The 55,567-nt window shown below is 64.5% G+C and carries 67 protein-coding genes (2 of these 67 only partly in view); 36 read left to right on the forward strand and 31 right to left on the reverse strand.

Going from position 1 to position 55,567, the window contains the following annotated elements; all coding sequences use genetic code 11:
• Positions 1–445: the start of a UDP-galactopyranose mutase gene (glf, locus tag B4400_RS12385; RefSeq protein WP_078311345.1), read on the reverse strand. It extends 761 nt beyond the left edge of the window; the window shows 445 of its 1,206 coding nt (coding positions 1–445); its start codon is at positions 443–445; its stop codon lies off the left edge, out of view.
• 275 nt (positions 446–720) lie between these two features.
• Here glf and B4400_RS12390 point away from each other — a divergent pair, with 275 nt between their 5' ends.
• Both B4400_RS12390 and B4400_RS12395 read left to right on the forward strand, forming a co-directional pair.
• Positions 721–1,527, forward strand: coding sequence for a hypothetical protein (locus B4400_RS12390; RefSeq protein WP_078311346.1), 807 nt, complete (start codon positions 721–723; stop codon positions 1,525–1,527).
• A gap of 201 nt (positions 1,528–1,728) precedes the next feature.
• A complete protein-coding gene (locus tag B4400_RS12395) occupies positions 1,729–3,480 on the forward strand; it encodes an N-acetylmuramoyl-L-alanine amidase (RefSeq protein ID WP_078356018.1) in 1,752 nt (583 codons plus the stop codon).
• Positions 3,481–3,516: 36 nt separating this feature from the next.
• Here the strand turns inward: B4400_RS12395 and B4400_RS12400 are convergent, their stop codons facing one another.
• From B4400_RS12400 to B4400_RS12415, 4 genes are read right to left on the reverse strand one after another with little or no spacing between them, the layout of a single operon-like run.
• Positions 3,517–4,335, reverse strand: a complete 819-nt coding sequence (locus B4400_RS12400) for a Cof-type HAD-IIB family hydrolase (RefSeq protein WP_078311357.1) — start codon at positions 4,333–4,335, stop codon at positions 3,517–3,519.
• Positions 4,332–5,096 (reverse strand): lysophospholipid acyltransferase family protein, encoded by a 765-nt coding sequence (locus B4400_RS12405; protein WP_078311358.1) that lies wholly within the window; start codon positions 5,094–5,096, stop codon positions 4,332–4,334. Before B4400_RS12405 ends, B4400_RS12400 begins: the two co-directional genes overlap by 4 nt.
• On the reverse strand, positions 5,097–5,879 hold the full coding sequence (locus B4400_RS12410; protein WP_078290740.1) for a lysophospholipid acyltransferase family protein: 783 nt from the start codon (positions 5,877–5,879) through the stop codon (positions 5,097–5,099).
• Positions 5,880–5,926: 47 nt separating this feature from the next.
• Positions 5,927–6,700 carry an SDR family NAD(P)-dependent oxidoreductase gene (locus B4400_RS12415; protein WP_078311448.1) on the reverse strand — a complete coding sequence of 258 codons (774 nt, stop codon included), beginning with the start codon at positions 6,698–6,700 and terminating at the stop codon, positions 5,927–5,929.
• Between the two features lie 44 nt (positions 6,701–6,744).
• Between B4400_RS12415 and B4400_RS12420 the strand changes: the two genes are divergently transcribed.
• Positions 6,745–7,467, forward strand: coding sequence for an aminoglycoside 3'-phosphotransferase (locus B4400_RS12420; protein ID WP_078311359.1), 723 nt, complete (start codon positions 6,745–6,747; stop codon positions 7,465–7,467).
• A gap of 47 nt (positions 7,468–7,514) precedes the next feature.
• Positions 7,515–8,078, forward strand: a complete 564-nt coding sequence (locus tag B4400_RS12425) for a CHAP domain-containing protein (protein ID WP_078311360.1) — start codon at positions 7,515–7,517, stop codon at positions 8,076–8,078.
• Here B4400_RS12425 and B4400_RS12430 read toward each other — a convergent pair whose 3' ends face one another.
• From B4400_RS12430 to B4400_RS12440, 3 genes are read right to left on the reverse strand one after another with little or no spacing between them, the layout of a single operon-like run.
• A complete protein-coding gene (locus tag B4400_RS12430; RefSeq protein ID WP_078311361.1) occupies positions 8,079–8,972 on the reverse strand; it encodes a LysR substrate-binding domain-containing protein in 894 nt (297 codons plus the stop codon). It lies immediately after the preceding gene.
• 12 nt (positions 8,973–8,984) lie between these two features.
• Positions 8,985–9,398: a tautomerase family protein gene (locus B4400_RS12435; RefSeq protein ID WP_078311362.1), complete on the reverse strand. Its 414-nt coding sequence runs from the start codon at positions 9,396–9,398 to the stop codon at positions 8,985–8,987.
• Entirely contained in the window at positions 9,389–10,369 is a 981-nt protein-coding gene (locus B4400_RS12440) for an NAD(P)H-dependent flavin oxidoreductase (RefSeq protein ID WP_078311363.1), read from the reverse strand. Before B4400_RS12440 ends, B4400_RS12435 begins: the two co-directional genes overlap by 10 nt.
• A 130-nt stretch (positions 10,370–10,499) precedes the next feature.
• Between B4400_RS12440 and B4400_RS12445 the strand changes: the two genes are divergently transcribed.
• Both B4400_RS12445 and B4400_RS12450 read left to right on the forward strand, forming a co-directional pair.
• Positions 10,500–11,213 (forward strand): AAA family ATPase, encoded by a 714-nt coding sequence (locus B4400_RS12445; protein WP_078311364.1) that lies wholly within the window; start codon positions 10,500–10,502, stop codon positions 11,211–11,213.
• Positions 11,210–11,554, forward strand: coding sequence for a hypothetical protein (locus B4400_RS12450; RefSeq protein ID WP_139361381.1), 345 nt, complete (start codon positions 11,210–11,212; stop codon positions 11,552–11,554). The genes B4400_RS12445 and B4400_RS12450 overlap by 4 nt, the downstream gene beginning before the upstream one ends.
• Here B4400_RS12450 and B4400_RS12455 read toward each other — a convergent pair.
• On the reverse strand, positions 11,513–11,992 hold the full coding sequence (locus B4400_RS12455) for a MarR family winged helix-turn-helix transcriptional regulator (RefSeq protein WP_078311366.1): 480 nt from the start codon (positions 11,990–11,992) through the stop codon (positions 11,513–11,515). The two genes, B4400_RS12450 and B4400_RS12455, sit on opposite strands and share 42 nt — an antisense overlap.
• A gap of 104 nt (positions 11,993–12,096) precedes the next feature.
• Here B4400_RS12455 and B4400_RS12460 point away from each other — a divergent pair, with 104 nt between their 5' ends.
• Positions 12,097–13,650 (forward strand): MBL fold metallo-hydrolase, encoded by a 1,554-nt coding sequence (locus tag B4400_RS12460; RefSeq protein WP_078311367.1) that lies wholly within the window; start codon positions 12,097–12,099, stop codon positions 13,648–13,650.
• Here the strand turns inward: B4400_RS12460 and B4400_RS12465 are convergent.
• Genes B4400_RS12465 through B4400_RS12485 form a run of 5 tightly spaced genes read right to left on the reverse strand, consistent with a single transcriptional unit; the run spans position 13,647 to position 17,262 of the window.
• Complete coding sequence (locus tag B4400_RS12465) at positions 13,647–14,105, reverse strand: nitroreductase/quinone reductase family protein (RefSeq protein WP_078311368.1); 459 nt, start codon at positions 14,103–14,105, stop codon at positions 13,647–13,649. The two genes, B4400_RS12460 and B4400_RS12465, sit on opposite strands and share 4 nt — an antisense overlap.
• A gap of 47 nt (positions 14,106–14,152) precedes the next feature.
• Positions 14,153–14,962, reverse strand: coding sequence for a DUF5718 family protein (locus B4400_RS12470; protein WP_078311449.1), 810 nt, complete (start codon positions 14,960–14,962; stop codon positions 14,153–14,155).
• A 5-nt stretch (positions 14,963–14,967) separates the two neighbouring features.
• A complete protein-coding gene (gene serS, locus B4400_RS12475; RefSeq protein ID WP_078311369.1) occupies positions 14,968–16,224 on the reverse strand; it encodes a serine--tRNA ligase in 1,257 nt (418 codons plus the stop codon).
• Between the two features lie 39 nt (positions 16,225–16,263).
• Positions 16,264–16,794 (reverse strand): GAF domain-containing protein, encoded by a 531-nt coding sequence (locus tag B4400_RS12480; RefSeq protein ID WP_286142066.1) that lies wholly within the window; start codon positions 16,792–16,794, stop codon positions 16,264–16,266.
• Between the two features lie 18 nt (positions 16,795–16,812).
• The gene (locus tag B4400_RS12485) at positions 16,813–17,262 is read right to left on the reverse strand and encodes an ankyrin repeat domain-containing protein (protein ID WP_078311371.1); all 450 of its coding nucleotides are present in this window, start codon (positions 17,260–17,262) and stop codon (positions 16,813–16,815) included.
• An 85-nt stretch (positions 17,263–17,347) separates the two neighbouring features.
• On the opposite strand from B4400_RS12485, the gene B4400_RS12490 reads away from it, so the two are divergent.
• The 5 genes from B4400_RS12490 (at position 17,348) to B4400_RS12510 (ending at position 21,695) form a co-directional block, all read left to right on the forward strand.
• Positions 17,348–19,015: a septum formation family protein gene (locus B4400_RS12490; RefSeq protein WP_078311372.1), complete on the forward strand. Its 1,668-nt coding sequence runs from the start codon at positions 17,348–17,350 to the stop codon at positions 19,013–19,015.
• Positions 19,016–19,043: 28 nt separating this feature from the next.
• On the forward strand, positions 19,044–19,394 hold the full coding sequence (locus tag B4400_RS12495) for a metallopeptidase family protein (protein WP_078311373.1): 351 nt from the start codon (positions 19,044–19,046) through the stop codon (positions 19,392–19,394).
• A gap of 145 nt (positions 19,395–19,539) precedes the next feature.
• Positions 19,540–19,911, forward strand: a complete 372-nt coding sequence (locus B4400_RS12500; protein ID WP_078311374.1) for a PE family protein — start codon at positions 19,540–19,542, stop codon at positions 19,909–19,911.
• 3 nt (positions 19,912–19,914) lie between these two features.
• Positions 19,915–20,955 (forward strand): PPE domain-containing protein, encoded by a 1,041-nt coding sequence (locus B4400_RS12505; RefSeq protein WP_078311375.1) that lies wholly within the window; start codon positions 19,915–19,917, stop codon positions 20,953–20,955.
• Positions 20,952–21,695 (forward strand): ESX secretion-associated protein EspG, encoded by a 744-nt coding sequence (locus B4400_RS12510; RefSeq protein WP_078311376.1) that lies wholly within the window; start codon positions 20,952–20,954, stop codon positions 21,693–21,695. The genes B4400_RS12505 and B4400_RS12510 overlap by 4 nt, the downstream gene beginning before the upstream one ends.
• A 14-nt stretch (positions 21,696–21,709) precedes the next feature.
• Here B4400_RS12510 and B4400_RS12515 read toward each other — a convergent pair whose 3' ends face one another.
• Both B4400_RS12515 and B4400_RS12520 read right to left on the reverse strand, forming a co-directional pair.
• Positions 21,710–22,408, reverse strand: a complete 699-nt coding sequence (locus B4400_RS12515; protein WP_078311377.1) for an MspA family porin — start codon at positions 22,406–22,408, stop codon at positions 21,710–21,712.
• Positions 22,409–22,471: 63 nt separating this feature from the next.
• On the reverse strand, positions 22,472–23,152 hold the full coding sequence (locus B4400_RS12520) for an MspA family porin (RefSeq protein ID WP_078311450.1): 681 nt from the start codon (positions 23,150–23,152) through the stop codon (positions 22,472–22,474).
• Positions 23,153–23,454: 302 nt separating this feature from the next.
• Here B4400_RS12520 and B4400_RS12525 point away from each other — a divergent pair, with 302 nt between their 5' ends.
• The 6 genes from B4400_RS12525 (at position 23,455) to B4400_RS12550 (ending at position 30,129) form a co-directional block, all read left to right on the forward strand.
• Positions 23,455–24,087, forward strand: coding sequence for a TetR/AcrR family transcriptional regulator (locus B4400_RS12525; RefSeq protein ID WP_078311451.1), 633 nt, complete (start codon positions 23,455–23,457; stop codon positions 24,085–24,087).
• Positions 24,088–24,277: 190 nt separating this feature from the next.
• Positions 24,278–25,150, forward strand: a complete 873-nt coding sequence (locus B4400_RS12530; protein ID WP_078311452.1) for an SDR family NAD(P)-dependent oxidoreductase — start codon at positions 24,278–24,280, stop codon at positions 25,148–25,150.
• Complete coding sequence (locus B4400_RS12535; RefSeq protein WP_078311378.1) at positions 25,147–26,007, forward strand: SDR family NAD(P)-dependent oxidoreductase; 861 nt, start codon at positions 25,147–25,149, stop codon at positions 26,005–26,007. Before B4400_RS12530 ends, B4400_RS12535 begins: the two co-directional genes overlap by 4 nt.
• The gene (locus B4400_RS12540; protein WP_078311379.1) at positions 26,004–27,545 is read left to right on the forward strand and encodes a flavin-containing monooxygenase; all 1,542 of its coding nucleotides are present in this window, start codon (positions 26,004–26,006) and stop codon (positions 27,543–27,545) included. Before B4400_RS12535 ends, B4400_RS12540 begins: the two co-directional genes overlap by 4 nt.
• A complete protein-coding gene (locus B4400_RS12545; protein ID WP_139361383.1) occupies positions 27,542–28,576 on the forward strand; it encodes an alpha/beta hydrolase in 1,035 nt (344 codons plus the stop codon). Before B4400_RS12540 ends, B4400_RS12545 begins: the two co-directional genes overlap by 4 nt.
• Positions 28,573–30,129, forward strand: coding sequence for a flavin-containing monooxygenase (locus B4400_RS12550; RefSeq protein WP_078311380.1), 1,557 nt, complete (start codon positions 28,573–28,575; stop codon positions 30,127–30,129). Before B4400_RS12545 ends, B4400_RS12550 begins: the two co-directional genes overlap by 4 nt.
• Here the strand turns inward: B4400_RS12550 and B4400_RS12555 are convergent.
• The 3 genes from B4400_RS12555 to B4400_RS12565 form a co-directional block, all read right to left on the reverse strand.
• Positions 30,080–30,706, reverse strand: coding sequence for a TetR/AcrR family transcriptional regulator (locus B4400_RS12555; protein WP_078311381.1), 627 nt, complete (start codon positions 30,704–30,706; stop codon positions 30,080–30,082). The two genes, B4400_RS12550 and B4400_RS12555, sit on opposite strands and share 50 nt — an antisense overlap.
• A gap of 128 nt (positions 30,707–30,834) precedes the next feature.
• Positions 30,835–31,398, reverse strand: a complete 564-nt coding sequence (locus B4400_RS12560; protein WP_078311382.1) for a peroxiredoxin-like family protein — start codon at positions 31,396–31,398, stop codon at positions 30,835–30,837.
• Positions 31,395–32,498 carry an oxygenase MpaB family protein gene (locus B4400_RS12565; RefSeq protein WP_078311383.1) on the reverse strand — a complete coding sequence of 368 codons (1,104 nt, stop codon included), beginning with the start codon at positions 32,496–32,498 and terminating at the stop codon, positions 31,395–31,397. Before B4400_RS12565 ends, B4400_RS12560 begins: the two co-directional genes overlap by 4 nt.
• A 153-nt stretch (positions 32,499–32,651) precedes the next feature.
• Between B4400_RS12565 and B4400_RS12570 the strand changes: the two genes are divergently transcribed.
• Positions 32,652–32,879 (forward strand): hypothetical protein, encoded by a 228-nt coding sequence (locus B4400_RS12570; RefSeq protein ID WP_078311384.1) that lies wholly within the window; start codon positions 32,652–32,654, stop codon positions 32,877–32,879.
• On the opposite strand, the gene B4400_RS12575 is transcribed toward B4400_RS12570, so the two are convergent.
• Positions 32,876–33,562 carry a histidine phosphatase family protein gene (locus tag B4400_RS12575; protein ID WP_078311385.1) on the reverse strand — a complete coding sequence of 229 codons (687 nt, stop codon included), beginning with the start codon at positions 33,560–33,562 and terminating at the stop codon, positions 32,876–32,878. The genes B4400_RS12570 and B4400_RS12575 overlap by 4 nt on opposite strands.
• Positions 33,559–34,485, reverse strand: a complete 927-nt coding sequence (gene pheA / locus B4400_RS12580; RefSeq protein ID WP_078311386.1) for a prephenate dehydratase — start codon at positions 34,483–34,485, stop codon at positions 33,559–33,561. Before pheA ends, B4400_RS12575 begins: the two co-directional genes overlap by 4 nt.
• Before the next feature lie 146 nt (positions 34,486–34,631).
• Between pheA and B4400_RS12585 the strand changes: the two genes are divergently transcribed.
• Positions 34,632–35,417: a DUF2470 domain-containing protein gene (locus tag B4400_RS12585; protein ID WP_078311387.1), complete on the forward strand. Its 786-nt coding sequence runs from the start codon at positions 34,632–34,634 to the stop codon at positions 35,415–35,417.
• Here B4400_RS12585 and B4400_RS12590 read toward each other — a convergent pair.
• The gene (locus B4400_RS12590) at positions 35,414–36,103 is read right to left on the reverse strand and encodes an alpha/beta fold hydrolase (protein WP_078311388.1); all 690 of its coding nucleotides are present in this window, start codon (positions 36,101–36,103) and stop codon (positions 35,414–35,416) included. The two genes, B4400_RS12585 and B4400_RS12590, sit on opposite strands and share 4 nt — an antisense overlap.
• Positions 36,104–36,182: 79 nt before the next feature.
• Here B4400_RS12590 and B4400_RS12595 point away from each other — a divergent pair, with 79 nt between their 5' ends.
• A complete protein-coding gene (locus B4400_RS12595) occupies positions 36,183–36,920 on the forward strand; it encodes a CPBP family intramembrane glutamic endopeptidase (RefSeq protein ID WP_170914993.1) in 738 nt (245 codons plus the stop codon).
• Positions 36,921–37,013: 93 nt separating this feature from the next.
• Here the strand turns inward: B4400_RS12595 and B4400_RS24645 are convergent, their stop codons facing one another.
• Entirely contained in the window at positions 37,014–37,196 is a 183-nt protein-coding gene (locus B4400_RS24645; protein WP_170914987.1) for a hypothetical protein, read from the reverse strand.
• Between the two features lie 59 nt (positions 37,197–37,255).
• Here B4400_RS24645 and B4400_RS12605 point away from each other — a divergent pair, with 59 nt between their 5' ends.
• The 4 genes from B4400_RS12605 to B4400_RS12620 all read left to right on the forward strand — a co-directional run bounded on the left by B4400_RS12605 (position 37,256) and on the right by B4400_RS12620 (position 40,554).
• A complete protein-coding gene (locus B4400_RS12605) occupies positions 37,256–38,188 on the forward strand; it encodes an LCP family protein (RefSeq protein WP_078311391.1) in 933 nt (310 codons plus the stop codon).
• 18 nt (positions 38,189–38,206) lie between these two features.
• Entirely contained in the window at positions 38,207–38,764 is a 558-nt protein-coding gene (locus B4400_RS12610; protein WP_078311392.1) for a ferritin, read from the forward strand.
• Positions 38,765–38,936: 172 nt separating this feature from the next.
• Positions 38,937–39,482, forward strand: coding sequence for a ferritin (locus B4400_RS12615; protein WP_078311454.1), 546 nt, complete (start codon positions 38,937–38,939; stop codon positions 39,480–39,482).
• A gap of 178 nt (positions 39,483–39,660) precedes the next feature.
• Entirely contained in the window at positions 39,661–40,554 is an 894-nt protein-coding gene (locus tag B4400_RS12620; RefSeq protein ID WP_078311393.1) for an SAM-dependent methyltransferase, read from the forward strand.
• Positions 40,555–40,605: 51 nt separating this feature from the next.
• On the opposite strand, the gene B4400_RS12625 is transcribed toward B4400_RS12620, so the two are convergent.
• The 4 genes from B4400_RS12625 to msrA form a co-directional block, all read right to left on the reverse strand.
• Complete coding sequence (locus B4400_RS12625) at positions 40,606–41,430, reverse strand: glycerophosphodiester phosphodiesterase (RefSeq protein WP_078311455.1); 825 nt, start codon at positions 41,428–41,430, stop codon at positions 40,606–40,608.
• Positions 41,431–41,449: 19 nt separating this feature from the next.
• The gene (locus tag B4400_RS24745) at positions 41,450–42,514 is read right to left on the reverse strand and encodes a DUF4328 domain-containing protein (RefSeq protein WP_286151550.1); all 1,065 of its coding nucleotides are present in this window, start codon (positions 42,512–42,514) and stop codon (positions 41,450–41,452) included.
• A 180-nt stretch (positions 42,515–42,694) separates the two neighbouring features.
• Positions 42,695–43,021, reverse strand: coding sequence for a rhodanese-like domain-containing protein (locus B4400_RS12635; protein ID WP_078311394.1), 327 nt, complete (start codon positions 43,019–43,021; stop codon positions 42,695–42,697).
• Positions 43,022–43,265: 244 nt separating this feature from the next.
• Positions 43,266–44,012, reverse strand: coding sequence for a peptide-methionine (S)-S-oxide reductase MsrA (gene msrA, locus B4400_RS12640; RefSeq protein WP_078311457.1), 747 nt, complete (start codon positions 44,010–44,012; stop codon positions 43,266–43,268).
• Positions 44,013–44,188: 176 nt separating this feature from the next.
• On the opposite strand from msrA, the gene B4400_RS12645 reads away from it, so the two are divergent.
• The 3 genes from B4400_RS12645 to B4400_RS12655 all read left to right on the forward strand — a co-directional run bounded on the left by B4400_RS12645 (position 44,189) and on the right by B4400_RS12655 (position 45,865).
• Entirely contained in the window at positions 44,189–44,344 is a 156-nt protein-coding gene (locus B4400_RS12645; RefSeq protein WP_109556173.1) for a hypothetical protein, read from the forward strand.
• A gap of 197 nt (positions 44,345–44,541) precedes the next feature.
• Complete coding sequence (locus tag B4400_RS12650) at positions 44,542–45,165, forward strand: superoxide dismutase (protein ID WP_030096167.1); 624 nt, start codon at positions 44,542–44,544, stop codon at positions 45,163–45,165.
• Positions 45,166–45,331: 166 nt separating this feature from the next.
• Positions 45,332–45,865, forward strand: a complete 534-nt coding sequence (locus B4400_RS12655) for a peptidase (protein WP_078311396.1) — start codon at positions 45,332–45,334, stop codon at positions 45,863–45,865.
• Positions 45,866–45,928: 63 nt separating this feature from the next.
• Here B4400_RS12655 and B4400_RS24655 read toward each other — a convergent pair whose 3' ends face one another.
• The gene (locus tag B4400_RS24655) at positions 45,929–46,075 is read right to left on the reverse strand and encodes a hypothetical protein (protein ID WP_170914988.1); all 147 of its coding nucleotides are present in this window, start codon (positions 46,073–46,075) and stop codon (positions 45,929–45,931) included.
• Between the two features lie 1,148 nt (positions 46,076–47,223).
• Between B4400_RS24655 and B4400_RS12660 the strand changes: the two genes are divergently transcribed.
• Positions 47,224–47,622 carry a secretion protein EspR gene (locus B4400_RS12660; protein WP_046252093.1) on the forward strand — a complete coding sequence of 133 codons (399 nt, stop codon included), beginning with the start codon at positions 47,224–47,226 and terminating at the stop codon, positions 47,620–47,622.
• Positions 47,623–47,726: 104 nt separating this feature from the next.
• Here the strand turns inward: B4400_RS12660 and B4400_RS12665 are convergent, their stop codons facing one another.
• The 3 genes from B4400_RS12665 to B4400_RS12675 all read right to left on the reverse strand — a co-directional run bounded on the left by B4400_RS12665 (position 47,727) and on the right by B4400_RS12675 (position 50,890).
• Complete coding sequence (locus tag B4400_RS12665; RefSeq protein WP_078311397.1) at positions 47,727–48,842, reverse strand: hypothetical protein; 1,116 nt, start codon at positions 48,840–48,842, stop codon at positions 47,727–47,729.
• On the reverse strand, positions 48,839–49,330 hold the full coding sequence (locus B4400_RS12670; RefSeq protein ID WP_078311398.1) for a M48 family metalloprotease: 492 nt from the start codon (positions 49,328–49,330) through the stop codon (positions 48,839–48,841). Before B4400_RS12670 ends, B4400_RS12665 begins: the two co-directional genes overlap by 4 nt.
• A gap of 66 nt (positions 49,331–49,396) precedes the next feature.
• A complete protein-coding gene (locus B4400_RS12675; RefSeq protein WP_078311458.1) occupies positions 49,397–50,890 on the reverse strand; it encodes a hypothetical protein in 1,494 nt (497 codons plus the stop codon).
• A 316-nt stretch (positions 50,891–51,206) separates the two neighbouring features.
• On the opposite strand from B4400_RS12675, the gene B4400_RS12680 reads away from it, so the two are divergent.
• From B4400_RS12680 to B4400_RS12710, 7 genes are all read left to right on the forward strand, one after another.
• On the forward strand, positions 51,207–51,863 hold the full coding sequence (locus tag B4400_RS12680; RefSeq protein ID WP_078311399.1) for a DUF6474 family protein: 657 nt from the start codon (positions 51,207–51,209) through the stop codon (positions 51,861–51,863).
• Positions 51,864–51,866: 3 nt separating this feature from the next.
• Entirely contained in the window at positions 51,867–52,532 is a 666-nt protein-coding gene (locus B4400_RS12685; protein WP_078311400.1) for a YcnI family copper-binding membrane protein, read from the forward strand.
• A complete protein-coding gene (locus tag B4400_RS12690) occupies positions 52,532–53,098 on the forward strand; it encodes a copper resistance CopC family protein (RefSeq protein WP_078311401.1) in 567 nt (188 codons plus the stop codon). Before B4400_RS12685 ends, B4400_RS12690 begins: the two co-directional genes overlap by 1 nt.
• Before the next feature lie 147 nt (positions 53,099–53,245).
• On the forward strand, positions 53,246–53,785 hold the full coding sequence (locus B4400_RS12695; protein WP_078311402.1) for a hypothetical protein: 540 nt from the start codon (positions 53,246–53,248) through the stop codon (positions 53,783–53,785).
• Between the two features lie 71 nt (positions 53,786–53,856).
• Positions 53,857–54,654 carry a MerR family transcriptional regulator gene (locus B4400_RS12700; RefSeq protein WP_078311459.1) on the forward strand — a complete coding sequence of 266 codons (798 nt, stop codon included), beginning with the start codon at positions 53,857–53,859 and terminating at the stop codon, positions 54,652–54,654.
• Between the two features lie 9 nt (positions 54,655–54,663).
• Positions 54,664–55,152: a ribonuclease E activity regulator RraA gene (gene rraA, locus B4400_RS12705; RefSeq protein ID WP_078290775.1), complete on the forward strand. Its 489-nt coding sequence runs from the start codon at positions 54,664–54,666 to the stop codon at positions 55,150–55,152.
• Positions 55,152–55,567, forward strand: the start of a protein-coding gene (locus tag B4400_RS12710; protein WP_078311403.1) for an amino acid deaminase/aldolase. The gene runs 772 nt beyond the window's last position; the window shows 416 of its 1,188 coding nt (coding positions 1–416); its start codon is at positions 55,152–55,154; its stop codon lies beyond the right edge, outside the window. Before rraA ends, B4400_RS12710 begins: the two co-directional genes overlap by 1 nt.

The following is a 55,567-nucleotide window of genomic DNA, read 5'->3' on the forward strand; positions in this document are numbered from 1 at the left end:
TCAGCGATATCGCCTTTTCCTCAAGGTTGGTGGCGTCCTCGGTGGTGATCTCGGCGGCCTGCTCGGCGATGAGCGCGCGGGCCTCGTCCGGGGTGAAGTAGCGGCCGAAGAACTGTGAGACCAGCCCCAGGCCCAACGGGAACTGATAGGACTGCCCGTTGTGCATCGCGAAAACGCGGTGCTGGTAGCCGGTGAACTCGGTGAACTGCCGTACGTAGTCCCAGACTCTCTTATTAGAGGTGTGGAACAGGTGGGCGCCGTACTTGTGCACCTCTATACCGGTCTGCGGCTCGGGCTCGGAGTAGGCGTTACCACCGATGTGGTGACGCCTCTCGACGACGAGCACCTTCTTGTTCAGTTGCGTGGCCGCGCGCTCGGCGATGGTGAGGCCGAAAAACCCGGATCCGACGACGATCAGGTCGAACTGTTGGTTTTCTCCGGTCACGTGCAGTCAGGGTACTGGACCGGCACCACGAGCCCCGGACAGCGACATCCGCCCCGCGTGGAACGTGCCCGTCAGGGTTCGCAGGTACGGATCCGGTCGCGATTGGCTCACGATTTGATTTCGTCCCTCTAGTCACACCAGTAACTCTGGTTACCATCGAAAGCGTCGGTTCCGGTGCCGATCCGCCGATCCGACACCCAACGGGAAATCCCGTGAAAGAACACGCAAAACCGCAGTACACCATAAGTGATCGACCCGATATTGAGGAGACTTCCGTGCCTAATCGTCGCCGCCGCCGGCTTTCGACAGCCTTGAGCTCGGTCGCCGCGCTGGCCGTTGCAAGTCCGTTTGCCATCGCCCTCGCGACCAACATGACCCAGGCCGCCGCGCCCGCACCTTCACAGCAGGAATTCGTGCAGGCCGCGATCGTGTCGGACCTCCCCGGCGAGCTCATGGGCGCAGTTCAACAGATGACGTCACAGTTCGGCGTGCAGATCCCCGGGCTTTCCGGTCTCAACATCCCCGGCCTGGGTGGTGGCGGGCTCGGTAGCCTCGGCGGCGCCAACCCGGCGCTCGCCCCCGGCGGTCTCACCACGCCGGGCGGTCTGACCAGCCCGTCCACGTCGCTGACGAACCCCGCTCTGACCAACCCCGGCCTCACCAGCCCGGGAGGAGCCACCACGCCGAGCCTTACCGATCCGGCGCTGACCAACCCCGGCCTGACCAACCCGGCCGCCCCGGCGAGCACCGCGGGACTCACTCCCGCGACGGGCGTGAACCCGGCGCTGACCGATCCGGCCGCAGGCACCGCGGGTCTGACTTCCCCCGCTGGCGAAGTCCCGATCACGCCAAACCCCGCACTGGGCACCGGCCTGACCAACCCGGCACTTGCCGACCCCTCGCTGGCGGGCCTCGGTACGCCCAGCGGACTCGGCGGCGGCAGCGGACTCGGTGGCGGCAGCAGCCTGATCAGCGACGCGATGGGGGCCGTCAACCAGCTGGGCATCACCCAGGCGGTTGACCTCATCAAGGGCGCCATCCCGGCGGCCGCCTCCGCGGCGGCTCCGGCGCCGGCCGGCTAGGCCCGACACACAAGCTAGATAGCGAAACGGCACCGCAGGGCATAGAGGCTCTGCGGTGTCGTTGCGTGTGACCAACCCGCCAAATATCAAGATCGACATTTGACGCGTGTCGAATCACTAGTCACATTTGTCCCATACGTAACATCCCTGGTGGTCGTGTCGCTCCTTGCGGCGCGTCCGGTGTGATCCAGGAGAGACGACGTGCCAGTACGAGTCAGCAAGATGCCCATGAGACGGCAGCTTGCGCTGGCTCTTGCCGCGACCGCGACGGTCATGACCGTCAGCGTGGTCGATCACCTCAAGACCGAGCAGGCCGAAGAGACCGCCATCACCACGCAGTCCTTGCAGAATGCCGCGACGCACGACGTGCTGACCGCCGAGGTCGGACTACCCGGCCAGAACACACCGGCCACCGTGCACGACATTCAGCAGGCCGACTCCTTCAGCCTTATCGCCGTCCGTGGTGAGGACCTGGCCTCCGTGAACGTTTCTGTGCGGGCACAACAAGCCGACGGCGGCTGGGGGCAGTGGTACGAACTCCACCCCGTTGAGTCGGGCGATCCGGTGGCCCCAGACAAGGGAATCCCCGCGGCGACCGAACCGGTATTTGTCGGCACCACTCATTCCGCCCAGATTGCGGTGCAACCCAGGTACGGCGCCAACGTGAAGCCGCCGGCCGCCGACGGTGGCCGGACATCGGCCGCCCCCGGTTTGGGTTACCGGCCCGCGAGCATCGAGCAGCCCTTGACCACCGGACTCGATGCCATCCTGATCAGCCCCAAGCTGGCGCCCCCCGATGGAGCACGGTTCGAAGAGCGCTGGTCGGCACCGATAGCGCTGCCCCAAGCGGGCCCGCGGATCATCACGCGCGCCCAATGGGGCGCCAACGAATCAGACCGCTGCCCACCGGTTTACAACAGAGACGTGCGCGCGGGAGTGGTCCACCACACCGCCGGAAGCAACAACTACTCGCCCTACGATTCCGCCGCCATCATCCGGGCGATCTACGCGTATCACACCAAAACTCTCAAGTGGTGCGACATCGCCTACAACGTGCTGGTGGATAAGTACGGGCAGATCTTCGAGGGCCGCTTCGGCGGTATCACCAACAACGTGCAGGGCGCACACACCGGCGGATTCAACGAGCACAGCTGGGGCCTCGCGCTGATCGGTGACTTCACTCGCGACGAGCCCTCCCCCGCAATGCTGCAATCCGCAGGCCGCATGCTGGGTTGGCGCCTGCGGCTCGCCGGCGTGGATCCGCGCGGACAAGTGGACCTGACCTCGGAGGGCGGCCCCTTCACCACCGTGCCCGGAGGAAAAGTCGTCACGCTGCCAACGATTTTCACGCACCGTGACGTCGGAAACACCGAATGCCCAGGTGAAGCCGCCTACCGATTGATCCCCCGGCTGCGCGATATCGCGGCCGGCGCCGCCAACGGAGACCCGCCGGATCTCGTCGACGCGATGCGCGGCGGCGCCATCTACGACACCTGGATGCGGCTGGGCAGTACCGACAGCACGCTGGGCGCACCCACATCCACGGAACAACAGGCCGCCGGCGACGCCCGCTTCGCCACCTTCCGCAACGGGGCGATGTACTTCTCGCCCGGCACCGGCACCTACCCTGTCGTCGGGGCGATCTACCACGCCTGGGCCGAAACAAATTTCGAGCGTGGGCCGTTGGGGCTTCCTGTGAGCGACGAGCTGGGCGAGCCGAACATCATCGTGCAGAACTTCCAGAACGGATCCCTAATCTACGACCGGGCCAGCGGACGGGTGTCGAGTGTGATCAACGGGGAGACCCGCGAGGTACTCGGGGTGGCACCGGTGGCACAGAACGCCTTGCCCGAACAGTTCTCAGCCCCTGCCGCGCCCGCCGCACCGCCACCACCCGCACCGGCGCCGCCTCCCCCGCCGCCACCGGTCGAACAGTTCGCACCCGCCGCCTAACGCGTCATCGGAAGCGCCAGCACGAACGTAACCGCCTCAGCCCCACCAACGTTCGAGAACCTTGGCCACCCCATCATCGTCGTTGGTGGCCGTGATCTCGTCGGCGGCTGCGCGCGCCTCCGGGTGCGCGTTACCCATCGCCACCCCGTGCCCGGCCCAGCGGAGCATGGCCACGTCATTGGGCATATCGCCAAAGGCGATGACCGATTCCGGCTGCACCCCAGCCTGATCCGCTACCACGGCGATTCCGCTGGCCTTGCTGATTCCGGTGGGCATCACCTCGATGAGCCCGTTATCGGTGGAGTAGGTGATGGCCGCTCCCGCCTCGGTCACCAGCGGCGCGAGGATCTCAGCCATCTCCGAGCTACGCGCTCCGGCCTTGCGCACCAGCAGCTTCACCGCTGGAAAGCTCAGCAGGTCCTCCAGAGACACCTCGGTGTTGTCGGGGTTCAGCCAGGCATGCTCGTATCCGGGAGAACTGACGAATTGCGGTGTCGCGGCATCGTGTGCACTGCGACCGACCCGCTCCACCGCGAGGCCCACCCCGGGGATGGCGGCTTGCGCAACCTCCGCCAGCACGGCAAGCTCCGCCGGGCCCAGCGTGGCCGCCGAGATGATCCGGTCACTGTCCGCGTCGTACAGAACGGATCCATTGGCGCACACCGAGATCGGCGCGAAGCCGAGAGCCTCGACGATCGGGGTGATCCAACGGGGCGGACGCCCGGTGGCGAGGATGAACGTGGCACCCGATTCGACCGCGGCGGTGATGACCGCGCGAGTGCGCGCAGACAGCAGCTCGTCGGAATCGATCAGCGTCCCGTCCACGTCGGACGCGATAAGGGTGGGAGGAGTCACGGGCGGCCCGGCCCCGTCTTCTTCTGGGCCCTCTTCCGGGCGCGTTCTGCCAATTCCGCCTCCTCGAGCGCGGCGGCTTCCTCCAGGGTGGGGGCGCTACCGCCCAGGCGCCTGGGCAGCCAGTACGCGCCCGGTTCCGTCGGGTAGTCCCGCTGCGCCTGGGTCAGCAGCTGCTCCATGGCGTCATGCAACTCGGCCGTCGTGCGATCGATATCCGGGGATGCCGCCAGCGGCGGACCGACGGTGACATTGACAGGGATTTTACTGTGCCCCAGGTCTTTTGGATGATCCTTGGTCCAGATGCGCTGAGCCCCCCAGACGATGAGCGGAACGATCGGTACGCCGGCCTCATGAGCCATCCGGGCGGCGCCGCTCTTGAACTCCTTGAGCTCGAAGCTACGGCTGATGGTGGCCTCCGGGTACACCCCGACGATCTCGCCGCTACGCAGGCTGTCCACCGCCGCCTCGTAGGCGCCGTGGCCCGCGCTGCGGTCGACGGGAATCGCCTTGGCATGTTTGATCAGGAAGTTCATGATGGGCACCTCCTGCATCTCTGCCTTGAGCATGAACCGCAGCCGCCGACCGGCGCGGACCGTCGCCAAACCCGCCGGAAGAAAGTCGACGTAACTGGTGTGGTTGATCGCGATCACCGCACCACCGCCGGACGGGACCTGCTCCAGACCTCGATATCTGATCACGGTCCCCGTGAGGAAGACCGCCGTATTGGCCGTGATTTCGAGGAGTCGGTAAACCGGTTCCATCTAGCTGTCTTTCTGGGCCTGCTTTTCTGCCTCGCGAGCGGCGCGTTGTGCCTTGCGCTCGGCAGCGTCCTGGGCATCCCACTGCGCGGCCTCGGCCAAGGTCGGCGCGGACCCACCCAGCCGATGCGGCACCCAGTACTCTCCTGCCGGATGCTGGCCGTAGTCGTCCTGCACCTCCAGCAGCAGGTGCTGCATGCGAGCGTGCAGAAGAGCGGTGAGCTCCGAAACCGGCAGCGTCGGCTCGATAGGTGCGCCCACAGCGATAGAGATCGGCGTATTGGTGCGACCGAGATTCTTGGGATGCCCCTTGGTCCAAATGCGCTGCGCACCCCAGACGACGTGCGGAACGATCGGCACACCGGCCTCGATGGCCATGCGTGCCGCCCCTGATTTGAATTCCTTGATCTCAAAGCTGCGGCTGATGGTGGCCTCCGGGTACACCCCCACCAGTTCACCGGCCTTGAGCTTGTCGACCGCCTCGGCGTAGGACGCGGCACCGTCCACGCGGTCGACCGAGATATGCCGGCAGCCCCGCATGATGGGGCCGGTGATCTTGTTGTCGAAGGTTTCCTTCTTGGCCATGAACCGCACCTTGCGCCCCTTTTTCTGAAGGAACGCCGGCAGCCCGGCGAAGGTGAAATCCATGTATCCGGTGTGGTTGATCGCCACAACCGCCCCGCCTTCAGTCGGCAGGTTCTCGACACCCGTAACGGTGAATTTCAGGCCTTGAATGGCCCAGACGGTACGGGCAAGCCCGATCACCGTTCCATAAACAGGCTCCACGTGACGAGCCTAGCGCTGGTGGTCCACCCGGTGCACTCGATACCCGTCTAACGCTGCACGAGACCGCCACCGTCGGCCACGATCACCTGACCCGTGATGAACGAGCCCGCGTCCGACAACAGCAGTAGCGCCGGTCCGATCATCTCGTCGGTGGACGCCAGGCGCCCCATGAAGGACTGCGCGGCCATGGCGTCGATGACCTCCTGCGGGTTCTGCTGCAGCATGTAGGTATCGACAGTGCCGGGCGCCAGCGCGTTCACCCGGATGCCTCGCCCGGTGTACTCGGCGGCCATCGACCGGGTGAAGGACATGAGCGTGGCCTTCATGGCCGCGTACATCGACAACATCGGCACGTACTGAAAAGCGGCCACCGACACCACGTTGAGCACCGAGGCATGCTCACTGGCAGTGAGATGCGGCAACGCCGCCTGCACCAGGAATATCGGCCCGCGCACATTGACGTCGAACGACTTGCCCAGCGCCTCAGGCGTGTAGCTGCCCATGGGCTGCGCGACCGGGTTGGCGGCCGCGTTGACCACGATGTCGATGCCGCCGTACTCGTCGACCGTGCTCGCGACCAAACCGTCGATATCACTCAGGTCGCCCATGTGGGCGGGCACGCCGAGGGCCCGATACCCCTTGTCCTGTAGCCCCTTCGCCGCGGTGGTACAGGCATCGGCCTTGCGGCTGGACACCACCACCGATGCCCCGCAGGCACCGAGAGCCTCGGCTATTGCGTACCCGATTCCGCGGGTCCCACCGGTAACAATCGCGGTACGTCCCGACAAGTCGTAGAGCGTCTGGAAGTCATTGAGGTTCACGCCCGGCACGCTACCCGTCGCCCGATGACGGGCAGACTGGAACGGTGACGATTCCGATCGAGCCGGTGACCATTCCCGAGATCGTGTCCCATATCGCAGCGGGACGGCCGATACTCCCGGTGTGGGACAACGAAATTGGCGGCCACACGTTTCAGATCGGCGACGGGCCAGGCCGTGAATTCATCAAGGTGTCGGAGCCTCATCCGGCGATTGACCTGCGTGTCGAGGCCGAAAAGCTCGCCTGGGCAGGCCACTACACCACGGTTCCCGTGGTCCTGGGTGTCGACACCGGCGGTCCGCTGCATTGGCTGCACACCGCCGGTGTCGACGGCAACAGCGCGGTGGTGCCCCGCTGGATCAACGACCCCGGGCCCGCAGTGCGCGCCATCGGTTCCGGGCTGCGCGCGCTGCATGACCGGCTGCCCGCGGACGACTGCCCCTACAGCTGGGCGGTGGCCGATCGAGTGGCCCGTCTCGTCAATCCCGAGGGGCTGACGCACCACCCGCCGATCGATCGCCTGGTGGTGTGTCACGGTGACGCGTGTGCGCCCAACACTCTCGTGGATGACGCCGGGAACTGTTGTGGCCATGTCGATTTCGGCGATATGGGAGTTGCCGATCGCTGGGCGGACCTTGCGGTGGCCAGCTGGTCATTGGAATGGAACTACGGTGCGGGCTGGGACGCCACTTTCTTCGAGGCGTACGGCGTCGCGGAGGACTCTGAGCGCATGGCCTACTACCGGCGCCTATGGGACTCCGAAGATTAACCCTGCCTAGAGGCAGCGGACCGGCGGATTTCCGTAACCTGGATCGCATGCGTCTCTCGACCCGCCGGGCCTTGATACTGATTGCACTCGTCGCGACCTTGGTGGTGGCGGCGGGCGGCGCCCTCGGTTTCTACCGTTCCCGCACCGCTAGCCCGGAATTTCCCGTGGTCGACACCTCCGCGCTATCCCCCGGGCGTGCCGCCGTGGTGCGGATTCTCGGGCACGAGTACGAGACGCAGGCCGGGATGGCCAAGTACTCCGACGGCAACGACGAGCCATGGTGCGCCGACTTCACCAGTTGGGTGATGCGCGAGTCCGGCAAGCCGTTCTCCAACCCAAACTCCGGGAACTGGCGCATCCCCGGGGTGCTGACATTGACCGCATACCTCAAGAACGAGAGGCGTTACGAGACCCCCGACTACAGCCCAAAGCCCGGCGACATGGTGCTGTATGACGAACCGAGCCCGAAGGGCCAGCATGTCAACATCGTCCTGATCAACGACAACGGCACCCTCACCACGGTCGGTGGCGGCGAGGGCAGGGGAGTCGGGTTGTCGACCTATGTGGCCGCCGAAGACTCGGGGATCACCGGGTACGGACGTTACGAATGATCACCGCGCCACCGATCGCAACATCGTGGGGTTATCGGCGCGCTGCAGGTGGCGCAGGAACTGCGACATCGCGGGTGAGACGGCCGAGTCCGCACGTCGGATGAACAGCGTCTCGACTCGGGCCCGTGTCGGCGTCAACTGGTGCATCCGCAACAGCGAGGCCCGCTGCGAAGCGGAAACGACCCCGACGGGAAGCAGTGTCACACCCATATCGGCCGCGACGCATCCGAGAATTCCTTCCAGACTGCCGAACTCAAGAACCTGCGGGTCCGCGACATCGTGGTCGGCGAAAATCTCGTGCAGCCGGTCGCGGTAGGCGCAGCCGTTGCGGAAGACGAGTATTCGCGTCGACGTGTCGAAGACTTCCCGGCTGTCGGCATGACGTTGGGCGGTGACCAGCACCAGCTCTTCCACAAAGGCTAAATCCGTTACAAGAGAACTATTCTCGATGGGTCCGCAGACAAATCCGCCATCCAGTCGATGGTCGTTCACCATGGCGGTCAACTCGGCCGTGGTGCCCGTGGTAAGCGTGAAGTCGACTCGCGGGCAGTCAGCGGCATACGCGGCCAGGATGCCGGGCAGGCGCAGGCCCGCCGTGGTCTCCATGGCTCCGATCGCCAGCGTCCCGGTGGGTTCGGCCTCATCGCCGACTACCTGAGCGGCTTCCCTCAGCAGTGCCGTGATTCGTTCGGCATACGGCAGAAAGGCTTCCCCAGCGTTGGTCAGGGTCACTCCACGCGCGTGCCGACGAAACAGCTCGACACCGAGTTCGTCTTCCAGCGCCTTGATGTGGGTGCTGACGTTCGACTGCACGGTGTGGAGCTGCTTCGACGCATGGGAGATACCACCGGCCTCGGCGACCGCGAGGAAATGCGTGATGTCACTGAGCTCCATACCCGGAGTCAATCACGCGTTCGCAACGGCCGGAACCGCCAGTTCGCCGGTGACGTATTGCGCCTGGCCGAAGCCGAAAGACCAATCCTGGGGTCCGTTTTCGCTGATCGCCGCGAATAGATCCGCGCCTGCCACGCCCACGGCGGCCAGCTTGGCGGCCAGTGAGGCGAAGACCTTCTGTTTGGTCTCCGTCGTCCGGCCCGCTTGGGTGAAGATATGCACGATCACCAGCTGGGCCGATCGGCGAAATCCCAGTCCCGCATCCTCGGCGATGATATCCGTCGAGGCGTGCGCGGTAATGATCTGGAATCGGTCTCGCACAGGGATTTTCAAGACCTCTACTAGGGCCTCGTGCACCGCGTCGGCGATGGCGCGCTGCTGTTCTCGCGTCCGATCCGAGGTCACGTCGATACGCACTAATGGCATGGGTTGACTCCTTGGTGTGTCGGGTTGATAGCGGCGGCCTGGGCCACCATGGAATGGATGATGTCGGCGGCACTCTCGACACTCCGTATCTGACCAATGCCCTCGCCGACAATCAGATTCGCGACGGTGTAATCCTCACCGGCCAAACCTTTCTGGTAATCGATACGGGCCCGGTCAAGATGTCTGATGAGCTCGGCCTCGTGGTCATGCCACGTGTTGACGAAGTCATTGCGCAACACCCTGCCGCTGTACGCAGGCGGCCAACTCTTGCCGCGCACAATGTCGTAGACATGTTGGCGGATGGTGTCATCGCCACCGGCCTGAAGGGCATATCGCTGGGCGGCCGCAGAGATCGCCGCTTCCTGCGCGGCCAGAAAGCGCGTCCCGACCAATGCACCGTCGGCACCCAGGGCCAGCGCGGCAGCCAGGCCGCGACCATCGGCCACCCCGCCTGCGGCCAAAACCAGCACCTGAGGCGCATTTTTTGCGACGACGTCCACAATCTCGGGCACCAGGGTGAATGTTGATCGTTGTCCGGCCCCGTGTCCGCCCGCTTCTCCCCCTTGAGCCGCGATGACGTCGGCACCCACCGCGATGGCCCGGGAAGCCTGCTCGATGTTGTGGACCTGGCAGATCAGAGGCACCCCGGCGGCCCGGATCCGCGGCGCATAGGGCGCGGGGTCGCCGAACGACAGGAAGATCGCCGCGGGATTCTGTGCCAACACGAAATCAAGGACATGTTCGTTGCCGTTCAGGGTCCAGGTGATGAACCCGCATCCCACGGCACCGCGCGCCCGTTCGAACTGTTGGCGAATCCACGTCTCGTTCGCGTAGCCGCCGCCGAGTAGGCCCAACCCACCCGCCGCGCCGACGGCGCTCGCGAGGCGCGCATCGGCGACACCATCCATCGGCGCCAGGACCACCGGATGCTCGATGCCGAAGTGGTGGGTCAACCGAGTTTTCAAGGTCATGTCTCAACCGTAGATTCGTGAGAAACCCCAGGTCCAACGGTTCCTCACGATAGGAGTGTTCTGTTTTTCAGAACGATCTAGAGATTACATCCCTTGCCTTGAGAAGGCTGAGTCCCGATACCATCGAGGAGTGATCCTGCGCCAGATCGCGATCAATCGTGAAAAGCAGCCCGATGCTTGGTATTTGGACATTCCGTCGATTGCGCAGATCGCGGCGAAGCCCCTACAGCTGACCACCGGCGTCACCGTGATCGTCGGAGAGAACGGGTCGGGCAAGTCCACCTTCCTGGAGGCGGTGGCCTCCTCGTGGCGGTCGCGACTGCCCTACGCCGTCACTCATTGGGGCGCTCCCGGCGGAACCGAGGACACCGACCTGCACCGGGCCGTCTCCTTCGACGCCGAGCACCCGCGCCCCGGCGGGGGTTGCTTCCTGCGGGCCGAGGCGATGCACCAGCTGTTCACGGCGGTAGACCAACGCACCCCGGAACAGATATTCGACGGCAGACTCAACGAGCGCTCCCATGGGGAGTCCTTCCTGGCGTACCTTGCCGAACGGGACATGGAACGCGGGCTGTTCATCCTCGACGAGCCCGAGGCGGCGCTGTCCTTCACCTCATCCCTGCAGTTGATGGCGATGCTCGACGGCGAGATCTCCGCCGGATCTCAGGTCATCATGGCTACCCACTCACCTGTACTGGCGGCCTTCCCCGGCGCCACCATTCTGGAGTTCGGGGAAGACGGTGTACAGCAACGAGACTGGGAGGATCTGGCGATGGTGGGGCACTGGCGACGCTTTCTTGCCGATCCACGCGTCTATCTGCGGCACTTGTTCGAGACCGAATGATGCAACGGGACATGCGCTGTGCGGTACTGGGCGCCGCCTGCGCGATCGGATTCAGTCCTGCTGCGGCGGCGCTGACTGTGGTCGCATACCGGTTTCCGGTGCCGATGACGGGTTACGTCAGCGGTCCAGCCAATATCTGGGCAGCGATGTTCGGCGCCGTTTTCTACTTGGTGCTGGGCGGTTTCGCCGTCATCGGCGGCTTCGGAGCCGGAGCCGGGCTGTTGGCGGAACGGCTACGATCACACCACGCAGTGCCCTACACGGTCGGCGCCTCGTTCGTCGTCGCGCTATTGGGCGCGCTATCCCTTGCCCTGTTGGAACACGCCGTCGGGGTCTGGTGACCGATCGACCAGCGATGCCATCCGGCGGGTGAGGCCTTCGAGGATCTCGGCGGCCTCGGCAAGAGTGCGCTGCTCCTCGGGCGGCAACGTACTCAGCCACGGATCTAGAACGCTCTGCCGCTCGGCACGCATGGCAACAAGGGCCTCACGTCCCACCATGGTCAGCTTGATGCGCTGCGCTCGCTTGTCGGCGGGATCGACCCGCCGCTCGACATACCCGACATCCTGGAGCCGCTTTAATTGCACGGTCATAGTGGGCTGGCTGCAGTGGTCAGCCTGCGCCAGGTCCGAGATCCGCGCGTCCTCCATCTCCCCGACGAGTGCCAGTAGTCGCGCCTGCCCGGTAGGTACAGGCAGCTCAGCCTGGCTGGACACCCAGCGGTTGAGCCGCGCGATCACGGTCAGTACGTCGGCGGTGAGGCCATCGGTGGTGGACACAGGCCGATTTTACGTAGCATCCCTATGCAAGGGGATTTTGGTGCATTTTCCAGCGTCTTACGCACCTTTTTGCACCGTAATCGCAGCTCGATAGGCTGGGGGCCATGCGAGTCACCAGTGTCGGCCACGCCGGATTCTTCATCGAGACGGCTGCGGGCAGCGTCCTCTGCGACCCCTGGGTCAACCCCGCGTACTTCGCCTCCTGGTTCCCATTCCCAGATAACAGCACCCTGGACTGGGACCGGCTCGGGAACTGCGACTACCTCTACGTCTCGCATCTGCACAAGGACCATTACGACCCGAAGAATCTGACCGAGCACGTCAACAAGGACGCCGTGGTGCTGCTGCCCGACTATCCGGTGCCGGACTTGAAGCGCGAGCTCGAAGGGCTGGGTTTCCACACGTTCGTGGAGACCGAGGACTCGGTGAAGCATCACGTGAGTGGCCCCAAGGGTGATCTGGACATCATGATCATCGCGCTGCGGGCCCCTGCCGATGGACCCATCGGCGACTCCGGCCTCGTGGTGTACGACGGCACCACCACGGCTTTCAACATGAACGACGCCCGCCCCGTTGATCTGGATGTGCTGGCCCAGGAGTTTGGGCATGTCGACGTGCACATGCTGCAGTACTCGGGGGCTATCTGGTACCCAATGGTCTACGACATGCCCGCCCGCGCCAAGGAGGCCTTCGGCACCCAGAAGCGGCAGCGTGGAATGGACCGGTGCCGCCAGTACATCGCACAGGTGGGCGCCACCTGGGTGATCCCATCCGCCGGGCCACCGTGCTTCCTGGACGCAGAGCTGCGTGACCTCAACGACGACCATGGCGATCCTGCGAACATCTTCCCAGACCAGCTGGTGTTCCTGGACCAGATGCGCCAGCACGGTCACGACAGGGGTCTGCTGATGATTCCCGGCACCGTCGCGGATTTCACTGGCTCCGAACTCAATTCATTGACACATCCGGTGTCCGACGAGGAGGCCGAACATATCTTCGGCGCCGGGAAGGCCGCATACATCGAGGCATACGCGCAGCGAATGGCTCCCGTACTGGCCGCCGAGAAGGCGGGGTGGGCGCCCGCCGAGGGGGAACCGCTACTGGAGCCGCTGCGTGCCAAATTCGAGCCGATCATGGCGCAAACCGATCAGATCTGCGATGGCATCGGCTACCCGGTAGAACTGCGCCTCGGCGCCGAGACTGTGGTGCTCGACTTCCCTAAACGCATTGTCCGCGAACCCATTCCCAATGAAAAGTTCCGGTACGGTTTCGGGATCGCACCCGAGCTGGCGCGTACCGTGCTCCGCGATGACGAGCCCGACTGGGTGAACACCATCTTCCTATCCACCCGCTTCAAGGCCTGGCGAGTGGGCGGCTACAACGAGTACCTGTACACCTTCTTCAAATGTCTCACCAACGAGCGCATCGCCTACGCCGATGGCTGGTTCGCCGAAGCTCACGACGACAGTGCCTCGATCACCATGGACGGCTGGGAGATACAGCGCCGCTGCCCGCACCTGAAGGCTGACCTGTCGAAATTTGGTGTGGTGGAAGGAAAGACGCTCACCTGCAATCTGCACGGATGGGACTGGAACCTGGAGACCGGCCGCTGCCTGACCTCCAAGGGCCACGAGCTGCGGTCCAAGAAGCTCGGCTAGGCCGGAACCAACTCGAACATCGGAATCACCCGGTCGATCCGCGCCTGGTAATCGCCGAAGAACGCGTACGCGGCCACCAGCGCCGGGAACATATCGTTACGCTCGCTCGAATCCAGCTCGCGCACAACGGCGTTGTAGGTATCCGGAACTATCTCAACGGTCACCTCGGGATGGGCGCGCACATTGAAGATCCATGATGGGGGCCTCTGCTGTCCGCCGTTGGACCCCACAATGAACCTGCGCCCGTCGTGCTCGAAGTACCCCAGCGGGGTCAGCCGTTCGATTCCTGACTTGGCGCCGGTGATTGTCAGGATGAGCACCGGCATCTCATCGTCGGCCACCCCAGGCAGCTTGCCGCCGTTCTCGCGGAGCAGCCTGATCATCCGGCTATCGTGTTTCTGCACACCGTTTTCAGAAAGCTCCCGATACGTATCCGATGTCACACCTTCGGTCATATCTCGACGTTAGCGCGAACTCAGAAGTCCGAACCCCACCGTCCCGCCTAGCGGACGTTACGCACCCGCTGCCGCAGCTCGGACGCCTCGACGGACTCGGTGCTGTACACGCGCACCACCGCCTCGTCACCTGCCTGTAGGTACGTGGATTCGCCCAGGGGCGTGTACTTGGTTGCCCCGATACCGATCAGCACATGCGCGGGGTGCCCGGCGGCCACCATCAGCGTGCCCACATCCTCCAAGGGAGTGTCTGGCGAACCCTTTTGGTTATCCAATCTTTCGGTGATCCAGTCCAAGAGCACCTCGCCGTAGTAGGAGTAACCAAGTAGCGGGCTGTCCACGCCGTACTCGTGCTCTTGTCCGTCCGCGGTGTGCAGATGACAGTTCAGCCGCAGGGTGGCGGTTGGTCCGTCGGGGGTGAGATCGCTGACTTCAAAGAACTGTCGCGCAACGCCTTTGGATGCCGCACCCCAATTCTTCTTATAACTGATCTTGGGGGCATTGGGCCGCCGGATCGAGCAGTCGTTGAAAGCGCCCAGCGCAAACGGCTCCAGCGATGCGACAACGTCACCACGCCAATGCACCCGGCATGCCAACCCCACCTCGGGTTCGATCTGCAGGTTCAGCGGGGTATCACTCTCGGGCAGCACCGTCTCATCGTGCGAGAGCGGGAACTGCCCCAGGAATCCATCGTCACCGGGCACGTACCAGGGGAAGATCCCCTTGGGCGCGATGCCGTTAGACGCCACGTTCACGAAATCCGCAGACTCCCCGGCCTGTTCGAGATGCCCGGCGAAGTTCCCGGCCACCCCGAAGCCGAACCAGCTACGCAGTTCGTCCAGCTCGACGTCGAGCATCTTGCTCATTTGGGCTCCAGCACTTCGGTTCCGACGAAGGGCACCAGGGCCGCGGGTACCCGAACGCTGCCATCGGGTAACTGGTGGTTCTCCAGGATCGCCACCAACCACCTCGTGGTCGCCAGCGTGCCATTGAGTGTCGCGGCCGTCTGCGGCTTACCGTTCTCGTCGCGGTAACGCACAGCCAGCCGCCGCGCCTGGAAGGTGGTGCAATTGGAGGTAGAGGTGAGTTCGCGGTAGGCCTGCTGCGTCGGCACCCACGCCTCGCAGTCAAACTTGCGTGCCGCCGACGATCCCAAATCTCCTGCCGCAACGTCGATCACGCGGTACGGCACATCGATGTGGGCCAGCATCTGACGCTCCCAGCCCAGGATCTTGTTGTGCTCGGCCTCGGCGTCCTCGGGCTTGCAGTAGACGAAGGCCTCCACCTTGTCGAACTGGTGCACCCGGATGATGCCGCGGGTGTCCTTGCCGTAGCTGCCGGCCTCGCGGCGGAAGCAGCTGGACCATCCGGCGTACCGCAACGGGCCCTCATTCAAGTCGAGGATCTCGCCGGAGTGGTACCCGGCGATCGGCACCTCCGAGGTGCCCACCAGATACAGGTCGTCTTCCTCGAGGTGGTACACCTCGTCGGCATGGGCACCCAAAAATCCTGTGCCACCCATGATTTCGGGCTTGACCAATACCGGGGGAATCAGCAGGGTGAAACCGTTGGCCACCGCGGTCTGCACGGCCAGCTGCAGCAGACCGAGTTGCAGCAGCGCTCCATATCCGGTGAGGAAGTAGAACCGGGCACCGGAGACCTTCGCGCCGCGCTCCATGTCGAACAGGCGCAGCGACTCGCCCAATTCCACATGGTCCTTGGGGTTTTCGATGGCAGTCGGCTCGCCCACCAGCTCGCGGACCACAAAGTCCTGCTCGCCACCGGCCGGGACGCCGTCGATCACCACATTGCTGATCGCCTTGTGTGCCTCGGTGAACGAGGCTTCCGCCACCACCTGCTCGGCTTCGGCCGCCTTGACTCGCGCCGCGAGTTCAGAGGCGGCAGCCAGCAACGCGGGGCGCTCCTCGGGCGTCGCCTGACCTACCTTCTTACTTGCCGTCTTCTGCTCCGCGCGCAGAGTATCGCCGGTCGACACCGCCGCACGCCGTGACGTATCGGCGTCGAGGAGCACATCCACGAGTGCCGGGTCCTCGCCTCGCAGACGCTGCGAGGCACGCACCGCGTCGGGATTTTCACGCAGAAATTTGAGGTCGATCACTCGCTGAACACTACTGGGGCTAGTTTCCGCACCTGCGATTCAGCCCAGTGCTGATCCATCGGCTCGAACAATCGTCTCGACCTGGGCACGCAACGCCGCCAGCTCCTCGTGCTCGGTCGGCGAGTACTCGCGCGCCACCTCGTCGAGCACACACACCGTGCCGACGACCTCACCGGCCGAGTTGTGAACGGGAAGCCCCAGATAGTTGGTGAGGCCGAACTCGATTTCATCCTCGTTGCCCGCGAAACGCGTGTCGACGCGCGAGTCCCTCACGAAGACCTCCTCACCGGTGTCCACGACGCGCTCGCAGTACAGAGGGACCCTGCCCTGGTCGTCTCCCGCCTTCTTTCCGACAGAGCCAACCGTGTAGTGCTCGGCCGCCTCTCCAGCCGTGGCAGCGACAGCCATCGCACCAGGCTCCGAACGCATGACCAGCACCGATCGGACACCTAGTAGGCGCGCGACCTCGTCAAGCCGCGGCGCCAGCTCAGCGAGCTGCGGATTGGTCTCGGCAGATGCCACGCAGCAACGCTCTCCCACCGCGGCGACAGCAGCGAGGGTTGCACTCACCGTGAATCCGCAGGCGGCCTAACGGCCGAACAGGCTCAGATACTCGTCCTTGCCGAACATCCGCGCCGCATCGAGCGCGGACGGGGTCCCGGCGGTGGGATCGGCGCCCGCATTGACCAGGATTTCGACGATGTCATCGGAGCCCTTGAACACCGCGCCGGCCAACGGGGTCTGCCCCTTGTCGTTGGCGCGATTGACGTCGGCGCCGCGCGCTATCAGCGACCGCACCGTCGACGCGTTCCCGTGGTAGGCGGCCAGCATGACAAGGGTGTCGCCCGCCTCGTTCGTCAGATCCACCGGTGCACCGGAGTCCAGGTACGCGGCCAGGGTGGACGCGTTGCCCTCTCTGGCCATATCGAAAAGCTCGTGGGCGAGCGCGGCGACCTGCTCGGCAACGCGGGCCTGATGCTCGGCTTCCCCCGCTGAAGAGTCGCCGATCTCGTCGCCGTCATCACGGTCAGGTTCCATCGTTGTCACAGAGTTCAATCTAGCTGCGCTCGCGGACAGCATCGCTGGGCTAACCCGCACCGCCACCTGTAACAATGACTGCAGTATGAGTGACGAAGCCGAACCCACGCCGAAGGTCGAGCGGGACGAGTCCTCCCCGGACCAATCCACCAACGACGAGGTGGACACCGATACGTCCGCGGACTCCGCTGCTGAGTCCGCGGATGCTGCCGTGCCCCCCGCGGAGGCCCAGGAAACCCCGGAGACCCCCGTCGCCTCGGACTCTGATACCGAATCGGCCGCTGCCGACTCTCCGCAGACGGAAGTCTTGGACTACCCCGAAAACGAGGATCCCGACGCTTCCGCCGATGGCGTCGACGAGGCCGCTCAGCCGGCAAAGAACCACTGGTGGGAGGGCCTGAAAGAGGGCCTTAAAGAGCGCTCCACCCACCGTGCGCTGCTGCTCGTCACTTTTGGCGGGTTGTTCATCGCGGGTCTCACTCAGGCGCTGCCGGACGGCTGGACCTCGGCAGATCGTTTGGTCAACAAGATCGATTCCAATCCGGTACCGAGCACCGGCGCCCCGGGCAACAGCACCTTCAATTCGGCAAAGGGTGGCGACTGCCTCAGTTGGTCCGCGCCCACGTCCATGGCCGACGTCCGGACCGTCGATTGTGCGACCGACCATCGTTTCGAGGTCGCCGAGTCGATTGACCTGCGGACCTTCCCCGGCACGGAGTACGGGCCGGATTCGCAGCCGCCCAGCATGGTGCGCATCCAGGAGATCAGCCAGGAGCAGTGCCAGGTCGCCATCAATCGCTATCTGGGCGATCGCTACGACCCGAACAGCCGATTCACCATGGGCATGCTGTACCCGGATAAGAAGGGCTGGTCTGAGGCGGGCGAACGACGCGTGCTGTGTGGGCTACAGCTCCCCGGCTCCGATAACCAGCAACAGCTCTTCCGCGGCAAGGTGGCCGAGCAGGACCAGTCCAAGGTCTGGCCGGTAGGCACGTGTGTCGGCATCGACTCGACGACGAACCTGCCCACCGAGCTCCCGGTGGACTGCGACAGGGCGCATGCCATGGAGATCACCGGAACCGTGAGCCTCGCGGAGCAGTTCCCGGGTTCGGTACCACCCGAACCCGACCAGGATGCGTTCATCAAGGACAACTGCAACCGCCTGACCAACGAGTACATGGGCAATCCCGACGGGTTCCGCGCCACCACGCTGACGCTGTCGTACAACACGATCACCTTGCCGAGCTGGACCGCGGGGAGCCGTCAGGTCAGCTGCAACATCGGTTCCACCCTCGGCAACGGCGCGTGGTCGACCTTGGTCAACAGCGCCAAAAGCGGGCAATTACTGATCAATGGGCAACCGCCGGTACCGCCGCCGGACATTCCCGCGGACCGGCTGAACCTGCCGCCGATCCCGTTGTCCACCACCCCGGCGCCGACCCAGCAGCCGACTCAGCAACCCAGCTACACCCAGCAGCCGACATACACGCAGCAGCCAACCCGCACTCAACAACCAACACAGCAACCGACCCAGCAGCCGACGCGGACCTCTGCGCCGCCGACGTCTTCGGTCGCGCCTAACCCGAGCAATCCTCCTGGTAACACGATCGTGACGACGCTGCCGCCGGGCGCGGGTCCACCACCGCCTCCCGCGGGCCCGCCGATGGATGGCCCACCCATGGAGGGACCGCCGATGGAGGGGCAGGTGCCGGGACAGGCACCGCCCGGAGCCCCGCCACCCGGGCCGGCCTAGCGGTGCCCGCACCCGACTCCGGCCCCTGATGGCCGTCCCGATGAGCGAGCAACGGTTCGAAGAACTCGTCGCCGATGCCCTCGACGCCGTGCCGCCCAAGCTTGCCGCCGCCATCGACAACGTGGTGGTGCTGGTCCAGGACCAGCATCCGGAGGATCCCGAACTACTCGGGCTATACGAGGGGATCGCGCTGACCGAGCGTGACAGCTTCTACGCGGGCGCGCTGCCGGACACCATCACGATCTATCGCGAGCCGTTGCTCGAGATGTGTTCCAGCGAACACGAGGTGATCGACGAGGTGACGATCACCGTCATCCACGAGATCGCTCACCATTTTGGTATCGACGATGAGCGACTACACCAGCTGGGCTGGGACTAAAGAGGCGGCTGAGGTTTGCGGGAAAAATATCCAAAAATCTCGGAGAATGATGGAACCGAACAGAGGGATCCGCCGTCCATCTCTAGTGAAAGGGCAAATCTGCCCGTAGGACGACGCGAGACGAGCGGGGGAAAGGGGACAGAAGATGGCTGACGTACCGGCGCCCGCCCAGCGTGAGGAGATCCGTTGGGACCTGGCTAACCAGCCGGGGACTGTTCTACAGGTCGATCCGGATGTGATGAAGGATGCCGCTGTCCAGTACGACGCGATGGCGCAGCGACTGCAGGAGGCTCTCGACAAGCAGCTCGAGGCCACGAAGTTCGGCTCCGCGGGCCGCGACGAGGTGTCCACCGCGGTGGCCAACGCGTCCGCGAAGACCAACGAGAACTTCGAGAAGGTCGCCAAGGACGGCATCGAGCAGCTCAAGCGCATTGCCGAGGCGTTCCGACGCAACTCGCAGGCGTTCGTGGATCTCGAACGGCACAACGCCGCCCGTATCAATGGTGTGGGGGAATAGATCATGACCGGATTCACTGGCGTCAACTGGGTGGCCCGTAAGGCGAAGAAGCTGGCCCTGGACCTGACCACCGGTGCGGGCCCGACGCATGTTGTCGACAGCGCCCTGGCCTGGCAAGAGATCAGCGCCGCGTTCGCCGAGGTGCACGAGAACAGCCTGGGCGTCAGCGAGAAGCTCGTGGAGGGGTACCGCGGACCTCGTGCCGAGGAGGCGCTGTCCAAGCTGACCCCTTTCACCGAGTGGCTGGACAAGATGGCCGGACTGACTCAGGAAGTCAGCGACACCGCCAACACCTACGCCGAGTCCTATGGCACCGCGGTTCTTGACATGCCGCACATCAACGACCTGGCCCAGCTGGAGAAGGCCAAGGCCGAAGCTTTGTCGGCTGGCGGAGCGCTATTCGGACTCCACGCCACCACCGAGGGCATGGAGCAGGGTCTCGACCTGCAGGCCGCTAAGGCCATGGAGACCTACGAGTCAGCCAGCGTGCCCGCGGCCAAGGTCGTGGAGTTCCCGGCGGCTCCGGAGATCATCAAGTACCCCGAAGAGAAGTCGGAAGCCAACAGCGGCAACACCGGTGTCAGCGCTGCGGGCGTTGGCCTGTCCGAGATGGGCCCGAGCCCGCTGAGCCCCGACTCGGTGCCCGGAGTGCAGAGCGCCCGCGCGGCGGCCATCTCGATGACCGCCAACGCGGCCGCCGCCGGCGGCTCCGGTATGGGCATGGGCGGAATGGGTGCGCCGATGGCCGGCATGATGGCCGGCGGCGCGCTGGCCGCGAGCGCAGGCAAGGGCATCAAGGCCGGAAACGTCAACAGCAAGAAGGACGAGGACGAAGACGACGAGAAGCTCACCGCCATCGGCGCCACCGGCGTCTTCATGGGCGACGAGAGCAAGCCCGTCGAACTGCCGGACATTCTGACCACCAAGTCGGGTACCGACAAGGTCGCCGACTTTGAAAACGTAGATGCCTCAACGCTGTTCGAGCGCGGCGGCTCCAAGGGAGCAGTGGCGCCGCCGGTCCTCGGTGCGAGCGCGGAGCTGTGACCGTCCGCCTGGACTTCGACGAACTGGAGCTGACCCGCGAGATCACCGGTAACGACCTCTTGCCGGTTGTGTTGGCCGCGGGTCCGCGCCACGAAGACGAAGTCGAACATCGAGACGCCCTGGAAAGCGCCCGCGCCAGGCTCAAGGAGCGCAATCTGCTGAAGGGCGAGGACCTTCACCCGACGCTGCGTGACATGCTGACCTCGGCCAGCAAGGCCACCGGTCAGGTGGCGGTACGCCGTTGGGCGGGATCGCAGATGCTGCGCCTGTGCCTGGTCGAGCACGGCGAGGCGTATGTGCTGCTGGTCAATGATGGCGAGGGTGTGGCCATGCGATCGGTGTCCGGTTCACTCGGCGCCGAACTGTGGCGCTACCTGGGCGATGCCACCCCGCTGAAGTTCGGGTCGATCAACGCGCCCGCCGAGCAGCTGGCCCTGGCCCTCAATGCCGAGCCCGCCGATATGGCCCGCCATCTCATGGCGCTCGGTGCCACCAAGGCCGACGCCGTAACCGTCGCGAAGGCGATGGCTCGCCGCGGCGCGATGACCGAGATCACCGCAATTCGCCGAGTCGACGGCATCACCGACCGCGCACCTGGCGGAGTTGCGGTGTACGACACCGCGTTTGGCCGAATCATGGCGACTCCCAGCACATCTGCCGACGGTGCGTTGTGGGCCACGCTCACTCCAGCGACACCGCAGCGGATGACGCACGCGCTCAAGAGCCTCGGCCTGGAGTAGGGCAACGGCCCTGTTCACACCGTCTTGGTGACGCCGTAGTAGCCGATGATGTCTTCAGTTCCTGAGGTCGTGCTGGTGAGCACCGCATAGGACCGCAGGAACGACTGCCCGATGCACCCATCGATCTTGATGTGGACATCCTTGAGCGTGACGCGTGATTGCGTGCCCTTGAACTTCTTCTTGGTGACAGAGACGTTGATGACCTCACCGGGCTTTGGTCTCACCTCAATGTTTCCCACGAGGGGCATGCTGATATTGCCGAGTCCGGACTGGCCGATCGACGAGGAGAGGCCGACGCTTCCGGTCAGACGAACACCACTCAGCGCGATACCGCAGCCGATCTGATAGCCCGCCTCGACGGTGCCGCCTTTCAACTTGGTGCTACCGCCTCCCTTCACGGTGGCGATGAATGTGCCTCCGGCCAGATACTCACGGGATGAGGTCGCCGTGGTGAGTGGCGGGATTGGCAGCTGGGTCTCTTCCTCGGCCGCAAGCGTCAACACCCAGCCGTCCGGTGTGGTGACGGTCGCCGGTGGTTCTGAGGCGACGACGCCGGTGTCCAACGCTGGGCCTGGTTCGCCCTCCACCGGGGGCGGCGGGTTCTCGGCTGCGGCGGGCAAGGGAAGTGGAGAAGGAATGGGTTCGGCCGATGCCAGCGGGGCCGCTCCCGTGAGTACGCACGCGGCAGTCACCGTGGCAAGAGTTCTATACATGGTCATCGACGCCTCTCAAAACTGGATGTGGTTGAGCAAGTAAGGGTTTGGCTGGTCCAGAAGTCAGACGGCCTTGGTGACGCCCATGTAGGTGATCACGTCCTGCGTGTCCTCGGTGGAACTGGTCAAAATCGCATAGGAGCGGATGAAGGACTGACCCACGCAGCTGTCGATCTTGATACGAAACGCGGTAATAGAGACGCGGGCGGTGTCCCCCTCGAATGCCATCTTGGTGACCGGGATGATGGTCGCGGTCCCCGGCTTGAGGGTCGGGCGGACCTGTGCAAAGACGTTGCCGCCGACGCTGGGCACGCCTGCGGGGCTGATCTGTGGCGTGATGCCGCCACCAAATCTCAGGTCGACCTCGGCAGCGCTTATGCCACAACCGATTTGGTATCCAGCCTCCAGGATGCCGTCGGTCAGTTTGGTGGTACCGGCCCCCTTGATGGCTCCGAGGAAGGTGCCACCGACCAGATACTCGCGCGAGGACAGGGCCGTGGTCAACGGCGCGACAGGCAACTGCACCTCGTCCTTGGCCGCGACAGCCAGAATCCAGCCCTCTCGCGTCCGTAGGGTGCCCGGCTCCCCCGACGCGACGGCACCGTCTGCCGCAGGCGGGACCGGTACCGAATCGGCCGCCGCTGCATCCGGAAGTGGCTCGCCGCCCGGCGGATCCGCCAGGGCCACGGGCGCGATCGCACCGAGCGCACACGCGGTGGTCAGGACGGCAAGACTTTTCAGCATGGTGGCGGCGGTGCCTCTCAGTTGTCCAACACGGTCCATCCCCGGGAAGCCCGGGGGGCGATACCTGGTACCCCTTTGGGGTATGGATGATTTTTAAGATGACCTCATTTACGGCGCGTGAACGGATCGGGAACGGGGCTTGTCTGTTGAGCATCCGTTCCATGCGCACGCGGCAGCGTACGTGGGATGGACGTCTCCGGCCCGGCAGCTGGACGCCGAGATTGGCATAATGGCAATATATGAACCAGACCGATCCGAGTGAGTGACCAGTCGGTTCCGGCGCAAGACTCGAGGAGGTGGCGGTGTCCGGCCAGCGACAGCGGATCAGCCGCGCAGAGTCTCAGCAACGTACTCGGGAGGAACTTCTGAATGCGGCCGAGGAATTGTTCCTCGCCAACGGACTAGGCGGGACAACCGTCACCAAGATCGCCGATGCCGCCGGCCGGACCGTCGGAGCGATCTACTCGAACTTCTCCAGCAAGGAGAACCTTTGCGCAGAGGTGCTGCTGCGCTGCTACATGCGAACCTTCTCCGAGGTTGCCGGAAAGCTCATCCAGTCAGCGTCCTCCATCGACGACCAGATCACTCAACTAGCGCACTGGTCCGCGGCGTTAAGTGGGGATGAGGGCCTGGTAGCACTGGCGGCAGAGTACGCGCTCGCCATCCACAAGGATCAGGCGCAGCTGGCTGTCTCACAGGGCCACATCGCGATGGGGCGCACTCTTCTCGGCGCGGTGCTGGCCAACACCCTCCCCGACACCACCCCGGAGGACGAGCGTGACACCGCGCTAACCGCGGTCCTCGCAACCGCCGCAGGATTGGCCTTGGGCCGCACGCTCGGGACCATCGACGACACCCAGTACGTCGATCTGTTGACGCGCACCTTGCGGCTGTGGATCGCCGATCTGCGGCAGTTTCCGAACACCTCCAGCTAATCTTCCAGGACAGCCCGCCAGCCAGCACTCGGGCAATCCTGCTTTCGCGGAACGTTTCCAGACCCTCGCACCGGCAGGCATTGCGCCTTCATTCAGATAATCATATTATCTGAATGAAGTTCTCGACGAGGAGAGGTCCGCGCATGGTTGAAGCATCGTTCCGATTTACGGCTCCCCGGGGGTGTTCGTCATGCCGGTAGCCGTTGTCACCGGGGCGGGCAGCGGCATAGGCCGGGCGACCGCCGAGCGATTCGGCCGTAAGGGCTGGACGGTCGTAGTTTCCGATATCGATGAGACGACGGGAGCCGAGACGGTCGATCGCATCGCGGGGGACGGCGGGAAGGCCGTCTTCCGCCGCCTGGATGTCGCAGATCTAGCCGACTGGGAGCAGTTCACCGACTGGGTATGTGAGCAATACGGGCCCCCGGACCTGCTGGTGAACAACGCGGGCATCCTCATCGCCGGCGGATTTCTGGAGCAGACGGGTGCGGACTGGCGACGAATGATCTCGATCAACATGATGAGTCCGCTCGTCGGGTCGCGGCTATTCGTACAGCGCATGATCGACGCGGGTGCGACGGGCCATATTGCCAACATCTGCTCGGTCGGGGCGTTCATGCCGACACCCTTGGCGCCGTCGTACGTTGTCGCGAAACAAGGGGCTTGGTTCGGAACGCAGGCATTACGCGCCGAATTCGGCCGCCGCGGTATCGGTGTCAGCGCGATCTGCCCCGGCCTGATCGATACGAACCTCTCCGCGAACGGCACGCGCAGCGGCGTCGACAGTCCCACGGGCACAACGTGGACCGACAAGCTGAGCCGCGGGCAACACTTCCTCGGCCGATCCCCCGATCACGTCGCCGCGGCCGTCGAACGCTCCATGCGATGGAACCTGTCCACCGTGCCCGTCGGTCTAGAGGCGTGGTTCGGCTGGTACCTGTACCGGCTGTCTCCTGGCCTGACGCGTGGGCTGCTGGGTCTGGCCCGGATGCCCTTGGCCGATCGTGTCGTGGATCTGGGCGCGCGTGCGCTGACCACCCTGGGTATCGGAGGAAATCGATGAAGACCGCAATAGTGACCGGTGCCGGCTCCGGTATCGGACGAGAAACCGCTCGCCTCTTCGCTTCTCGGGGCGACCGGGTGATCCTCGCGGATATTGATCTCGACGCGGCGGAGGCCGCGGCGGGTGACATCGCCACCGGCGGCGGCACGGCGATCGCGTATCAGCTGGACGTCGCGGATGAACAGCAGTGGGAGACGCTCGGCACGTGGGTCGGCTCCGAGTTCGGCGCGCCCAACCTGCTCGTCAACAACGCCGGAATCATGGACTGGGGCGGGTTTGTCGACACGACCGCGCAACAGTGGCAGCGCACCATGGACGTCGACTTGATGAGTGTCATTTACGGATCCCGGATCTTTGGCCAACAGATGATCGATGCAGGGGTTCGTGGGCATATCGTCAACATCGCTTCGGGGGCGGCCTTCCTGCCGCACAAAATGATTCCCGCGTACGGCACGGCCAAGGCGGCCGTTCTGATGGCATCGCAGGCGCTGCGGGTCGAGCTGCGCCGACACGAAATCGGGGTCACCGCAATATGCCCCGGTGTTATCAACACCAATCTGATCGCCAATGGCCATCGCGCCGGAATCAGTGACGACGATCAAACGCAGTGGTACGCACAGGCCGGCAAGATTCAATCGATCAGCTATGCGGGCCCGGAGAAGGTGGCACGCGCCATCGAGAGATCGGTACGCCACAACTGGGCCGTCGTTCCTGTCAATCCCGAATCATGGTTCATCTACGGCCTTTATCGGTTGTCGCCGAGCCTTAGCCGCGTCCTCACGGGCATCGGCTCATTCGAATTGGCCGACAGCCTGATGTCCCGGTTGCAGCCCCTCCTGAATCGAGTCGGACAGTGAGCACACCGCAACCGGAATTCGATGTCGCTGTCATTGGCGCGGGGCCCGGCGGTATCGCGGCGGGGGTCAAGTTGTTACAAGCCGGAATCGACAACATCGTGCTGTTGGAACGCGCCGACGACGTCGGGGGAAGCTGGCACGAAAACCACTATCCGGGCCTGGGAGTGGACGTTCCGTCCTTTGCCTACCAGTACTCCTTCGCGCGAAACTCTCAGTGGAGCAGGCTCTTTCCTAAAGGCGATGAGGTCAAGCAGTATCACGTCGACGTCGCGCAGCGCTTCGGCGTCTACGAACGGGTCCGCTTTGACACCAACGTCGAACGAGAAGAGTGGGACGACACCGGATTCTGGAACTTAGTCACCAGCGACGGTTCGGTCATCACCGCACGCTTCGTGATCAGCGCCGTCGGTGCCTTCGTCCGCCCCAAAGCCGATGTCGGCATCGCGGGGGCAGACTCCTTCAGCGGCAAGGTGCAGCGACCCACCGACTGGGACCACGCGTACGACATGACGGCCAAAAGTGTCGGCATCATCGGCACCGGAGCCAGCGCGGTGCAGATCATTCCCACCATCGCACCGCAGGTATCGCGCCTAACCGTCTTCCAGCGCACACCGGTCTGGTCCCTACCCAAGCCGGACCTCACATTGGGCCCGATCCTGCGTCGTGTGTACGCGGCACCCGGAGTGCAACCCGCGCTCAACGGCGCCGTGCTGGTGCTGGCCGACATATTGCTCCGCACGCTGAGCAAGGCACCGTTCCGATATTCACGCCCCGTGATGGACAGGTTCGATGCGACGTGCATTGCCGCATACCGCCGCTATATCCGCTGGATAGTCGACGACCCGTCCACCGGCGAGAAGCTGACACCGGATTTTGGCCCGCTCGCGAAACGCCCCACCATTTCCAATGGTTATCTGCGGGCATACAACCGAGACAACGTCTCACTGATCACCGAGCCGATCGAGAGAATCACGACCGATGGCGTCCGGACGCGCGATGGCGTCGAGCACCGGTTCGATGTGCTGATCCTGGCCACCGGATATGAGGTGTTCTCGGACCCGGAGACCTACCGGCCCGGAGCCATTCGGGGCCGCAACGGGTTTGACCTAGCCGCATACTACGCCGAACACGGACTGCAGGCCTACGAGAGCGTCGCTGTACACGGCCTGCCGAATCGGTGGACACTCTGCGGACCGTACTCGTGGACCGGATCGGGCTGGCACGCGTTTATGGAAATGACCTCCGATCACGCGGTACGCGCCATCGTCGAAGCCAACAGGCGTGGAGCTGGCTCCTGCGAGGTACGCAAGGAGGTTGCCGATGCGTACCATCGCATCGTCCGCCAGCGATCGGAAGCCATGCGCTACTACCTTGCCGAGCTGAACGGACACATCCCCACGTATTACCGGAACTCGCAGGGCGACAGTACGTATCTGCGGCCCGCGGGGTTCTTCGAGGCGCGGCGCAGTACACGCAAGTTCCCGCTCGACGACTACGAATACGCCTACGGGAAGCAGCCCGCAGAGGTGCTCACATGAATGCTCCGCTACCCATCGCCGTACCGGGCGATACCGTCAAGATCTCGATGCTGGGGAGTGGCTCAGCGCTGCAAAGGTTTACCCACGCGGTGGCCCGGGTTCTGCTGCGAGCACCGTTGGAGGGTCTAGCCAGACTCGCCGCGCGTTTTCCGTCATGGCGGACGCCCGGATTCCGCGCCGCCAACTTCGTCGAGGTGGCGGCTTACCCGTTGCGCCCGAGTCGCGGTACCCGGCGGCGCATCGTGACGTTTCCACACTTCCGTGCTGAATGGTTGTGGCATAGGGACCTTCCCGATCCGGAGAATGCGGAGGAGGGTGCGATCCTGTACTTCCACGGCGGCGCCTTCATCCTGGGCGGTCTACACAGTCACCGGCGCATGACCGCACGTCTCGCGCGCACGGCAGCGACGCGGCTACTCGCGGTCGACTATCGCCAGCTCCCGCTGGCGCATATCACCGAGTCCGTCGCCGATGCCATGACCACCTACCGATATCTACTCGACCAGGGATACGCCGCCGACAAAATTGTGTTCGCCGGCGATTCAGCCGGAGGCGGACTGGCCTTCAGCGCGGCTCTCGCCGCCCGAGACCTTGGGTTACCGGTGCCCGGTGGCATCGCCGCTATCTCCCCGTGGGCGGATCTCGATTGTTCGGCGAAGAAGGCCCATCCGAACGAGGCCCGTGATGCGATGCTATCTGGCCTCATTCTCTCGGTTCCGGGCGAATTGGGCATGGCCCCCGACGGTGAGTTGGACCCGTCCTGGTCATCGGTAAACCGCGATTTCACGGGCATGCCACCGGTTTTCATCCAGGTGGGATCGCTCGAAGTGCTGCTGGTCGATGTCGAGCAGTTGGCCCGCCGCTGTGCCGAAGCCACCGTGCCGTGCACGGTCCAGATCTGGGATCACGCCGTGCACGACTTTCAGATCGCCGCCGATATCCTGCCCGACGCCCGCGCCGCGGTAGCCGACATCGCGTACTTCATCAGCCAGATCACCAATCCGACCAACTCCAAGGCAGGCACATCGTGAGCACGCCCACTCCCCAGCATGAGGTTCTTGTCGTCGGCGCCGGATTCGGCGGCATCGCCGCAGGTGTCAAGTTACGCAAAGCGGGTATCGACGATTTCGTGATCGTCGATAAGCACCCATCCGTGGGCGGAACGTGGTTCATCAACAAGTATCCCGGTGTCGCGGTTGATATTCCGTCATTCATCTACAGCTATTCCTTTGCCCAGACCGGGAACTGGAGCCGGCTCTTCGCGCCCGGCGACGAGCTCCAGCAGTACGCCGAGGACGTGGTCGATGGGCACGGCCTGCGCGACAAGCTGCGGCTCAGCACCACGGTGCTCGGCGGAAGATTCGATGAGACCACCGATATCTGGCACGTGGAGACCGATAAAGGTGAGATCACCGCTCGCCACGTAATCGTCGGGATCGGTGGGCTGGAGGTGCCCAATCTGCCCACCATCCCCGGCATCGACACCTTCGCCGGTAAGCTCCAGCACACCACGTCGTGGGACCACGACTACGACCTGACCGGCAAGCGGGTGGCCGTGATCGGCACCGGTGCCACCGCGCTGCAGTTGGTGCCAGCGATCGCTGATCAGGTCGGTCACCTGGCGGTGTTTCAGCGCACCGCGATCTGGGTCGCACCCAAGCTCGACTTCAAGACCGGCCCCCTCACCCGATTCATCTTCGGCAATCGTGTGCTGCGTGCGCCGTTGCGCGGTGCCGGCATAGTGCTCGTCGAGCTAGGGCTCGGCGGTGCGCTGCTGGGCGGGCAGCTGCTGGGGGAACGCCTGTACAAGGCGGTGCTGCAGAGTGTGGGTCTGGCGCTACGGGGATGGATGTGGACACAGCTCCCCGGAGAACCCGAACTACGCAAGAAGCTCACGCCCACTTACGCGTTCGGCTGCAAGCGGCCATCCATGCACAACGAGTGGTTTACGACGTTCACCAAACCCAACGTCGATCTGGTGACCGAACCCATCGAACGCATCACCGAGAACTCCGTCATCACCGCCGATGGGGCAGAGCACGAGATCGATGTTCTGGTGTGCGCCACAGGATTCAAGGTCATGGAAAAGGGTGCCACGCCACCGTTCCCGTGCCTGGGTCGCGACGGCGTCGACCTGAACACGTGGTGGGACGAGAACCGCTACCAGGCCTACCAAGGAGTGACCGTCCCCGGTTGGCCCAACGCATACATGCTGATCGGGCCCTGGGCGTACTCACCCGGCTCGTACCTGGTTCTGTTGGAATCGACGGTTGCGCACGCCGTTCGGGCCATCAAGGAAACTCGCCGACGTGGAGCCACCCGTTGCGAGGTGCGTCAGGAGCCTCACGATAAGTACTGGCAGCAAATGCTTTCGCGCGCCGCCAAGAGCCACCTTCCCACACCGCTGTGCGCGGGCTCGAACACCTACTACATCAACTACCAAGGCGATGCGGCCGCGTATCGTCCATCAACCAACACCGAGATGCGCTTGCAGAACCGGTATTTTCCGTTCACTGACTATCAATTCACCAGCGCTAGCCGGCAGCACTCAGTCGATCTCGCCACGTCTCGAGGGTCTGCATGAACACGCTGGTTGACTGATCGGGCTCGACAAGACCCAGCGTGTGGTTGACCACCAACCCCATCCCCGTGGCAACAATTGCGGCCACGGCGTCGTCAAGAATCGGATGGTCCAGGGCTGCCACGCCCTCGGCTTCAAGTTGGCCCGCGAACACTGCCTTCACGCCCGCCTGCAAACCGGCCACATTCTCACGAATCAGCTGAGCCTGTTCCGGATCATGGCGGACCGCGAGTAGATACTCCGCGGTCAGACCGATCCAGTCGGTCTCACCACTGAGTACGCGCCACTTGGTCTCGACGATGGCAAGTTTGTCCGCTGCGCTCTCCTTGGCCATCATCGCCAACGCGACCTGAGTCAGCCACCCTTCGTAATGGATGCGCAGAAGTTGTTGACACAAAGCGTCTTTACTCTCGAAGTTGCTATAGATCGAGCCCTGGGTACGGCCGGCCTCGGCGGCAATTTGCGCAACCGTCGTCGCGTGAAAACCCTTTTGCAGGAAGACTTTCTCGGCGGCTGCGAGCACGATTTCCCGCGTCTGCGCCTGCAGTTCCTCGCGGGTCAGCGCCCTCGGCATCGACACCCCGATCGCTAGTCCCGCGCCCTGTCGCGCGCTTTCCGTCTCCCGGCACCGGCCGGTCGGTTCGCAGTATATCGATCTGCCGCAGCCGACTCGACGATCGTTACCCGGGACACGAACGGACCTCGGCGCTAAGGCGCTGTGCCGACAGAGCTAGGCAGCGGGGCCTGAACGAGCGCCTTGGCGATGTCGCCGGCCGCGGCGATGTCGGAGGCCTTGTGAGCCCGAAAGTCCCAGGTGACTTCGCGGCCTCCAGCCGTCACGACGAAGACGCCACCCAACTGATAGGGGTCCCCGGTCCGTTGATATGGATATATGCCCTCGCGTATGAGCCTCACCCACGGTCCGAAATTGGAGGGTCCGATCGTTCCCCCGCGATAGCGCCAGAGTCCCATCGTCCGATAGAGCGTCTGGTCCTGGGTTGTCAGCACCAGGAACCGTGTCTGGGTGCGCTTACGGAAGGTGAAGCCCTGAATGGAGGTGCCCAACCCGATGAAGACGACTTTTGCTCCGGCAGCGGCGATCTCGTCGTAGTACCTGTTGAGCGACTGCGCCTGCCGAACCGCGAACGCACTGCCGAACTGCCGCAGGAAGACGAACGCCACCGGACCGTCGGCCCACAGCTCCTGAAACTCATGCAGATGATGGCGATCATCGAGGAGCCGCTCATTCGCCATGATGTCGATACGTGTCATACCGACACCTCTGCCGGCTGCGCCGTGACCAGAGCATGCATCGGGCACGCGCTCTCCCCCAGCGTTCCGCCCTTGCCCTGTTGCAGTGTCAAGCCCACGTTGTGATCGAATGGCACCGGCCCTGCATCTGGCGCATGCCGAATCGCGTTGTGCATGTATCCCCACATCTCGTATCCGAACCAGGGCAAGATCAATTTTTCGACCACCGGATTGCGTAGCGCGCGCACCGCGCCCTTGATCGCAACGGTGCCGATGGCCGGCCTGATCCGCATGGTGGTCAGTCCACAGATCTCGCGGACATACGGCGTGAGCAAGGGGATCGCGGCCCAGATCGCCAGCTTGATTCCCGCGCCCATAATCACGTTGGGGTACAACGGCGTCCAGGGGTTATGCGTCAGGAAATCAGTGAGTTCCTGCGCCGGCCGTGTGAATGCCATCAGGTTCTTCTCCGCATTGCGAACCCAGGCCTCGACGTCCTCCGGCGTGGTGGGTAGCTCCCCAGCCGGCATGCCCATCAACTCGCACACGCGCACCTGCTCTTTGTAGAACTGGCACTCATCCTCATACGTCGCATTCGGATCACCGAACTTCTTGTACGCACGCCACAGGTGTGGCCACCCGACTACGTACGTGAACTTCAGTGTTTCAACGTGATTGGCACGGAATGACTCCCCCGTGGACGGTACATCACCGTTGATGTGCGCGTGCTTACGGAACAGGTCGCGACCGACCTTGACTGCCGCCTCGCTGTCACCCGCGACAGCGCCCGCGAAGAACAGCAGACTTCGGCGGACCCGGCCCACCGTGTCGTAGTAGTACGTCGTGTGCTGCCCAACGCCATAGGCCCCGTCCGGGTCGAGGACGGAAATAAACAGCCCCGAGAGCGCTCCCATCCCGGCGACCATCACGTTCTCGTAGACCTTGAAACTGAGCGAGTCGAGTCCGAAGTAGCCGTCGTTCTTACGCGGGGCCTCCGCGATCTGCAGTGCCCTCTTGCCGTTCTTGCCATGCAGCTTGAGCAGGAAGTCATACCGTCGGTCACGCCTGCGGCGTTGTTCAACCGTTCCGGCATATCTCGGGTCGTCGCGCAGGCTGCCCATGGTCGAACTCCTCTGAATCGCGTTATGACGTGCATATCCAAGCCATACAGATTGTATTGATATTCAGATTGTATTGCAATATCAATGTAAAAAGAAGGCTCCCTCGCCGCTCGGTTACGGCGACTCGTCGGTATACGGTGCTAGAACACGGGTATGAAGAAATCACCGGAGTGGCGGCACGCCATCAGCTGCGGTGTGGCCTGCCGTGATTGCATCCGAGATATCGACCACTGCCACGGAACATTGATCGTGCACTCCTCTCGGCATGCCGAGTGCACGGAACGTGACTGCGATGGGCAGTATCTGCTACGGCACAGCTTGGTCATTGATTGCATTGCCGCACAATGCGATTGCGAGGGCGAGATCCCGCTGGCGGTCTAGCCCATCGGGTCGGCCGACTGCGCCAGTTCCTCGGCGCTGGCGGCCTCCTGATGCGGGAAGGGCGCGGCCGCATCTCCCCAGTGCACACAGCTCCACCGTCCGTCGGTAATCGGCGCCAGCACAACCGCTTCCGCATTGCGCAGGTGATGGTTCACCGCAAAGCCAGGGTCCACTCCGGCGAGCGTGGCCGCCACCAAGCGGATCGCTGCCCCGTGGCTCACTACCACCACATCACCGGTCGACGCGTCGTTTTCCAGGTGCCGCAACCGGAGCTCGGCAACCACGGGCAGGTACCTGTCGAACACGTCTTGCGCGGATTCACCACCAGGTAAACGGGTTCCGAATTCACCGAAATGCCAACGCTCATATGTGCGGTCGAAAATCTCGAACGACTCCAGGCCGGTGTGGTCCTCCAATTCCCCTGCCTGCACCTCATGCAAACCGTCGAGCTGAAGCGCCTCCACGCCAAGATGTCCCGCGATCTCCGTGGCGGTCTGGACGGCGCGCAACGCCACCGAATGCACCAGCACGGCAGGCGCGTGCTCCTCGTACTGTTTGGCGAACAGCCGGGCCTGTTGCAGTCCGAGCTCGGTCAGCGCCGCACCCGGTGGTTTGGTGTCCAGCCTGCGTTCAACGTTTCCATACGACTGCCCGTGCCGGACCAGGACAAGGCGCCCGCTCATCGCAGCTTCCCTTCCCGCGTCTCGGCGAGCCATCCGGACGCCTCGTCCAATACCGGCGGGTTGGCGCCGGCGGGCGCTGCGATTCCTCTCGGCCACGATCCCAAATACCGCACATCCGCACAACGACGATGCAGGCCCTTGAGTGCCTCGCCGACGGCGACGTCGTCGATATGTCCGGCGCAATCCAGGAAGAACCGATAAGTACCCAGGCCGGTACGAGTAGGCCGGGACTCGATGCGGGTGAGATCGATATCCCGGATCGCGAACTCGTTCATGGCGGCGGCGAGAGCGCCGGGCACGTTCCCCAATCCGAGAACCACGGAGGTGCGATCCGAGCCGGTGGCCGACGGCGGCGGCCCCGGTTGCCCCACCAGCACGAAGCGCGTGTGCGCATGAGCCTCATCGACGACGCCGCTCGCCAGGGCATCCAGCCCCAGTCGTTGCGCGGCCCATTCCGTACATACGCCCGCGTCGGCCCGCAGCGCCTTCACATCCTCGGCCGCCGCAGCATTTGAGTTGGCAGCGATCAGCTCAGCGTTCGGCAGGTTGGCCGCCAGCCACTCACGCACCTGCGCGGCGGCGATCGGGAAACCCGCGACAGTCTTCACATCCTCCGCGGACGTCCCCGGTCGCACCGCGATGGTGAAGGACACCGGCAACACCGTCTCCGCGAAGATCTGCAACGGAGTGCCTACCGCCAAGGTATCGAGCGTCGGCACCACCGGGCCCTCGAGCGAGCTTTCTATTGGAACGCAGGCGTAGGCCGCGTCACCCTTCTGTACCTGCACCAACGCCTCGCGCGCACTGGCAACCGAGACCGGCTCCACCTCGGGAGAGCCGGGAATCCGCCCCGTCGTGCGCAGCGTGGTCAGCGCGGCCTCGGAGAACGTGCCTTCCGGCCCCAAATACGTGATGCGCTGCACACTTCAAACCTTAGGCGTTCCACCGCCCGGCGAACCCTCGACACAGGCGACAGCACAGGTGTCCCTTGCACTCTCCACCGTCCGTTGTTAACTTAGGCTTACCTCAGTTCGTCGGGTTCTCCAGGGTTTGAACAGGAAGGGTCACCATGACCGCAGCACCGCCCACCACCGCCGAGCGTGTTCGTTCGGCTTGCGCACGGGCCGCGAGCTCAACTCTCGCCATCGCCGGAGCCGATGTGGTCGGGACCTCGCTGCATCATCTGTTCGACGACGGCACCTTCGCCGTCGCGGTCCCCTCGGATAGCGCCATCGCCGCCACCGTCGTCGCGGCCGGCCAATCCGGGATGCCCGCCCTCCTTGAGCTGACCGACCAAGCACCGCTTCCCCTGCGCGAGCCGGTGCGCTCCCTGGTTTGGGTGCGCGGCAACGTGGTGGCCGCCTCCGACCGGGAGGCCCGCGGCATCGTCGACGTGATCGCCAGCCGGATACCCAATCCGGCACTCCTGGACATCCGCACCGATATGCGGCTGCGCACAGAGCCCGGCTCGGTACTGCTGTGCCTGAACGTGGAGTCCGTCGTCGTCGCCGACTCGACGGGAGCCGAATCGGTTGACGTCTCCGCACTGCTCGGTGCGCGTCCCGATCCGTTCTGCGCACTCGAGGCCGGCTGGCTGTCGCATATCGACCACGACCACCGCGATCTCGTCGAACGACTGGCGCGGCGTCTTCCCCTGAACCTGCAGCACGGCGAGGTTCGGCTGCTCGGCATCGACCGCTACGGCATCCAGCTGCGCGTAGAAGGCGCGGCGGGCGACCACGACGTGAGACTGCCGTTCAACGAACCCGTCAACGACACCGCAGGCCTGAGCCAGGCACTGCGCATTCTGGCCGGCTGCCCGTTTCTCAACGGACTGCGTGCCCGAAAGATCTAGCCCAGCAACAGTTCGCGCAATACCCCGGCGAACATCGCCGGTGCCTCACGATGCGCGAAATGACCTTGCCCAACAAGCTCTTTGACTCGCACGCCGGCGACCCGCCGTGCCAAATATCCCACCGGCTCGCGGAACTGCAGCGGCGAGTTCGCCCCTTCGAGTAGCAGCATCGGGATGACCACACGGGTGTACTCACCGAGCACCTCCACGCAATGATCCAGCGCCTGGAACTCCCGTGACACGGTCGCCGAGCGCGCCCGAACCGCCGCGCTCCCTTCCCGATTCGCCGTAGCCACACCGTCCGACACCGGAAGCGGTGGCTCGTATAACACGACGGCAGCCACATCGAGTCCGCGACGCAAGGCCTCCAGCACGACAACCGCGCCGAACGAATGGCCGAGTATCACCGCATCGGGTCCCGCTTCCGCGGCCACCGCGATGACATCGTCCGCCTCACGCGCCAGGCTGTGTTCCTCGGCGTCCGTACTCGCACCATGACCACGCCGGTCGACAAGAAAGCACGTGAAGTCCCGTCGCAGCTCTGTGGCGACATCTGACCAGGCCGCCCCCGAATCCATCGCGCCGTGCACCATCACGAGCGGCGGCCCCTCACCGGACACGGTCAGGCTCAGCCGAACCCCATCGGGCGACGCCACATAGCGCAGAGTGCTCACCACATCGGACACTCTTCCACCAATACCAGCCACAATGGGCGCCGTGGCCGAATCGGAGTCTTCACCTCTTCGCGTATGCGGCTCATCGGACATGACACCGCGCACCATCCGCATCGAGATCTGGATCGTGCTCGCCATCAGCTTCGGGATGAGCGCGATCAGCGCCATCCTGCAGTTCACGTCTGCCGTCCTGGCCGGGCTTGCCGGCCAGACCGTAGCGCTCAATCCCCGCCGCGCCGAGTTCAGCCTGATTGACCTGGGATTGAACCTGGTATCGATCACCCGGCTGGTGACCTGGGGCGCACTCGCGGTATATCTGTTGTGGCGCAGTGGTTTCAATCTGTCCTCGATCGGGCTCGGCCGCTGGCGCTGGCGGCCCGACGGCTTGGGTGCACTCGGATTGGCGGCGCTCATCGGGCTGCCGGGCCTGGCGCTGTACGTCGGCGCGCGCTGGATGGGCTTGAGCGTCCAGGTCATCCCCGCCTCCCTCGACGACACCTGGTGGCGGCTGCCGGTGCTGGTGCTGTCCGCATTCGCGAATGGCTGGGCCGAGGAAGTCGTTGTCGTCGCCTACCTACAGACACGACTGCGGCAACTGGGCTACGGAACGACGACCGCCATCGCGTCCTCGGCGCTGCTACGCGGTTGCTACCACCTCTATCAGGGTGTCTCGGCCGGTATCGGAAACCTGGCGATGGGTCTGGTCTTCGGATACGTCTGGCACCGCACCGGACGGCTATGGCCCCTGGTCGTCGCCCATGGCGTGATCGACACCGTCGCCTTCGCCGGGTACGCGTTGCTCCGTGATCACCTGGTCTGGCTCCATTAGCCTGATCTCATGGGACGCGCAGGATGACCGAGCCCACCATCCCCTTCCGTGGACGGCCTCCCCGTCGGCGGGAGAGCCGGGAGGACAGCGAGGTCATCCGCCGGCATCCGCACCAGCCACCTCCTGCGATGCGCGGCAACCCGCCGCGTCGCCCGAATCTCCCGCCTCCGCGCCGCGAACAACCACCGCCACCGAGGCCGTCTTCCCGTGATCCACGACCGCGTCGTCCGGCACCACCAGCCAAACCGCCACCGCCGCCGCCACCCTCGCGTCCACGACGCACACGACGATGGGGCGCCTGGATACGGCGCACCTTCGTTCTCGCGACGACCCTTGTGCTCCTTGGGTTCTGCACTATCGTCGGGACGGCATTCTGGATCGACGGACGGCTACATCGCGTGGACGCGCTCACCGACTATCCGGAACGCCCCTCGCCCGGTAGTGGCACCAATTGGCTTCTGGTCGGCTCAGATAGCCGTCAGGCCCTCAGCCCGGAACAGGAAGCAGAGCTCGCCACCGGCGGAGACACCGGAGACGGCCGCACCGACACAATCCTGCTGGTGCACATACCCGCGTTCTACGACGGCGGGCCCGCCACCATGGTGTCCCTTCCGCGTGATTCGTATGTCCCCATCCCCGGCTACGGAAGTGACAAGATCAACGCCGCGTTCACGCTCGGCGGGCCATCGTTGCTCACCCAAACCGTCGAACAGGCCACCGGGCTGCGCATCGACCACTACGCGGAAATCGGATTCGGTGGATTCGCCTCGGTGGTCGATGCCATTGGCGGCGTCGCGATCTGTCTCGACGAGCCGATCGACGATCCCTTGGCCGGAATCAGCCTGGCGCCCGAGTGCCAGACACTCAACGGACCCAATGCACTGGGATACGTGCGCAGCCGGGCTACGCCTCGCGCCGACCTGGACCGCATGACACACCAGCGGGCATTCATGTCCGCACTGCTTCACCGCGTGAGCAGCCCGGCGGTGTGGGCCAACCCGTTCCGCTGGTATCCCCTCGCCACATCCACGGCCGATGCCATCACCATCGCGCACGGCGATCACAGCTGGAATCTGGCCCAATTGGGTCTGGCCCTCGCGGGTTCCGTACAGACCCTCACCATGCCTATCGGCTCGTTCTCCTCGAACTGGGCGGGAGACATCGTCACCTGGGACGAGGACGCCTCGGCACGGCTCTTCGAGGCACTGCGCACCGGTCAACAAGTTCCCGCAGACCTCTTGCCCGACCCGGCCACAGCGACCCCTTGACGCACTAGGCTTTTCGGTGTGGCTACCACTGATCTCCATGCGCGCGCATCCTCGCCATTCCTCGAACTGTTGCGTGATCAGATCCGCAATGAGTTCACGGCCTCGCAGCAGTACGTCGCCATCGCTGTCTACTACGACGACGCCGATCTGCCGCAGCTGGCCAAGCGCTTCTATGCGCAGGCGGTCGAGGAGCGCAACCACGCGATGATGATCATCCGCTACCTGATCGATAAGAACGTCGCCATCTCCATCCCCGGCGTCGACCCCGTCATCAACGAATTCGCGGACGCGCGCGCACCCATCACCCTGGCCCTCGAGCAGGAAAAGCGCGTGACCGATCAGGTCACCGAACTCGCCCGCTCAGCCCGGTCTTCGGGCGATTACTACGGCGAGCAGTTCATGCAGTGGTTCCTCAAGGAGCAAGTCGAGGAGGTCGCCCTCATGGACACGCTGCTGACGGTCGTCGACCGGGCTGATAACGACCTGTTCGATCTGGAGAACTTTGTGGAGCGCGAACTCAGCCGCCCCGTCGGCCAGGATGCGACGGCACCCCCCGCAGCCGGCGGCGCGCTCTAAATCAATTTTGCGCACAGCGATTCCCAATTGAAGGTGCGCGTGCATTAACTTTGGCTAAGTTAAGAATAAGCCAATTAGCTTGCGCAATATTCAACCATTACTTAGGTGACGATAACCTCATTAAGGTTGACCTTGGCTGACAATGCCTCTGACCTGGTCTATTGTCGAATTCATGTCCGCGACCGACACCCCCAAGACTAAATTCAACGCGCTCCTCCATGACCAGATCGGCCACGAGTTCACCGCGTCGCAGCAATACATTGCAATTGCCGCGTATTTCGATGATGCCGACCTTCCACAGCTCGCCGCGCATTTCTACAAGCAGGCGGTCGAAGAACGTAATCACGCCATGATGATCGTGCGTTACCTCATCGATCGACGCGTCCACGTGGAGATCCCCGCCGTGGGTGCGGTGACCAACGGCTTCACCGCACCGCGCGAGCCGCTGGCCTTGGCGCTGGCTCAGGAGCAGACCGTCACCGAGCAGGTCACCGAGCTGGCCCGCACGGCCCGGGATGAGGGCGACTACATCGGTGAGCAGTTCATGCAGTGGTTCCTCAAGGAGCAAGTGGAAGAGGTTGCCCTCATGGACACGCTGCTCACGGTCGCCGAGCGTGCCGGAGACAACTACTTCGACCTCGAGGAGTTCGTGGCGCGCGAGATCTCGGTCGAATCAAGCGATCCCACCGCGCCCCCGGCAGCGGGCGGCTCGCTGTAGTCGTCCTGACGTCTCGCTGACTGCTCTCCCCTGCTCTCGACCGTGATCGAGGACGGGGGAGAGTTTGTTTTCGGCCCCATCACACCCATTCGGGTAACCCCCGTCGGCTAATCTTGAATGGCAGATACTGATTTGCCATCTCTGACGACGACGCGCCGGGAAGGGGGCGGTGGACCGGATGTTCCGCGGCCGACACATTCAGTTGACGCTCACCGCTTCTCGTGCCATCGAGTCACTTCGCGCTAATCCTTTGTTTGTCGATGCATTGGCCGAACATCTGGTACAGGCATCGGGTGAGCCCTACGCGCTGGCGCTGCTGAACCATCAACCAGTGGATTCGCCCGTTGCTGCGGACTCGACTAGCGACCACAAATCCTTCATCGCGCATTGTCGGTCGCTCATGACGAAGCATTACGACGATTCCCTCCTCGCGGCGACGCGTTCCGGCGCCCGCCAGGTGGTGCTGTTGGCAGGCGGACTAGATACTCGCGCCTATCGGCTGGACTGGCCCGAGGACACCACGGTCTTCGAAGTCGACTACCCCGAACTGCTCAGCTTCAAACAAGAGGTACTCGCCGATAGCGGCGTGGAGTCACGTGCCGAGCGCCGACAGGTCGGAACATTCCTCAGCGGCCCATGGCAGTCAGACCTCACCGCCGCGGACTTCGATCCAGACCTGCCCACCGCGTGGCTCGCAGAGGCACTTGTCTCACACCTACCCGGCCCGAGCCATGACGCGCTCTTTGAGCGAGTCATCGAGATGTCGGCGCTCGGCAGCAGCATCGCCACCGACACCGATGGCATCGCGCCCTCTGGTCAACCGTGGGCTGACGTCCGTGATGCGTTGGGCCCGAACGCATTGCATGCAGACGGGCTCTCCCCGGTGAACGACGGACGCACCCTGTCCGGGGAGTGGCTGTCGGGACATGGCTGGCTGATACGAACAACCACCGGTCACGAACTCGCGGAACGCTATGACCGTCCGTTGGACGGCGAGCCGGCGCCATACTCCCAGGAATTCGCGGAACGCCGGTTCCTTACCGCGACGCTACCGGCGACGTATTTGTCATAAGCGGAGAACTCGGCCCCGTGGTGGGATTCCGCGGCGCACGCGTGGTTTCGGCTACAGCGCAGTACCGGTGAGGCCCCGCTGTAACCATGATTTGGTGCGGCCGGGATGGTTGGTCGCGATCCAGGCGACGCCAATGCTTCGGCAGAATTCGACGTCCTCGTAGTGGTCGACCGTCCAGCAGTACGTCGCCCGTCCTTGAGCCGCTGCCCTGTCGACCAACTCCGGATGCTCACGCAGGGTCGCGATGGACGGTCCCACCGCGGTGGCTCCCACCGTGGTCGCCGCGCTGCCCCCTAGATACCGGGACGTCTCGCCCAGCAGCACTGTCGGCAACATGGGGGCCGCGCGACGAATGCGCCACACCGCCGCAGCCGAGAAGGACATGACGACCGCCCGCGACATGTCCGCCGATGCCGGTGCGGCGATCCCGAACCGGTGCAGCAGAGCCAGCACCTTGTTTTCCACCAGCGACCCGTAGCGGACCGGGTGCTTGGTTTCGATGAACAGCTTCACCGGGCGGTTCCAGTCGAGCACGAGCGAGACCAGCTCCTCCAACGTGAGCAGGCCGGTCCCTGATCCGGCCTCTGCGCCGCCCGAATGCCAACCGCCGAAGTCCAACGCGCGCAACTGACTCAGTGTCATCTCGCTGACCAACCCGGTCCCGTTCGACGTGCGATCCACCCTGCGATCGTGCACGCAGACGAGCTGTCCGTCCCGAGTAAGGCGGACATCGCATTCCACCCCGTCCGCTCCTTCTTCGAGAGCGAGCTCGTAGGCGGCAAGGGTGTGCTCGGGCCGGTCCGCCGACGCACCCCGATGCGCGACGACGAACGGATGTCGTTTAGCCCTGCCGTCTATCTCGTCGGCTCCTTGCACAAGCTGGGGCTCCGCCCCATCACCAGGCTCCGGCGACTCGGTCACGCTCCAATGCTGCCGGTTCTTGCCCCATCGGTTCAACCGCAGCGCCGGAATTGTCCCCGCGTGTCGTCGGCACATCCGGACGATCAGCATCAATGGGCACCGGCCCCTGCGGGGATTCCACCGCTAGCCAGCGCACCGAGCGGTGCTGCCCCTCCGGCGCGGTGAAGCCGTTGTACACGCGCCGGAGTGACCAGGCCGCAACCGCAGCGACGGCGTAATCGAGGGTGGTGAACAGCGCGTTGTCGGCGACGCCCTGCACGGTGAGCGGATCGCGGACGACCCACGTCACGAGCACCAGCAGCCACGTCACGCCCCACAAAATCGACCACCACACGATGTTTCGGTACTGCCGGTACCACCGGTTTTCGACCTTGGCGAGCTCGAGAAGCAGCAGGGGTATGCCAACAATGTTCACGATCGGCACCAGACAGCCCACGCGGATCTCCCACCGCGCCCGCGGATCGTCAAATCCCAGGTCGCGGTATGTTTCAGCACGCCGCCCGATCATCCAGTCGGTGAGGAACCACGCGGTGGCGGCCATCACCGCGAAGGCAACCGCCACGCTGAAGAGCACTAGCCCGTTCGAGGTGCTGGCGACGAACCGCGGAATCAGCGCTCCGCGGTTGTAAACCATCAGCGCATATCGAAGAAAATGCGCACACGAAACGATTGCCAGGGTGATGATTGTGGCCAGCAGGAGCCTCTCGAGCACCCGGCTGGGGATATGACCCCCGGCTATCCCTTGGCGTGAGGACCCGGCCGGTTCGATGTGATCGACCAGACCCCAGCGCGGGATGTATCCGTACCGCGGTGTCGGCCCCAGCGGACGCCGACGGCGGGCCGGCGCCGGGGGCGAGCCGGGACGCACGGCAATCCATCGATATCCCGCGGGAAGCCGCGTGGGACGGGCCGGAGGACGCCCGGCGGGCGTTGCCACGGGACCCTGCGCAGTGGGTGGAACCCAGTACTTGCCAGTCGGCGGCTGCGCCCCGGCGGGCGGACGTGGTATCGGCGCGGAAGGACGCGGCGAGGCAGTCATCCCCGGCTCAAGCAGCGTGCCCCGACACCGCGGGCACCAGTATCGACGCTGCTCACGCACGTTCCACTGGGTACCGCAGCGGGAGCACACCTGGATCATTCGTCCAGCGTAACGGCCTGAGGGCGCAACCTGCAGCGAGTAGCGCACTGGTGCCAACCCGAGAGGGAGGTCGCCGGAAACTCAGCTGATCGTCGGTTTACCTGCCTGTACCCAGGCCAGCATGCCACCTGAGACGTTGCTGACATCGAATCCATTGCGGTTCAGGTAAGCGGCGGCGCGCTGAGATCGTCCGCCCGCATGGCAGATGACCCACAGCGGAGCGTCCGGATCGAGCTCGTCCGTCCGGGAGGGCACATCACCGAGCGGTATATGTTGCGCGCCATCGATATGCCCGGCCGCCCACTCGTCGTCCTCACGGACGTCAAGCAACTTGACACCAAGATCAAACGCGGCCGAGATCTCATCGATGCCGACCTGAGGGACCTCATCGCCCGAGGGGAAAGTCATCGTCCATTCCTGTCGCTCAATTGGGGTGACGGCTGCTGTGCCTGCAACTTTTCGCGGTGTGACGTACGCCACAGCAATGTCGGCTTATCCACAGTATCCACAGGTTGATCCACAAACCACAGGCTGCTCATTTGTATTTGCGCTGGCCAGGACTTCGTGGAGGCGCTCAGCTGGGCTGGCGACGGGGAACCGTAGCACTGCCTGTGCATAGTTAGCGAATTCATAGTCACCGCCGTGGGATAGCTCACGGCTGTGCTGGATCGCCGGGTGGCACATCCAGTCCGACAGGGCAGGAAACCGACGTCCCGCCGAGTCCGCAGTACCCGTTTGGGTTCTTGGCCAGGTACTGCTGGTGATACTCCTCGGCGTAGTAGAAGCGCCGCGACGCATGTCCGATCGGCCCGTCCAACGGAGCTATCTCGGTGGTGACCGCTCCATATCCGGCGTCAGCAAGTGCGAACCCGTACCGCGTAGCACTCTCGGCGGCCTGCGACACCTGGCTCTCACTCGTCCCATAGATGGCCGAGCGGTATTGGCTGCCGCGATCGTTGCCCTGCCGCATGCCCTGAGTGGGATCGTGACTCTCCCAGAACTGCACCAGAAGCTGCTCGTAGGTCACCTCACGGGGATCGAACACCACCAGCACGACCTCCGCGTGCCCGGTCTGCCCAGAGCACACCTCGTCATAGGTCGGATTGGGCGTGTAGCCCCCGGCGTATCCAACCGCGGTGGAATAGACGCCGGGAACCGTCCAGAAGCCCCGTTCGGCACCCCAGAAGCACCCCTCGCCAAACACCGCGGTTTCCAGCCCCTCCGGGAAGGGCGGCACGGTGGCATGACCGTTGACGAAATGAGTGCCGGATATCCGAATCGGGGTGGCACGCCCGGGCAGGGCCGCACCCTCCTCCACGATTGCCGGCTTTCCCGGTGCGAGCCCGCCTTCGAGTCGCCCCAAGATCTGATCGCGAACGTTATTTACCCAAGAAGCCATGCCCCTGATGGTACGCCGCGGCACCCCGCCAATTTGCTGGTCTAGCTGGGGTTTCCAGGTACACGCAGGGTGAATTTTCGCGCATCGCGATTTGGAGCTATGATGACCGTCACACGCGAGATGCTGTGACTCATCTCACCGTGACGGTAGTTGCACAGCGTGACAGGAGGGCGGCGATGACGGCACAGTCGGCAGGGCACGAGTCGATGTCCACTTCCGGCTGGCAGTTGACCCCACGCTGCTACAACACCTCCTACCGCGTCGCAGCCTTCCGAGCGCTTGTCATCGCCCTCATTCTCGCCGCCGGCCTCGCGTTTCTCATCCTGATCTAGCCGGGAGTCTCGGCGATCCGTTTCCACCGGCCAACATTGGGTGACCAATTGAGGATGCGTGCGTCCTTGCGACGCGTTGCGCAATAGAGCAGGGTTGAATCGGTAGGCCGGCGCATCCGGTGCATCCGGTTTGGCCGTGTCTTCTCATGGAATGGATCTGCACACACGCGGATACGAAGCAAGCCGAAAGGAATCTCGTGGCTGAGTACACACTGCCCGATTTGGACTACGACTACGGAGCTCTGGAGCCCCACATCTCAGGACAGATCAACGAGCTGCACCACAGTAAGCACCACGCGGCCTACGTGGCGGGCGTCAATTCCGCTGTCGCCAAGTTGGAGGAGGCCCGCGAGAAGGGGGACCACGCCGCGATCTTCCTCAATGAGAAGAACCTGGCCTTCCACCTCGGTGGTCACGTGAACCACTCGATCTGGTGGAAGAACCTGTCGCCCAACGGTGGCGACAAGCCCACCGGCGATCTGGCCGCGGCTATCGACGACCAGTTCGGCTCGTTCGACAAGTTCCAGGCGCAGTTCACCGCGGCAGCCAACGGTCTGCAGGGTTCGGGTTGGGCAGTGCTCGGCTACGACAGCCTGGGGCAGAAGCTGCTGACCTTCCAGCTGTACGACCAGCAGGCCAACGTCCCGCTGGGCATCATCCCGCTGCTCCAGGTCGATATGTGGGAGCACGCCTTCTACCTGCAGTACAAGAACGTCAAGGCGGACTACGTCAAGGCATTCTGGAACGTGGTCAACTGGGCCGACGTGCAGGACCGCTACACCGCGGCCACCACGAAGACGTCGGGCCTTATCTTCGGCTGATCTCGCTGTTTCGCTTGGGCCCCGGGTTTGTTACGAATCCGGGGCCCAAGTGTGTTATCGGCGTGTCCGCTAGCAATTGCGGGGCGACTCCGCGCATGGTAATTCTGGAATAAGCAGCGTCGCGCAGCGTGGATGTGGTGTCAGAGTGATTGCGAGCGTGGCAGATATGGCAACTAGTTCCGATCAGCCGATCGAGATCGCACCCTTCCACGCGGGCGGATCGCTCAGGGGGTTCGTGGTGTGCGGCCGCTGGCCCGATTCCACCAAGGAATGGATGCAGCTGTTGATTGTGACAGTGCGCATCGCCACACTGCCCGGATTACTTTCCACCACAACGATTTTTGGCGCCCGCGAAGACCTGCCCGACGATCCCGCGCCTGGCATGGTGGGTTTGGTCGTCGCCGAAGGCACGGTACTCGGGGAGTCGGCGGTCGCACCCGGGCATTTTGCAGAACATCAACCACCGGCGCTGCTTATGCTCCATCCGCCATCCGAGACCAACCCCACACTGCCGGAATGCCTTGGTGCGGCCTCAGGTTGCCTACTCCTTCCCGGATTGCCACATCTGGGCCTAGAGCATCGGGCAGCATGGGTTGAGGCCGAATCAGATGGCACGGTGACTTCGGTGGTGAGTCGGGTGGGTATCGATCCCATCAGCGATCCCGACACGGCCGTATTGGCCATGTTGCTTGCCGCGTAAAGGAATTCGTCGGCTAGACTTCCCACCACTATCGGCCATGTCGCCGCATACCTGTTCTTCTGCTTAGGTTTTCGATCCGGCATCGTCGTGCCCGCGATGCTGGCCGAGAGTCGCATCACCCGTGTCGTCGTCATCACTACTCGCGCCAAACAGCCATTCGGCGAACCGGTTACGTTCGGTGCGCTCGGCCTCGACGACCGCCCCGAGCACTATCCGTCAGCCGCCGCCAGTGACAACGGCATTCCTGGGCAAGCTCGGCAACCATTCCCACACTGATGACAATGAGGCCTGAGCTGCGCTGCCGTTGATCGATCGCGCGTGCGGGCCGCCGCCCAATGTCTGCCCCAGTTCACGGCCCCTCCGTCGCCATCGGAAGCGTCTCCGGGGCCATTCTCCCCAAACGGCGCATCACCGTCCGCGCAGGTTTAGCGTTCCCGGCTCCGGGAGTTGGATTCGGCGCAGGAACAACGCAAACCACCGCCCTAAACCAGCGACCGCCCGCGCGACTCGTTTCATCTCCCTGGCGATCATTTCCTCAAAATTCACGCCGGGCTCGATGACACGACAATGCCAACCGCCGCCGCGCCGCCAGCGACCATCGGTGAAACCACGCGCTGATGGGCGCGCCGACGGTCACGGTGTGCGCTGTACCGGGCGAGTCCCCGCGGGCACCCGGCCGCATCGGTCACTTCCGTCACATCTACTCCAGGACGTGACCGCGACCCTCGTCGTGATCTCAGTTCCGGAGGGTCTTCGGCGGCTCTCGCAGGGGGCATTGGACGGCAGTGACCGACCACACGCCCCCGTTAGTTGCTGTGATCTTGCTCACAGTCCACCTCCGTGGATTTACCGCTGGTCAGAGGGGATGCCCTGCTGACGGGGCACACTTGCCGTCAGCGTTCCACTATTTAAACGTTACCTATGCGCGGCGATTCCCGCCATAATCACTAGCTGCCGTTATCGTCACGGGCATGACATCGTGCCAGGTCAGCGAGGCATGCGCGAAGAAGGCGCGGTGCCGGTGCGAGTAGCAACTCAGCAGGTTATACCGCCGGGCACCGCGTCCGGCCGACTTAGGAAACGAATGCGACCTCTGCGCGCGGCCCACAACGGAGCCTCCGTGTCATCGCCCTGGGGATTCATCAATCATTTGCCTGAGAACGAAGATTCCCAGATCGTCCCGAATATTGGACGCTGCACGAATGTGCCTGAGCTAGCAGGTTTGGATAACCGAACACCATGTCCACCCGAGGCGAACTTGACGGTTGCGCTTGGCTGCAGGCAAAACTAAGGTTACGATGGGCAGCAAATACGTCCCCCGAATTAGCAACTTTATCTGTTTGTGGAGGTAAGGCTCGATGAGCACCACGTTCACCGCACGTTTGAATCGGTTGTTCGACACCGTGTACCCACCCGGGCGCGGCCCCCACACCTCCGCCGAGGTGATCGCGGCCCTGCGTTCCGAGGGCATCACGATGTCCGCGCCGTACCTGTCGCAGCTGCGATCAGGTAACCGCACCAACCCTTCGTCGGCGACCATGAAGGCGCTCGCGAACTTCTTCCGGATCAAGCCGGCGTACTTCACCGACGATGAGTACTACGAGAAGCTCGACCAGGAACTGACCTGGCTCGCCAACATGCGCGATGAGGGTGTCCGTCGAATCGCGGCCCGCACCGTGGGGCTGTCCGTCGAGGCACAGGACCGCATCACGCAGGCCGTCGACGAATACCGTCGCCAAGAGGGTCTCGACAGCTAGTCCGCTTCTCACCTGGCCGGTCCACTCGGGGAAGGACCGGTCAGTTTGGCGTTCACCGCTCATCGAGCCGGCGGCGTACGCACGGAGGGACGGCGAAGTACAACTTAAGAACGACGTTCGGCACGCACCAGCCTGCGGTACTCAGTGGCGATCGCGAGAATCCATTCGCGATCGGAGTATCCGTCAGGCTGGTGTAGCCATTCCGGGCCCGGGAAGTTTTCCTTCGGATCACCCTCGGTAAGAACCCATTTCACCACCGCGTGGGCCTGCGCGTCCGGTGGTACGTCGAGCCTCACCGGTTCCGCTCCGAGCTCGATATCGCCCTCACCCTCCGATTCAGGGTCTAGACCCTGGGCGTGCATCGCCTCCAGGAAGAGCGCATCGGAGATGTAGGCCATACGGTCTGCCACCTGGAAGGCCAGCGGCCCACGCGGACGCACTCCGATGGCTGCGTCCGGCTGACGCTTCTTGAGGTCGGTGTACAACGGAGCCAACACGAACATCTCGCGTCGAGCCACCAGCCAAGTCTCGAAGGTCGGCAATAGCGATCCCACCGCCACCATCGCCATCGCACAACCGATCAACGTCGCCGCGGTCCCGATCGTCACGTACTCCGAATTGGCCACGGCCACACCGGCGACCACCAAGACTGCCAGTACCAGCAGGCTGATCCCGACGGTGAAAAGGAACAAGGCGCGACCCCGACGGCTGCGATTCGAATAGGCCATCCCCGCCCACAGCACGACCGACAGGGCGACGGCGATGTACAGCATCGGGATGAGCCAGGCTGTGCCAGAGGCGAATCCACCCAGATCGTGCTTGAGAAACTCGCGGGGCGTCATCTCGGGCTGCGGACCACGAGAAAAGAACACGGCTAGGCTGGCGCCGGCGATCAGGGCCGCGGCCAGGTACTGCCAGCGCGCCCATCGCCTGTTGGCTGCCGCGGTGCGGCTGGCGGACATGCTGGTGATCATCACGCAGCTGCCCGCCGCGCACGCCGTCAGCGCGGCCTGGCTTACCGCCACCGAAATATTGGGCCAGCCCAGCGAGCTGTCCACAAGAATTGTCAGCGGCTCCCAGTTCAGCGCCGACACCAGCGCCAGGCTTCCCAGCGCAACGATCATTCCGGTGCTCACCGGGGATTGTTTGTGGACGAGCACCCACCCGATGCGCAAACCCGTCGCCATACCCAGCAGCCCGGCAATCACCCAGGCGATCACCCAAAGGCCTCCCCGAGCCTCACCTGAACAATCGAAGCGCGGTCTGAGGGCAGTCGGCCAAGCCGATAGAGCAACAGAGCCGCGAAGTCCTCTGCCTCTTGTTCAGCCTCCATCCCGGCCGCACCCATGCATCCGGAGCGCTGGGACAGCATGTATGCGATGAGGTCGTCGCTGGCGAATTCCGCTTCATCCCTAGCCATTTCAACTACCGAGATGCCCTCGTGACGCAGCACCACATGCCCAAGTTCATGGGCGAGCGTGCGATCCCAGGTGGGCAGGCCACGCTGGATGATGAAGATGTCTTCGTTCTCGTATTGCCGCCACTGACCGCACACCCCGGGCGGCAAATCAGCCGAGATGATCTCGATGGACCGGTCCCGATCGCGACCAACGGCCTCGACGAGTGCGGACAGCGTCACCTCACCCTTGCGCGGGGCCAGATCCAGCACAGCGTTGACGGCATCGGTCACACGACGGCCTGCGCCCATGTGCCTCTCCCCTCAACACGTGCCTTCCCGGACAGACCCCTGACGGGGTGCTGTATCGATTCTCCCCTACTCCAGGAAGCGGGCGGCAGCGGAGGCACGCACGGTATGCCCGGCCTTGGCTTGCCGGTATCCGATGGCGCCTCCCACGAAGGTCATCATCGCGATACCCACGGCACCCGGAATGGCCACCGCGGCGATCTCGGACGTCTTCGTGAGCCGGAGGTAGTCGCCGTAGCCGGTACGCGGCGCGATGGTCTCGGCCGCGACGAACTGCTCGATCGGCTTCGTGACGGCCTCGGGTTGCTTGGACCCGCCAGCAGTCACGACGGCGTCGCCACCCCGGCCACCCTCGGCCTGCTTGATGGTCACAACGGGCGGTGCCGGCGCCACGACCGGCGCTAGCGGCGTGATGGCCGGCGGCGCGGGTGGTGCCGCGATCGCCACCGCGGGAGCCTTAGGCGTGGGCACCGTCGGCGGCGCTATGGGCCCGGTGTGAATACCGGGGTTTCCTCCCGGGTTCCGGGTGCCGGCCGCGCCACCGAACGACGGCGTGGCCGGGTTCGGGACGCCACCGATCCCCGGAAGGCCGGGCAGGGTGATCACGTGATCGTGGTCGTCGGATTCGTGCTCGTGCGTCGATCCGCCCCCGGCGCCCGCCTCGTGCGTCGATCCACCGCCGGTACCTGGTGTGTGCGTCGACGTACCCGGCTTTTTCTTCCAAATGACAATCGTGCGCCCACCCACGTTGATGGTGACGCCCGGAACTGTGGCTTCCTCGGACGACGTCTCGTGTCCTGTTGGTGTAGAGCCCGAGGCGGGGCTGTCCGCCGTGGTCGTCGCGCCCGGTGCGGTCGCGGTGTGCGGCGAGGTCGCGGTGTCGGCCTTAGGCGTCGTGGCGGTCTGCGTCTTCGGGGCCATCGCACCGGCGACGGAACCCAAAGCACCCTTCAACGTCGGTGACGTTTCGGTGTGAGCTGTTGTGCCGCTAGTGCTTTCAGCAGTGGGTGCCGTGGCGTTCGGGGTATGGACACCCGCCGCACCACCCGAATGCGGAAGGGTTATCTCGGGGCCGCCACCGATCCCCACACTGGACGTACCGCCCGTGGAGCCGGGGGTGCTAGTGCTCGAACCAGGACCGTTCGTGCTCGAATCATGGCTGCCCGCCGCATTGTCGGACGATTTGCCATTGGCGCCGGCGGACCCGGGCTTGGGAACGTTCGCCCCGGGGCCCTTGTCTTTGCCTTTGTCCTTGTCGCCGGCGGAGGAATCGCTGCTACTACCACCCGCAGCGCCTTCCGATCCAGCGCCGCCGTGCAGGCTCTTACCGAAGCTCGGGGACGAGGGCGCGTTGCGCGTGCCCCCGCTGCCGGGTCCACCGCCTCCGCCGACTCCGCCACCGAGCAGGCCACCGGTGATCTTGTGGATCGCGCCACCCAAGCCGTGGTCGTGGTCGCTGTCGCCACCCGAACCGCCGCCGGGCTTGGCGTCCGCGGCCGGGGTCGATACGGCAAAAACTCCGAATCCCCCCATGAGCGTCCCCGAGCTGAGCACCGTCACCACAGCGGCACGCGCCGAGGCACGCTTCAGCTGCTGGCTCCGCCTACTCTGCTTTGCACGATGTCGCCCCACGGCGAACAGAATGCCGGGAATTTGCTCGGAGGTCAAATATCTATCGCGAATTGTGGGCCCTTTCACCTCATGTTCCCCCTGCACCGCCGGAATGGCCGCTTACAGGACTTCGCTGGGGATTGCCGGGAACCTTTGCAGCGTGCGGCGCGACCACGTAAATACGGGGCCCCATCCGCACGGGGCCAGCGCGGGTCGGCGCGCTAGGGTTAGCGCCACACTCGCAACGCGATGAACGGAGGCCGCTGGGATGGGTTTTCTCACCAGCCGCAAGAGCCGCTCGACGAAACGCGCCGAGGCTCGGGCTCTGAAGGCGAAGGCCAAGCTCGAAGCCAGATTGGCGGCGCGTAACGACCGGCGACGGATGCTCATGCAGGCGCGCTCGGAGTCCGCCGCCCGGCGCGATTCGCGCAAGACGGAGCTCGCGACGTTGAAGGCTCAGCGGCAGATCGCCCAGGACCAGCTCAAGGCGGTACGCGAGGGCAAGCTGCTCTCGCCGACCCGGATCAAGCGCACCCTCACAGTGGTGCGGCTGCTAGCTCCGGTGCTCTTGCCGGTGTTGTACAAGGGAGCCATCGCGGTCCGCGGGGTGCTGGATCAGCGGCGCGCCGATCGCCTTGGCATACCGCTGGCAGAGCTTGGCCAGTACTCAGGGTTCGGAGCGGAGCTGTCGGCCCGTATCGCCGGCGCTGAGCAATCCCTCCAGGCCGTACTCGACCGGACACCCAAGGATGCAGAGACCAAGAAGTTCACCTCGGCAGTCCGTGCGCGGCTGGAAGAGTTGGGTACCGCAGTAGGGGCCTCCGAGCACATGCCACCGACCCGCAGGCGCGCGGCCCATGCCGCCATCGCCCGTGAGCTCGACGGCATCGACGCTGATCTGCTTGCCCGACTCGGAGTGAGGTAATCCATGCGCATGTTCCCCCGACTGATCGCGGCATCGACCGCGGCGGCCGCCGCGGTGATGGCGCTCGCTATTCCGGCGTCCGCCCACGTGCGCGTGACCACGGATAACACTGCCCGCGGTGGCTACGCGACGCTGGAGTTCTCCGTTCCCAACGAGTCCCAGAGCAAGGCGCTGACCACGGCATTGACCGTCCAGCTGCCGGATGTCGGTTCGGCAAGCACCGAGCTGCTGCCGGGCTGGACCAGCACCGTGGATCGAGACGCCGCTAAGGGCACGGTCAGATCGGTGACATGGAAGGCCGTCCCGGGCAACGGGATTGGGCCCGACCAGTTCGCGTTGTTCCGGGTGCGCGTCAAGCTCCCCGATACCGAGTCGGTGGCCTTCCCCGCGACACAGACCTATGCCGACGGTCAGGTCGTCACATGGGATCAGCAGGCCCAGCCCGGCGGCGCCGAGCCGGAGCACCCCGCACCCATACTCGACCTGACGCAAAGCAAGGCCGACCACGACGGACACTCGGCGCACGCCCCGCAGGTGTCGGCAACTCATGATTCCGCGCAGAGCGCGGCACATCCGGACAAGACGGCCCGCTGGTTCGGCGGCATCGGCCTGATCCTCGGTGCCGTCGCGCTCGTGCTTGCGGTGGCAAATCGGCGGAGGCAACAGTGATGACGGTTCTACGCAAGTCGGTGTCGGTGTTCTTGTCGGCCTTCATCGTGTTGGCGCTGGGCCTGGCGGTGCCGGGTGTGGCGGCGGCACACGCCGTCAAGGTGTCCTCCGATCCTGCCGAAAATTCCGTGCTATCCGGATCTCCCGCCCAGGTCAGTGCCACTTTCAACGAACCACTGCAGAAGCGTTTTTCCGCGATGACGATCATCGGGCCAGACGCCAAGACCGACCAGTGGCAGGTCGGCGATCCGGTGGTGTCCGGTGCGACGATCTCGGTCGGGATGAAACCGGGAGCACCGGCCGGCAAGTACGCGGTGAACTTTCGGGTGATCTCCGAGGATGGCCATCCGGTCGACGGATCCTGGCAGTTCACCATCACCGGCTCCGGTGCACCCGCCTCCGCGGGCGCGCCGGCGATGTCGCAGCAGCCGTCGGGCACGAATTCTTCCGCTCCGGCACCTTCGGCGAATCCGACCGATGGCGACCTGCCTATGTGGCCATTTGTGGTGGCTGTGGTGGTCTCCGTAGGTGCGGCACTCATCTGGACTCAGCGTCGTCAGTCCTAACCAGGGAGGGGGCCACTGGCCTTTTTCCGGTGTGACGGCATGATGGACAACGGCGGGGCGGCAGAGATTCGGGTGTAAGCCGCCCATCGTGGCCGCGAGCGCGCCACGAACACCCAGGACGACCGAAACTTGCGAAGGAGCAGGCGCATGGCGGACCAGGACAATTCGGCTAACGAGCCCAACCAGACACCGGAGAAGCCCGCTGGCGGCGAGGCATCAAAGCCCGCGACACCGGCTCGCCCCGCGAAGGCCGCGAAACGTCCAGCAGCCAAGCGCGCGCCCGCCAAACGGCCCGCCGGCTCGTCGGCACCCCCGAAGTCGGGTCCCAAGTCCGAACCCGGGTCCGGCGCAGCCCCAGCCCCGAAGCCGCCCGCCGCCCCACCGGTACCGAAACCTGCGCCAGCGGCGGCACCCGCGCCGACCCCTGAGCCCGTTGTCGAGGCCCCCAAACCAGTGGCGCCCACGCCAGAACCTGCCCAGCCCGACCTCGCGGCAGCTGCCCGGGAGGCCGCCGCACAGGCGAAGTCGGCGGTCGATTCGGCGCCGCCACCGATTCCCGGCCCGGCACCTGAAGTGGGCCGGCAATCACCGAACCTGAAAATCGCATTCGGTGCCGCGTTCGCGATTTTCGTCGTGTTGCTGCTTCGGCGCCGGCGTCGCCGCGAGGACTCCGTCGAACTGGACTGATCGGATCCGGTGCCGCCGTCACGAGATAAGGGCTTGACCCTCACGTCACGGGAGGCCGCACAGTGTCGAACGTGAACGAAGACACAAGTGAACCCAACCTGGTGACGGTGGGTCGGGTATCCGATCTGACCGGCCTCTCGGTCCGGGCACTGCACCACTATGACGAGATCGGTCTCGTGGTGCCCAGTGCCCGCACCCAGGCCGGCTACCGCGGATACACCGATACCGATATCGAGCGGCTCCATATGGTGCTGCTCTATCGCGAGGTGGGATTTTGCCTCGAGCAGATAGCGTCCCTGCTCGACGATCCGGACATCGATATGCACGCACACCTGCAGCGCCAGCGTGTACTGCTACTGGACCGAATCGACCGCTTGCACCACATGGTCGCGGCAGTGGAGAACATGATGAACGCTCGCCAGAGCGGTATTCGGCTGTCCGTCGAGGAGCAGATCGAAATCTTCGGCACCACCAGATTCGGAGACGAATACGCCGACGAGGCGCAGCAGCGCTGGGGTGACACCACGGCCTGGAAACAGAGCCGGGCGAGAGCCGCCCAGTACACCAAGGCGGACTGGATCCGGATCAAGGCCGAGGCTGATCAACTGCTCGCCGACCTCGCAGCCGCGAAACGCCAGGGCGTGCGACCCGGATCAGAGCAGGCCAACGCGCTAGCGAAGGCACACCGGCGGAGTATCGAGGCGCACTACGACTGCACTCCACAGATGCAGCTGTGCCTCACCGAAATGTACGTCGCTGACGATCGATTCCGGGCGTACTACGACGGCGCCGAGCCGGGTCTGGCGCAATGGCTGCGAGATGTCGTGATTGCCTATGCACCAGACCCGGCAGCGGAGCCCGACGAATAGGCTTGGGGTATGACGACAGCACCGATCACGCCCCGCCCGACCGCCGACCTGGGAGATGAGCTCGGCATCGACATGGCCAGTTGCGATCTTCAGCTCGCGCAGTTCGGCGCGCGGCCGGTATTCGCCGGGGTCATCACCACGGTGCGCTGCCACCATGACAACGCTCTATTGAAATCCATTCTCTCAGAGCCTAGTTCGGGTGGCGTGCTGGTGATCGACGGTGGCGGATCGCTGCATTGCGCGCTGGTCGGCGACATCATCGCGGGGATCGCCGTCGACAGCGGGTGGTCGGGTCTGGTGATCAACGGAGTGGTTCGGGACAGCGCCGAGCTGGCCACCATGGACATCGGCATCAAGGCCCTCGGTACCAACCCGCGAAAGGGCAGCAAGACCGGCGCAGGGGAGCGCGATGTCGTCGTCAGCTTCGGCGGCATCGACTTCACGCCGGGGGCGATCTGTTACGCCGACCACGACGGCGTAGTCGTGGTTCCGGCCTGATGTCGGTGCGGAGGCTGGCCGAGGCGCTGCGGGGGGCACCTGTACCGCTGGCCGCGGTCGACATGGACGCGGTGCGGACCAACGCCGCGTCGCTGGTCGCCGCCGCCTCCGGTCTACCCATCAGGGTGGCCAGCAAGTCGATACGCAGTACCGCACTGATTCGAAAGTTTTTGGAGATACCAGGCTTTCGAGGGGTGCTCGCCTTCACCCCCGCAGAGGCCGTGCATCTCGCCGACGCTGGCGTGGACGATCTACTGATCGCCTACCCCAGTGTCGACCGGGGGGCCCTGGCCACGGCGGCCCGGCATCGCTCAGTCATCCGCCCCTTAATCGACTCCGCCGATCACGTGGATCTGCTCGCGGCGATCTCGCAAGAGACCAACGCGCCGATCCCGGTGTGCCTGGATATCGATGC

Source organism: Mycobacterium sp. D16Q13 (genome assembly GCF_002013375.1).
GTDB lineage: Bacteria > Actinomycetota > Actinomycetes > Mycobacteriales > Mycobacteriaceae > Mycobacterium.

Bases quoted from the DNA above. Each gene is read 5' to 3' on its own strand.
- B4400_RS12405 (WP_078311358.1), bottom strand. From the start codon at position 5,096: ATGGAACCGGTTTACCGACTCCTCGAAATCACGGCCAATACGGCGGTC.
- B4400_RS12425 (WP_078311360.1), top strand. From the start codon at position 7,515: ATGCGTCTCTCGACCCGCCGGGCCTTGATACTGATTGCACTCGTCGCG.
- B4400_RS12430 (WP_078311361.1), bottom strand. From the start codon at position 8,972: ATGGAGCTCAGTGACATCACGCATTTCCTCGCGGTCGCCGAGGCCGGT.
- B4400_RS12435 (WP_078311362.1), bottom strand. From the start codon at position 9,398: ATGCCATTAGTGCGTATCGACGTGACCTCGGATCGGACGCGAGAACAG.
- B4400_RS12440 (WP_078311363.1), bottom strand. From the start codon at position 10,369: ATGACCTTGAAAACTCGGTTGACCCACCACTTCGGCATCGAGCATCCG.
- B4400_RS12450 (WP_139361381.1), top strand. From the start codon at position 11,210: ATGATGCAACGGGACATGCGCTGTGCGGTACTGGGCGCCGCCTGCGCG.
- B4400_RS12460 (WP_078311367.1), top strand. From the start codon at position 12,097: ATGCGAGTCACCAGTGTCGGCCACGCCGGATTCTTCATCGAGACGGCT.
- B4400_RS12465 (WP_078311368.1), bottom strand. From the start codon at position 14,105: ATGACCGAAGGTGTGACATCGGATACGTATCGGGAGCTTTCTGAAAAC.
- B4400_RS12470 (WP_078311449.1), bottom strand. From the start codon at position 14,962: ATGCTCGACGTCGAGCTGGACGAACTGCGTAGCTGGTTCGGCTTCGGG.
- B4400_RS12485 (WP_078311371.1), bottom strand. From the start codon at position 17,262: ATGGAACCTGACCGTGATGACGGCGACGAGATCGGCGACTCTTCAGCG.
- B4400_RS12490 (WP_078311372.1), top strand. From the start codon at position 17,348: ATGAGTGACGAAGCCGAACCCACGCCGAAGGTCGAGCGGGACGAGTCC.
- B4400_RS12495 (WP_078311373.1), top strand. From the start codon at position 19,044: ATGGCCGTCCCGATGAGCGAGCAACGGTTCGAAGAACTCGTCGCCGAT.
- B4400_RS12500 (WP_078311374.1), top strand. From the start codon at position 19,540: ATGGCTGACGTACCGGCGCCCGCCCAGCGTGAGGAGATCCGTTGGGAC.
- B4400_RS12505 (WP_078311375.1), top strand. From the start codon at position 19,915: ATGACCGGATTCACTGGCGTCAACTGGGTGGCCCGTAAGGCGAAGAAG.
- B4400_RS12515 (WP_078311377.1), bottom strand. From the start codon at position 22,408: ATGTATAGAACTCTTGCCACGGTGACTGCCGCGTGCGTACTCACGGGA.
- B4400_RS12520 (WP_078311450.1), bottom strand. From the start codon at position 23,152: ATGCTGAAAAGTCTTGCCGTCCTGACCACCGCGTGTGCGCTCGGTGCG.
- B4400_RS12530 (WP_078311452.1), top strand. From the start codon at position 24,278: ATGCCGGTAGCCGTTGTCACCGGGGCGGGCAGCGGCATAGGCCGGGCG.
- B4400_RS12535 (WP_078311378.1), top strand. From the start codon at position 25,147: ATGAAGACCGCAATAGTGACCGGTGCCGGCTCCGGTATCGGACGAGAA.
- B4400_RS12545 (WP_139361383.1), top strand. From the start codon at position 27,542: ATGAATGCTCCGCTACCCATCGCCGTACCGGGCGATACCGTCAAGATC.
- B4400_RS12560 (WP_078311382.1), bottom strand. From the start codon at position 31,398: ATGACACGTATCGACATCATGGCGAATGAGCGGCTCCTCGATGATCGC.
- B4400_RS12565 (WP_078311383.1), bottom strand. From the start codon at position 32,498: ATGGGCAGCCTGCGCGACGACCCGAGATATGCCGGAACGGTTGAACAA.
- B4400_RS12570 (WP_078311384.1), top strand. From the start codon at position 32,652: ATGAAGAAATCACCGGAGTGGCGGCACGCCATCAGCTGCGGTGTGGCC.
- B4400_RS12575 (WP_078311385.1), bottom strand. From the start codon at position 33,562: ATGAGCGGGCGCCTTGTCCTGGTCCGGCACGGGCAGTCGTATGGAAAC.
- B4400_RS12585 (WP_078311387.1), top strand. From the start codon at position 34,632: ATGACCGCAGCACCGCCCACCACCGCCGAGCGTGTTCGTTCGGCTTGC.
- B4400_RS12595 (WP_170914993.1), top strand. From the start codon at position 36,183: ATGACACCGCGCACCATCCGCATCGAGATCTGGATCGTGCTCGCCATC.
- B4400_RS12615 (WP_078311454.1), top strand. From the start codon at position 38,937: ATGTCCGCGACCGACACCCCCAAGACTAAATTCAACGCGCTCCTCCAT.
- B4400_RS12620 (WP_078311393.1), top strand. From the start codon at position 39,661: ATGTTCCGCGGCCGACACATTCAGTTGACGCTCACCGCTTCTCGTGCC.
- B4400_RS24745 (WP_286151550.1), bottom strand. From the start codon at position 42,514: ATGACTGCCTCGCCGCGTCCTTCCGCGCCGATACCACGTCCGCCCGCC.
- B4400_RS12635 (WP_078311394.1), bottom strand. From the start codon at position 43,021: ATGACTTTCCCCTCGGGCGATGAGGTCCCTCAGGTCGGCATCGATGAG.
- msrA (WP_078311457.1), bottom strand. From the start codon at position 44,012: ATGGCTTCTTGGGTAAATAACGTTCGCGATCAGATCTTGGGGCGACTC.
- B4400_RS12645 (WP_109556173.1), top strand. From the start codon at position 44,189: ATGACGGCACAGTCGGCAGGGCACGAGTCGATGTCCACTTCCGGCTGG.
- B4400_RS12655 (WP_078311396.1), top strand. From the start codon at position 45,332: ATGGCAACTAGTTCCGATCAGCCGATCGAGATCGCACCCTTCCACGCG.
- B4400_RS12660 (WP_046252093.1), top strand. From the start codon at position 47,224: ATGAGCACCACGTTCACCGCACGTTTGAATCGGTTGTTCGACACCGTG.
- B4400_RS12670 (WP_078311398.1), bottom strand. From the start codon at position 49,330: ATGGGCGCAGGCCGTCGTGTGACCGATGCCGTCAACGCTGTGCTGGAT.
- B4400_RS12680 (WP_078311399.1), top strand. From the start codon at position 51,207: ATGGGTTTTCTCACCAGCCGCAAGAGCCGCTCGACGAAACGCGCCGAG.
- B4400_RS12685 (WP_078311400.1), top strand. From the start codon at position 51,867: ATGCGCATGTTCCCCCGACTGATCGCGGCATCGACCGCGGCGGCCGCC.
- B4400_RS12690 (WP_078311401.1), top strand. From the start codon at position 52,532: ATGACGGTTCTACGCAAGTCGGTGTCGGTGTTCTTGTCGGCCTTCATC.
- B4400_RS12695 (WP_078311402.1), top strand. From the start codon at position 53,246: ATGGCGGACCAGGACAATTCGGCTAACGAGCCCAACCAGACACCGGAG.
- rraA (WP_078290775.1), top strand. From the start codon at position 54,664: ATGACGACAGCACCGATCACGCCCCGCCCGACCGCCGACCTGGGAGAT.